Origin of the sequence: Pseudomonas sp. WC2 (genome assembly GCF_050586545.1) — a bacterium.
GTDB lineage: Bacteria > Pseudomonadota > Gammaproteobacteria > Pseudomonadales > Pseudomonadaceae > Aquipseudomonas.
Genome location: NZ_JBOBDR010000021.1, coordinates 1 through 56,563, shown reverse-complemented (window position 1 = coordinate 56,563; position 56,563 = coordinate 1). Strand labels below are relative to the sequence as shown.

Here is a 56,563-nt window from a genome sequence, read left to right as displayed (position 1 = left end):
GTACGGATCGAAAATCTTCAACATCTCGCCGTTGTCACGCAGCCCTTGCAGCAGCTTGCCAAACGCCTCGCCGGTGATCGGTGCAGTCGGGCGCAGGATCGCGTAGTGGTGATAGACCTGATCGACGCGCTGTGACACCAGCAGCTCATCGCGAACCTTCTCGTTGCGCAGCAAGTAATCGCTCAGATACGAGCGGGTGACCAAGGCGATATCGGCGCGGCCGCGCAGCACCATCAGCAGGTTGCTGTCGTGGGAATAGGTCAGCGTGGCATTGAAATTTTGCGCGAGGAACTTGGGGTCGGCGTTGAAGTTGGCGAATTCGTAGTGATACCCGCTGAACAGCGCCAGACGCTTGCCGGTGAGGCTCGCAAAGTAACTTTGCTGACGACCGTCTTCGCGTTGCGCGACGAAAATCTCCGCGTCCTCAAGGCCCATGTCGACATCGCTGTGGGGGATGTCCTTCCAGCCCCACTCCGGGTTCTCGAAGATCGCCATGTCGATCCGGCCCTGTTTGAAATCACCGAAGCGCCGCGGAATCGACGTTGGCACCAGGACGAACTGATAGTCGCTTTGCAAACGGTTCAAGGCCTCGACCAATTGCGGCAGCAGACCGGTGTCGGCGCCGTTTTCCGGGCGAATGGTGTAAGGGGGAAAATGCGCCGCGCCGACCCGAACCAATTGCGCTGCCTGAGCGGGCAAAACCCATAATGCAGCCAGCGCTGCGAGCAAAAGCCCCGCGGCCGTCCGAATTGGCAAAGACTTCAAAACACCCCACTCCCCGAAAAAATACCGATCAATGCATTCAAGCTAGGCGGTTTCGCCCAGTTAGCCAGTTTCCCGGCTGGATAGAAAGCGCCTCAGCGCTCTTCGAGGACCAGAATCAGCGCCTCGTCGGCCAGTTGATCGAGGCTCAAACTGCCGCCGGCACGGAACCAAGTGGTGGTCCAGGACAGTGCGCCAGTCAGGAAACGTCGGGTAATAAATACGTCGCCACGAATAAACCCGGCGTCCTTCGCTTCACCGAGCACTTGCAGCCAGATCTCTTCGTAAACGTCGCGCAGGGCGAGGACCTTGGCCTGGCCCTCCTCGGACAGCGAGCGCCATTCATAGACCAGCACTGCCATGGCTTCGCCGCTGCCGCCCATGATCGACTGCAATTCACAGCGAATCAGCGCCAGCACCCGCTCGCGCACATTGCTGGCATCGGCGAGTGCGGCGCGCATCAACGCGGTGTTGTAGCGGATGGTTTCTTCCATCACCGCACGGAGGATTTCGTCCTTGCTTTTGAAGTGATGAAAAATGCTTCCCGACTGGATGCCGACCGCACCGGCCAGGTCGCGCACCGTGGTGCGTTCGTAGCCTTTGTTACGGAACAGGTGAGCCGCCACTTGCAGCAGTTTGCCGCGAGCGCTGTCGGGATCAGTCAACTGACCTTCGTCGACCAATTCGCGCATGACCCTCAGGGCTTTTTGCTCGTCCACCCGTTCTCTCCTACAGTCGATCAGTCTGTTGCCCCCTGAAACCGCAGGGTTGCGCGCAATTTAAGCCGCCGACGGCAACCAAGCAAGCGCTTGGGCAGAAGATAGTTTCAACTGTTTACAAACCAAGCGCTTGCTTGGTAGCCTCCAGACACTTCTGTCGCAGGTTCCTGAGTCGGAGATAAAAATGCCCACCACCGTTCGCATCGGATGCGCCAGTGCATTCTGGGGAGACACCTCGACCGCCGCCGCGCAGTTAGTGGCAGGCGGCAATCTGGACTATCTGGTCTTCGATTACCTGGCCGAGATCACCATGTCGATCATGGCCGGCGCGCGCATGAAAGACCCGCAGGCCGGGTTCGCTGGCGACTTCGTCGAAGTGCTGACGCCGTTGCTGCCGCAACTGGCCGAGCAGAAGATCCGCGTCATAAGCAACGCGGGCGGGGTCAACCCGCAAGCCTGCGCCGCCGCCCTGCAAGCCGCCTGCGACAAGGCCGGCATCGACCTGAAAATCGCCGTCCTGCTTGGCGATGACCTGCAACCGCACTTCAAGCAACTCAGCGGCGTCACCGAGATGTTCAGCGGCGCCCCGCTGCCGCCGATGTGCGTATCGACCAACGCCTACCTCGGCGCGCCGGGCATCGTCGAAGCCCTGCGTCTGGGCGCCGACATCGTCATCACCGGTCGAGTGGTCGATAGCGCCGTGGTCAGCGCCGCGCTGGTGCACGAGTTCGGCTGGTCTTGGCACGACTACGACAAACTCGCCCAGGCCGCACTGGCCGGGCACATCATCGAATGCGGCGCGCAATGCACCGGCGGCAATTTCACTGATTGGCGCGACGTGCCGGACTACGAACACATCGGCTTTCCCATTGTTGAAGTCAGCGCCGACAGCCAATTCATCGTCAGCAAACCGGAAGGCTCTGGTGGACTGGTTACGCCACTGACTGTCGGCGAGCAAATGCTTTACGAAATCGGCGATCCGCAGGCCTATCTGTTGCCCGACGTGGTCTGCGATTTCACCGAGGTCAAACTTCAGCAGCAAGGCAAAAACGTCGTCCACGTCCATGGCGCCAAAGGCTTGCCGCCGAGTGACAAATACAAGGTCAGCGCCACGTATCCGGATGGCTTCCGCTGCACCGCAAGTTGCCTGATCGCCGGCATCGACGCGGTGGATAAAGCACGCCGCGTCAGTCAGGCGATCCTCGACAAGACGTCGGAAATGTTCAGCCAACGCGGCTGGGCGCCTTACACCGAAACCGATATCGAATTGCTCGGCAGCGAAGCCACCTACGGCCCCCACGGCCAGCGCCAGGACAGCCGCGAAGTGGTGATCAAACTCGCCTTTCGCCATCCGAGCAAACAGGCGCTGGTGCTGTTCTCCGGGGAAATCGCCCAGGCTGCGACCGGCATGGCGCCGGGGCTGACCGGCATCGTCGGAGGACGGCCCACGGTGTATCCGTTGATCCGCCTGTTCTCGTTCCTGATCGATAAAAGCGCCTGCACCTTGCAGATCGATCTGGCCGGTGAGCGCCATCTCTGCACCCTGCCCTCGCTGGATACGCTCGACAGCGACGACTTGCCCATTGCCCAGCAACCGCCCAAACCTCAGGGCCGCGCCGATGCCAGCGTGGCGTTGGTAAAACTCGCGGTGGCACGTTCCGGCGACAAGGGTAATCACAGCAACATCGGCGTGCTGCCGCGCAAAGCCGAATACCTGCCGTGGATCGCCGAAGCATTGACCCCGGCAGTGATCGTCGACTGGATGAGCCACGTGCTCGACCCCATTCATGGCCGGGTCGAACGCTGGTATCTGCCCGGTACGCAGAGTCTCAACTTTCTCTTGGAAAACGCCCTCGGCGGCGGTGGCGTGGCGAGTCTGCGCATCGATCCGCAAGGCAAAGCCTTCGCCCAGCAACTACTGGAAATCCAGATCCCGGTGCCGCAGAGCATCGCCGAACAGCTCGACTAAAGGATGCTTTGCATGGCTTACGCGTCGATTTTCAACGCCGATCTGTTCAGCGGCCAAACCATCATCGTCACTGGCGGCGGCAGCGGCATCGGCCGTTGCACTGCCCACGAACTGGCGGCACTCGGCGCGAATGTGCTGCTGGTCGGGCGCAAGCCGGAAAAACTCGCAGCGGTTGCCGCTGAAATCGCCGAGGACGGTGGCCGTGCGCACTGGAAGGCTTGCGATATCCGTGATGAAGAAGCGGTAAAGCAATTGGTCAAAGAACTGATTGCCGAGCACGGGCCGATCCACGGTCTGGTCAACAATGCCGGCGGCCAATACCCCTCGCCATTGGCCTCGATCAATCAGAAAGGTTTCGAAACCGTGCTGCGCACCAATCTGGTCGGCGGTTTCCTGATGGCGCGGGAAGTTTTCAATCAGTCGATGAGCAAACACGGCGGCAACATCGTCAACATGCTCGCCGACATGTGGGGCGGCATGCCCGGCATGGGCCACTCGGGCGCGGCGCGGTCGGGCATGGACAACTTCACCAAAACCGCCGCGTTCGAATGGGGTTACGCCGGCGTTCGGGTCAACGCGGTAGCGCCGGGCTGGATCGCCTCCAGCGGCATGGACACTTACGAAGGCGCGTTCAAAGCGGTGATTCCAACCCTGCGCGAACATGTGCCGCTCAAGCGCATCGGCACCGAATCGGAAGTCAGCGCGGCGATTGTGTTTCTGCTCAGCCCGGCAGCGGCATTCATCAGTGGCAGCACCTTGAAAATCGACGGCGCGGCGAGTCTGGGCAGCCGTGCCTGGCCGTTGCACAAAGCCACGCACAGTGAGTCGTTCAACGGCTTCCACCGCGCGTACTTACCCGACGTGCTCAAGGACAAGGAGTAAGCCATGCCGCAGATCCAGTCCCAACTCGATCCCCACAGCGAGGCTTTTGCGCGCAACCGTGCGGCCATGTTCACAGCCATCGAGCAAGTCCAGCAACTCGAACAGAACCTGCTGAACAAAGCTGCCGAAGCCAAAGCAAAATTCGACAAGCGCGGACAATTGTTGCCGCGCGAACGCTTGAACCTGCTGCTTGATCCCGGCGCACCGTTTCTCGAACTGGCCAGCCTCGCCGGCTATAAATTGCACGATGACAAGGACGGCAGCTCGGCCGGCGGCGGGTTGATCGCCGGGATTGGTTACGTCTGCGGCATCCGCGCCATGGTCGTGGCCAATAACAGCGCGATCAAGGGCGGCACGATCTCCCCGAGCGGTTTGAAAAAATCCCTGCGCCTGCAGCAGATCGCCCAAGAAAACAAATTGCCGGTGATCACCCTCGCCGAAAGCGGCGGCGCCAACCTCAATTACGCGGCAGATATTTTCGTCGAAGGCGCACGCAGTTTTGCCAACCAGGCGCGGATGTCGGCGATGGGCTTGCCGCAAATCACCGTGGTGCATGGTTCGGCCACAGCGGGCGGCGCTTATCAGCCGGGGCTGTCGGATTACGTGGTGGTAGTGCGCGGCAAGGCCAAGCTGTTTCTCGCCGGCCCACCGTTGCTGAAAGCGGCCACCGGCGAAGTCGCCACCGATGAAGAACTCGGCGGCGCCGAGATGCACGCGCAGGTCGCCGGCACGGCAGAATATCTTGCGGAAAACGATGCCGATGGCGTGCGTCAGGTGCGCGAAATTCTGCGGATGCTGCCATGGAATGAACAGCTGCCATGGCTACCGGAGCCGCAATACAAAGAGCCGCTCTACCCCATCGAAGAGTTGCTCGGGCTGATCCCGGACGATCCGAAAAAACCTTACGACGTGCGCGAAATCATTGCGCGGATTGCCGACGAATCCTGCTTCGTCGAATTCAAAAGCGAGTTCGATCAGCAAACGATTTGCGGGCAATTGAAGATCCAGGGCCGCGCCTGCGGTTTCATCGGCAATAACGGCCCGATCACCCCGAACGGCGCGAGCAAGGCCGCGCAGTTCATTCAACTGTGCGATCAGAGCCAGACGCCGCTGCTGTTTTTCCACAACACCACCGGCTTCATGGTCGGCACCGAATCAGAACAGCAAGGCGTGATCAAACATGGCTCGAAACTGATTCAAGCGGTGGCCAATGCGCGGGTGGCTAAACTGACCATGGTCGTCGGCGGTTCCTACGGTGCGGGCAATTATGCGATGTGCGGGCGCGGTCTCGATCCGCGCTTCATTTTCGCTTGGCCGAACAGCCGAACCGCGGTGATGGGCGGCGCCCAGGCCGGCAAGGTGTTGCGCATCGTCACCGAAGCCAAGCAGCTCAAGGACGGTTTGACGCCAGACCCGAAAATGCTCGACATGCTCGAACAGGTCACCGCGCAGAAACTCGACAGCCAGTCGACCGCACTCTATGGCAGCGCCAACCTGTGGGACGACGGGCTGATCGATCCACGCGACACGCGCACCCTGCTCGGCTATTTGCTCGACATCTGCCACGAGGCCGACATTCGCACGTTGCAACCCAACAGCTTCGGCGTCAGCCGGTTCTGACCGCCACGGATCCTACGGAGAACAATAAAAAATGATCTTCACCCCGGAACACGAAGCCCTGCGCCGTACCGTCCGCCAGTTCGTCGCGCACGAGATCAATCCGCACGTCGAGGAATGGGAAAAGGCCGGACGCTTTCCGATCCATGAGATCTTCCGCAAGGCTGGCGACCTCGGTCTGCTAGGCATCTCCAAACCGGAAAAATTCGGCGGCATGGGCCTTGATTACAGCTACTCGATTGTCGCCGCCGAAGAGTTTGGCACCATTCATTGCGGCGGCATTCCGATGTCGATCGGCGTGCAGACCGACATGTGTACGCCCGCCCTCGCCCGCTTCGGTTCCGATGAATTGCGCGAAGAATTCCTGCGTCCGGCGATCACCGGAGAACAGGTCGGCTGTATTGGCGTCTCCGAAGTGGGCGCCGGTTCCGACGTCGCCGGGCTGAAAACCACTGCGCGCAAGGACGGCGACGACTACGTGATCAACGGCAGCAAGATGTGGATCACCAACTCGCCGAGTGCTGATTTCATCTGTTTGCTGGCGAATACTTCCGACGATAAACCGCACATCAACAAGTCGCTGATCATGGTGCCGATGAACACGCCGGGCATCAGTCTGAGTTCGCACCTCGACAAACTCGGCATGCGCAGCTCGGAAACCGCTCAGGTGTTTTTTGACAACGTGCGCGTGCCGCAGCGCAACCGCGTCGGCCACGAGGGCGCCGGGTTCATGATGCAGATGCTGCAGTTTCAGGAGGAACGCCTGTTCGGTGCGGCCAACATGATCAAGGGCCTGGAATATTGCGTCGACAGCACTATCGAATACTGCAAGGAGCGCAAGACCTTCGGCAATGCGCTGATCGATAACCAGGTGATCCATTTCCGCCTCGCTGAATTGCAGACCGAAATCGAATGCCTGCGCGCGTTGGTTTATCAGGCCACCGAGCAATACATCAAAGGCCAGGATGTAACGCGCCTGGCATCGATGGCCAAACTCAAGGCCGGACGCCTCGGTCGCGAAGTCAGTGACAGTTGCCTGCAATATTGGGGCGGCATGGGCTTCATGTGGGACAACCCGGTGGCCCGCGCCTATCGCGATGTGCGCCTGGTATCGATTGGCGGCGGCGCCGACGAAATCATGCTGGGGATCATCTGCAAACTGATGGGCATCCTGCCGGGGAAAAAGAAATGAGCAACCTGCCGCAATGCCAGACGCTGTTGCTGGAACTGCACGGCGGCGTGCTGCACATCACCCTCAATCGGCCGGACAGCCGTAATGCGATGAGCCTGCAAATGGTCACGGAGTTACGGGCGGTGCTCGCATCTGTACGCGATGACCGCAGCGTTCGCGCTTTGGTACTCAGCGGCACTGGCGGGCATTTCTGTGCCGGCGGCGACATCAAGGACATGGCCGGTGCCCGCGCTCAGGGCAGCGATGCCTACCGCGATTTGAATCGCGCTTTTGGCGCCCTGCTCGAAGAAGCGCAGCACGCGCCACAAGTGCTGATCACCGTGCTGCAAGGCGCGGTGCTTGGCGGCGGGTTTGGTCTGGCCTGTGTCAGCGATATCGCGATTGCCGATCATCAGGCGCAATTCGGTCTGCCGGAAACCAGCCTCGGTTTGCTACCCGCGCAGATCGCGCCGTTTGTGGTGCAGCGCATTGGCTTGACCGAGGCGCGGCGTCTGGCGTTGACCGCTGCACGGTTTGATGGGCATCAGGCTCGGCGTCTGGGGTTGGTGCATTTTGTCGAACAGGACCCGCAGGCGCTGGCCGAACGTCTGGATGAAGTGCTGCAACACGTGCTGTGTTGCGCGCCGCAAGCGAATGCCATGACCAAGCAATTGTTGTTGGCGAGTGCCGGGCAGCTTTCGAGTGAATTGCTCGATGAGGCCGCGCAGATGTTCAGCGAAGCGGTGACGGGCGAAGAAGGGATCGAGGGCACCATGGCTTTTGTGCAGAAACGCAAACCACGGTGGGCCACCTAAAAGCATCGCTAGCAGGGCTAGCTCCCACAGGTTTTTGCGTCTTTCATAAAACCTGTGGGAGCTAGCGCTGCTAGCGATGAGGCCAGCACATCCATCGCCAAAACTTCAGGAAGCCGACCATGCCCGCCCTTCAGAAAATCCTGATCGCCAACCGCGGTGAAATCGCCTGCCGCATCCAGCGTACCGCCCAGGCCCTCGGCTACCGCACCGTCGCCGTCTACAGCGACGCCGATGCCGATGCGCTGCACGTGCAAATCGCCGATCAAGCTGTACACATTGGCCCGTCCCCCGTGCAGCAGTCCTACCTGAACATCCCGGCGATTCTCGACGCCGCCCACCGCAGCGGCGCCGATGCCATTCATCCCGGCTATGGTTTTCTCTCCGAGAACGCCGACTTCGCCCGCGCCTGCGAGCAGGCCGGTCTGACTTTCATCGGCCCCAGCGTCGAAGCCATCGAATTGATGGGCAGCAAACGCCGTTCGAAAATCGCCATGCTCGAAGCCGGCGTTCCGTGCATCGCCGGCTATCAAGGCGCCGAACAGGACGACGCCACCCTGCTGCGCGAAGCCGAGCGCATCGGCTATCCCTTGATGATCAAGGCCAGTGCCGGCGGCGGTGGTCGCGGCATGCGTCTGGTACACGATTCGTCTGATTTACCGGCGCAACTGCGCACCGCGCGTTCCGAAGCCTTGAACGGTTTTGGCAGTGACGAACTGATCCTCGAACAGGCGCTGATCGAGCCGCGCCACGTCGAAGTGCAGCTGTTCGGCGATCAGCACGGAAATCTGATTTACCTTGGCGAACGCGATTGCTCGGTGCAACGGCGCCACCAGAAAGTCATCGAAGAAGCGCCCTGCCCGGTAATGACCGCCGAGTTGCGTCAGGCCATGGGTGAAGCCGCGCTGAAAGCCGGGCGCGCGGTGAATTACGTCGGCGCTGGTACGGTGGAATTTCTCCTCGACGCGCGTGGGGAGTTTTACTTTCTGGAGATGAATACTCGCCTGCAGGTCGAGCATCCGGTGACCGAGCTGATTACTGGGCTGGATCTGGTGGCATGGCAGCTGTTGGTTGCCGAGGGTCAGCCGTTGCCGCTGAGTCAGGATCAAGTCCAGCTCAACGGGCATGCGATGGAAGTACGGCTTTACGCCGAAGATCCGGCGCAGGATTTTCTGCCACAGACCGGTCGCATATTCGCATGGCAACCGGCGCATGGCGTACGCATCGATCATGGCTTGCTTGAAGGGCAATCGGTCAGCCCGTTCTACGATCCGATGCTCGGCAAACTGATCGCCCACGGCGCCACTCGCGAAGAGGCGCGGCGCAAACTTCTGCGTGCAGTGCAGGACACGGTGCTGCTCGGTGTGCAAAGCAATCAGCGCTTGCTGGTCAGTCTGTTGCAGCATCCGCAATTCATCAGCGGCAATTTCAGCACGGCCTTCATCGCCCAGCATTTCAGTGATCACCCCAGCTTGCACAAGTACTCGCCAAGTATTGAAGACCTCGCCATCGCCACGGTGCTGTTCTACCAAGCCAGCGCCCTCACTCATCGCAAGTCGTTAAGCGGATGGCGGAACAACGCCAGCGTACCGCTGCATTATCGCCTCGGCCTCGACGAGCAAAACTGGCGGCTGCAACTGCTCGCTGAATCTCACGGTGGGTTCAAGGTGCAGATCGCCGAGCGCACCCTCGAATTGAAACTCGTCGAGCACGATGCGCAGTCAGTGACGCTTGAAGTCGATGGGCTGCGTCAGCGCCATGCTTACCGTCTCGATGCCGGACAACTCTGGCTGTTCACCCATCCCGGCGCCCTGCATCTGGAGGATCGAACTCACGCGGTGATCGACAGTCAGACCAGCGTCAGCTCCGGCACCTTGAAAGCGCCGATGGACGGTGCCATTGTCGACGTGCTGGTCAGCGAGGGCAGCCCGGTCAGCAAAGGTCAACTGCTGGTGGTGCTGGAGGCAATGAAAATGGAGCATCCGCTCAAGGCCGGCATCGACGGCGTACTCAAGCGGGTGCAGGTCAAGGTCGGCGATCAGGTAAAAAATCGTCAGGTTCTGTTGCAGGTCGAGTAGTCACCCCCACACACGCGCGGGGTTTGACTACGCTCTGAAGAATCAGAACGCGGAAATCAGGAACCCTGCGATGCCCCACTGGCTGGTCATAGATCTGGAAGCCACTACCGACGAGGGTGGCTGGCCAGTCACCGAGATGGAAATTATCGAGATCGGCGCGACGCTGGTCGATCGTGCCGGACGCGAGCAGGATCACTTCCAGCGCTTCGTCAAACCGACACGACGGCCCCTGCTGACGCCGTTTTGCCGCGAACTGACGCACATCACCCAAGCCAATATCGACGCCGCGCAGCCGCTGACCGAAGTCTGGCCGGCGTTCGAGCGCTGGCTCGCGCAACATCAGCCACGCCTTGAAGGCTGGGCCAGTTGGGGCGATTACGACCGCAAACAATTGCTTCAGGAATGGCAGCGGCTGAATATCGACAGCGGCTTGAGTCGCGTGCCGCACATGAACCTCAAGCAACGCTTCGCCAAAGCCCGACGCCTCGAACGTCCGCTGGGCCTCAACGGTGCGCTGCAACTGGCGGGCATGCAGTTCAGCGGTCAACAGCATCGGGCGCTGGAAGATGCGCGCAATACCGCGCGGTTATTGCCACTGGTTCTGCCGCTCTAGGGGCGTGACGGCGCGAAGAGCCTTGTGCATACTGGCCGCCTCCATTTTTCAGCCCTTTTCGAGGAATCGCCCATGTTTAAAGTCAACGAGTACTTCGACGGCACCGTCAAGTCGATCGCCTTTGGCACCGCTGAAGGTCCGGCGACCATCGGCGTCATGGCCCCGGGCGAATACGAATTCGGCACGGCCCAGCGTGAAATCATGCACGTTGTTTCCGGCGCGCTGACCGTCAAACTGCCCGACAGCAGCGACTGGGAAACCTTCGCCGCCGGCAGCCAGTTCAACGTTCCGGCCAACAGCAAGTTCCAGCTGAAAGTCGCCGTCGATACCGCTTACCTGTGCGAATACCGCGGCTAAAACCACGGTTTTGCTGCACAAAAAAAATGCCCGTGTCCAAGGACACGGGCATTTTTCGTTGCAGTGACGGATTATTCGAGGATTTCCACCGGCATCCCGACTTGCAATCGACCGTTGCTGTCGTTCACCAGGTTCTGGCCGAACATCGCACCGTCGGCTTCGGCACGGTATTTCTGCAAGGTCGCCAGCGGCTCACGATCAGCACTGCGCTCACCGGTTTGTGGGTCGATGGTAGTGAGGATGCAGCGTGAACACGGCTTGACCACGCGGAACTCGACGTCGCCAATACGAATGCGTTTCCAGCTGTCCTCGGCATACGCCTCACTGCCTTCGATCACCAGATTCGGCCGAAAGCGCAGCATCTCCAGTGGCCGCCCGACCCTTTGCGAAAGATCCTGCAGCGACGCCTCGCCAATCAACAGCAGCGGAAAGCCGTCGGCGAAGGCAACCTGATCATCATCCTTGCCGATACCTGACTGCGTGGTGCGCGCCCGATCTAGCGGCACTTGCACCAAGCGAGTCGGTTTACCGATGAAATCGGTGACCCAACGGGCCGCTTCATCACCGGCATCCGGCACACGCAACGTGTCACGCCAGATCGTTATGCCACGCAACTCGGCGTCGTGATCCGGCAAAGCAATGTCGATGGATGACTGTTGCGGCGCGCTGAGAGTCAGACCGCCCTGCGCATTCCACAGCGCCGACAACTGACTCATCTTCGCTTCGGCACGCTGGGTCAGGAAGCGGCCGCTGGCTTCGTCCACGAGCATCCAGCGTCGGTCGCCATCGAGGCCCAGCTTGTCGAGGTCGACGCTTTGCAGCACATCGACCTTGCCGGATTTCAACGGGTAACGATAAAGCGCGCTCAGACGCAGCATGGCCAGCTCCCTGGAGGATAAAAACGCCACCCTATACGAGCTTGGTCAGGAATCAAAGAGCAAAAACTGTCCTGCAAAGGGTGCGTGATCAGGCCGGCACTTCGTCGAGCATCAAACGCTGGCGTACCACGTCGACCAGTTTGTCCGGCTGGAATTTGGAGAGGAAGTTGTCGCAACCGACCTTCTTCACCATCGAGTCGTTGAAGCTGCCCGACAGCGAGGTATGCAACACGACATAGAGGCCACGCAAACGCGGGTCGTTGCGGATTTCGGTGGTCAGACGGTAGCCGTCCATTTCCGGCATTTCCGCGTCGGTGAAGATCATCAGCAGTTTGTCGGTCATATTCACGCCAGTGTCAGCCCAGGCCTTGAGCATGTTCAGCGCTTTCAGACCGTCGCTGGCGATGTGCATTTTCACCCCGAGCTGGCCGAGGGTGTCGCGCAATTGCGAGAGCGCCACGTTGGAGTCATCCACCAGCAGCACTTCACGGCCACGGGCGCGTTCGAGCACCGGATCTTCGAGTTTTTCTCGCGAGACTTTGGCGTTGTACGGCACGATCTCGGCGAGGACTTTCTCGACGTCGATGATTTCCACCAACTGATCGTCGACCTTGCTGATCGCCGTCAGATAATGCTGGCGACCGGCGCTGGTCGGCGGCGGCAGAATGGCTTCCCAGTTCATGTTGACGATGCGGTCGACACCACCGACGAGGAACGCCTGCACGGAACGGTTGTATTCGGTGACGATGATGGTGCTGTTCGGTCCCGGCACCAGCGGACGCATGCCGATCGCCTGAGACAGATCGATCACCGGCAGGGTCTGCCCGCGCAGATTGACCACACCGCACACAAACGGGTGACGCTGGGGCATCAGGGTCAGCTTCGGTAGCTGCAGCACTTCCTGAACCTTGAACACGTTGATCGCGAACAATTGGCGCCCGGCCAGGCGAAACATGAGAATTTCCAGGCGATTCTCACCCACCAGTTGTGTGCGTTGGTCTACCGTGTCGAGAATGCCGGCCATCAATGACTCCTGGGCTTGTTCTGATGAATTCACTAAGTGGGTTTATCGGCGGCGTGCAGCGAATCTTGATTGCTGCAAAAAACGTTATCAAAATGCCATAACCGCCCATTGATGTCACATTAACATCATGGTTTACTGGCGCTGTGATTTTCATCTGCTACAGTCTTCTCGGCGCGACCTCAGTTTGCGCCGTAGGTTCCCGCGTCTAAGGGATTCCCCTAGTAACAATCAGGCCCAACCTGATATTCGCAATATCCAATAGCCATTAATGTGACGCCATTCTCATTGCATGAACGGAGTCAGGCTATTGTGTGCGATCGCAGTTCAGTGGAACCCCACCTGGAAAACCTCAGCCTGTGCACTTGCACCGCTGGGCGCGATCTCCCGACGATTCATGATCGTCGCCACACACGGCATTCCCTCATCAGACATGACGTTGTGGAGATAAGCATGCCAATCGACCATAAAGACTGGGCACAACGCTTCCCCGAGTTCGTGGTCGAGGCTGAAACGCTGCTGACCAAGTCCGAAGAATGCCTCAGCCACCTGCAACTGATCAGCAATGACAAGGACGCCATCGACTGCATGCTGAGCACCCTGCTCAAGCTCGCGAGCCGCGCCGAAGCCTTGGCGCTGGAAGCCATTTCCGAATTTTCCCTGCACATCTACAGCTTGCTCAATCTGAGCCAGGATCGCGTTGACCTGCATGAACAGGCACTGGATGCGTTGCGAGACTGCTTCACCCTGATGGCCTGGCAATTGGAACTGGTTGACCAGAAAACCGGGCAACTGAGCCTCGATGAAAGTGAGCAGACGTCGTTGATTGAGGCCTTGGCGTTTCAGGTGGGCCAGAGCCCGTTTCAATCGTCGCCAGCAAGCAAACGTTTGCCCTCGGTGAGCTATTCGGAACGCCAGGCCTGACCTGTGCATCACCGCATGCAACCGCGCAGGACTGCCTTCCAAGTGTCGCTATTGAATAGTTCATACCTCTCAACGACACATCGAATTAAATAATTACGTATGACTGAAACGGATATTTGCCTGCCGGTCTCAGGGTTTACCTGTGTGTAAAGAACTGCATTTCAGGCAACATCGATATGTATCGAAAATAAAACAAACTGACTTTTTTCCATTATGGAACTAACGTCCAACGGCGTAATTTCCTGACCTATTGGACATATATGGCAGCGCGACCAACGGTATCTTAAGTGGTATTATGCCGCCCATTAGTTGGTATCGTATTAATGGCACAGTGATTTCAATGTCCGGCCTGCGCCGAAGTTGACGGTCAAACATCGTTTACTCCACCTCATTGAAATCAATAAGATAATTGACAGCATATTCAGACAGAGACCCGCCAGCCACCGGCCGGTCTGCCCGCAGCGAACATCCATTGGCTCCATCCGCTATGTACGCCAGCCTCAAGTCAATCACCACTTGGCCACCTTCCCGGGAAAACGCACGCCGGTTCACGCTCATCATGAGTGTCGCCGCCGCACTGGGCAGCCTGCTCACCTATGGGTTTTCGGCACCGCTGGGCCTGGGTCTGTTACTGCTCAATATTGCCGCTACGGCATGTGTCTGGGTGCAATACCGACTCTCACGCAAATCGATCAAATTTCAACCGCAAGAACTTGCCGACCGCTTGCTGCAAGTCCAGGAAAACGAGCGCCATCGCCTCAGCCGCGAACTGCACGACGACATCGGTCAATTGCTGACCGCCGCGAAACTGCAAAGCGAGTGGCTGAAACGCCGAATGCCGCAAGACTTGCAGGAACACTGCACCGTACTGAGCGACACCCTCGAAGAAACCCTCAACAAAGTGCGCGACGTCTCGGCCATTCTCAATCCTCGGCAATTGACCAGCCTGGGCCTTGAAGCCAGCCTGCGTGCGCATCTGCTCAAGACACTGACCAACACGAGCGTGCACTGGAGCCTCGATTGCCAGCAGCGCCTCAACGGCATTCCGGAAGAAATGGCCGTCGCGGCTTTTCGCATCACTCAGGAAGCGGTGACCAACATCCTGCGACACGCTCAGGCGACCAATCTTGTGGTTCGCGTGCAACGTCTGCCGCAAGGCCTGACACTGTTGATCAGCGATGACGGCCAGGGCTTCGCGCCGGCCGCCAACCCGGGACGGGAAGGACAACGGGGTATGGCCGGGATGGTCGAGCGGATCGAGCAACTGGGTGGCACGCTGACGGTCACCAGTGAGCCGGGCCAAGGCACTCAAATCGAAGCACTTCTGCCCTGGGCGCCCCGGGCACTCGAACGGGCCAGTACCAATAAGGTTATGCGTTGACTTGTAACTTACTTCTGGTGGATGACCACTCGCTGATCAGGGCCGGCGTGCGCGCTCTGGTGCTGGATATTCCAGGTTACGCCGTGATCGGTGAAGCCAATGACGGTTCACAACTGCTCGAAATGGTCGAGCAACTGTCGCCTGATATCGTCCTGCTGGATATTTCGATGCGCGAAACCGGCGGCCTGGAGGCTTTGCAACGGCTCAAGCGGGTGCGCCCGCAGAGCAAGGTGCTGATCCTCTCGATGCACACCGATCCGGCGCTGATCATGCAAGCGCTGGAGTCAGGCGCCCATGGCTATCTGCTCAAGGACACCACCGCCACTGAGCTTGAGCACGCGCTGGACGCATTGCGTAACAACGAACGTTACCTGAGCCCGGCCATCGCTCACACCGTGATCAATCAGGCCCTGACTCGCAATCAGAAGCAGCAGCCGGAAGTCGCCGATTCACACAACCTGACCGCGCGCCAGCTGGAAATCCTGCGCCTGATCGTGCGCGGCAAATCCACCCGGGAAATCGCCAACGGCCTGGGCCTGAGCATCAAAACCGTCGAAACCCACCGCTCGCAGATCATGAAGCGTCTGCAAATCTACGACGTGGCAGGCCTGGTGCTGTTTGCCGTGCGCGAGCAAATCATCAGCCTTGACGACTGACCGGCGACTGCCCGGACAGCAACGGTGAGTCCTTCGGCAAATGCACCTGCAGCGCCGCAGGACGCGCTTCGAAACGCATGCTCTCGCCTTCCAGCGGCTCACCGTCGAGGTTGATGTAAAGCCCCTCAGCGACTTTGATTTCGACCCATGGCAGGCGGACGCGGACAAACATGTTGTCGATGCCGAAGCCATCGCTCAGCAGGTTTTTCAGGGTGCCGACCAACTCTTGCGGCGCCGGCAGAATGCTGATGTCCAACAAGCCGTCGTCTACTCGCGCATCGGGACACAGCACATGCCCCCCACCCGCCTGCCGGCCATTGCCGATACCCAGGGCGAGCAACTCGCCGCTCCAGTGAAAGTCCGGCCCCTGCAACTCGCCATACGCCGCGTGCAACTCGCTGAAGCGGGACAATCCGGTAAATAGATAGGCGGCCCCACCCAGGACCTTTTTCAAGTCCTCGGACGTGTTGGCGGTGACCTGGCTGCCAAAGCCACCCGTGGCCATGTTGAGGAAAATCTGCCCGCCGACTTCACCCAGATCGATGGCGGTCGGCGCGGTATCGAGCAGTTTCAGTGCATCGGCAGGTTCCAGGGGAATGCCCGCCGCACGAGAGAAATCGTTGGCGGTGCCTAAAGGCAACAGCACCAGGCTGGCCTTTTCAGAATGCGCCGCCAGCGCTTCGGCAATGTCACGCAACGTGCCATCTCCGCCTCCAGCGATGATCTTCGTATAGCCGCTGGCTAAGGCTTCCTCCACCAGACGTTGGGCATCGCCCGCTTCCCAGGTCAGCCGGACCGCCAGGTCCCAGCCTTGCGCGCGCTGGCCTTCGACAGCTTCTCGCACTGACTCGTTGAGTGCCTGCTTGCCATGCAGAATCAATAGCGCCCTGCGTTCACTCATAACGGTTACTCCGCAAATGGATCGTGTGAAACATCTTGACCATTCAAGCCCGGAAAAAAGCCACGCGAGGCACAATTAATTCAAGCGCTGGGATCAAGCGTCCTACAAGGCGGTATTTATTCTTACAAAACATACGGAAACGGCTTAATTGACCTCGACGGTTCAGTCGTTCACCGTGTGCCGGCGGTCATTTTCGATCAACAATACACAAGGACGTGCATGTAATGAGTGGATACACCCTTACGGATCTCATCAGTTTTAATGGTGAGCTTCGCGGCAAATGTGCAATCGAATCGGCAGACGGGTATTCACATGCCAAGTCCTGAAGCCAGAAAACCAGTGGGTCCGGTGGCTCCCATCAGCGAGTGCCGCGGCACGCATAAATCCGATTTCACGGGCAGCGCCAAAAACACTGGAGAACTTGATATGGAACCGCGTTTTGCCGAACTGGAAACCCACCTCAAGTACATCCGTCGCGACATGGACGAAGTCAGGGGTGACGTCAAATCGATCAAGCATCGCCTGGCCTATTCAGCGGGTGCGACGGCAGTGGTACTGGGCCTGTTGGGCTGGGTGGCCAACAGCCGGTTTGATCAACTGGTCAGCCTGATCGGTCACTGATAATCGGTTTGTGCAGGCATCGACGATCATTCGCCGAGCCTGCACTCTCGAAACAGAAGGTCAACCCAGAAGATCACTCAGCGGGATGAACACAACCTCGTCGCCGGCCACCGATGTGCGGCCTTCTAGCACTTCGACCAAGCCATCGGCCCATGCTGCACTGCGCAGGACACCGGAACTTTGATTGCGGTAGATAACGGCTCGCCCCTGTTCCAGCCGCCCACGCAGATACTCACGACGGTTACCAGCCTGCAGCCAGTCAAAACCGGCCGGGACGGCGAATTTCAACGGCTCGACGTCTTTCACACCTTGACGTCGCAGCAAGTAAGGCCGGGCCAGCAAGGCGAAAGTGACCAGCGTCGACGCCGGGTTACCTGGCAACCCCATCACCGGCACCTTGCGAAAGTGGCCCACGGTCAACGGCTTGCCGGGTTTGATGGCCAGTTTCCACAAAGCCAGGTCGCCCTCTTCTCTCAAGGCAATGCCGAGGAAGTCAGCTTCACCCACGGAGACACCGCCCGTGGAGAGAATCAGGTCGACATCCTGCAACTCGCCCAAACGGGCACGGGTGGCGACCAGATCATCGGGCAGAATCCCGGCATCTACCACTTCGCATCCCAAGCGCTGCAGCCAGCTGCACAGAACCACGCGATTGCTGTTGTAGATCTGTCCCGGACCCAATGGTTGGCCAGGCTCTACCAACTCGTCACCGGTGGATATCACGGCAACCCGCACCTTGCGCACAACGTTCAGACCGGCGCAGCCCAAGGAGGCGGACAAGCCTTGCTCGATCGGGCCCAATCGGGTGCCGGCTTGCAGAATCAATTCCCCGACCGTGGTTTCCTGGCCTTGTGGACGAATGTTCTGCCCCACCGTCATGGTCTCGATGAAACGCACGCGACCGTCGGGTTCAACCACGGCGTTCTCCTGCATTTCCACACAGTCAGCCCCCGCCGGCACCGGCGCACCGGTAAAGATTCGAGCGCAGGTGCCGGGCTGCAACGGCTCGGGAGCCTGCCCGGCGAAAATTTTCTGACTGACCGGCAATGCCTCACCCGTCCAGTCCGCCAGATTCAGGGCATAACCGTCCATGGCACTGTTGGGCCATGGCGGCAGATCCAGTGTCGACACCAGATCCTCGGCCAGCACTCGCCCCTCGACCTTCGCCAGCGGCAGATATTCGTGCTCGGTAATCGGCGAGGCTTCCGCCATTTCCAGCAGACGTGCCAATGCAGCCTCGACCGGCATCAGGCTGCCGGTCTTGCCTGGTTTACCCACGGGATTCACAAGGCGCCGCCTGTTTGAGATGGGTGACGAAATTGCACGGACGGTGACGCGCATCCAATTGCTCGCCGAGGATGCCGTCCCATCCGGTACGCACAGCGTTGGTCGAACCTGGCAGGCAGCACACCAGCGTGCCGTTGGCCAGACCGGCCAGCGCGCGGGATTGCACGGTCGAGGTGCCGATATCGGCCACCGAAATTTGCCGGAACAACTCGCCAAAGCCATCCACTTGTTTGTCCAGCAGGCAGGCAACGGCTTCCGGCGTGCTGTCACGCCCGGTAAAACCGGTACCACCGGTGATCAGCACGACTTGCACGACATCGTCAGCAATCCAGTTGGCGACTTGCGCGCGGATTTTGTACAAGTCATCTTTGAGCAACACCCGCTCGGCCAGATTGTGGCCAGCCGCGGTCAAGCGGTCGACGAAGACCTGACCTGAAGTGTCGGTTTCCAGCGTTCGGGTATCACTGACAGTCAGTACCGCAATATTGAGCGGCACGAAAGGTACATCAGCCTTGGCTTTCATAGGCTCGTCCAGTTGTAGGAGAAACAGCCCGGTGTTATATCACAGCGCCCCCCTTTTTCGCCGCCCCCATGGAGAGCTGCCATGTCCCTGAATTCGCAATTGCCGCCCTGCTCCATTCTGCTTCTGGCCGGTGGGCGCGGCCAGCGCATGGGCGGCCAGGATAAGGGTTTGGTGCAATGGCTGGGCGAACCCTTGATCGCGCATTTGCAGCGCAAGGTCCGTCCGCTGACCGACGACCTGATTATTTCCTGCAACCGCAATCGCGAGCGTTATGCACCCCTCGCCGATCAATTGGTGGAGGATGACGAAGGCGATTTTCCGGGGCCACTGGCCGGCATTCGTGCAGGCCTGAAAGCAGCGCGCCATGGGCATTTGCTGGTGTTGCCGTGTGATGTGCCACGCATCGACGATGCATTGCTGCAAAGCATGCGCGAAACCGCCAATCTCAATCCTGAAAAACCTTTAATGTTGCGTCATGACGACCATTGGGAACCGTTGCTCTGCGTGATTCCGGTGGCCCTGTCGGCAGCCTTCGAGGAGGCCTGGAACGCCGGTGAACGCAGCCCCGGCCGGGTCATGCGCGCTCTCGGCGCGACTGCCCTGCAATGCCCGGACAATGACCCGCGACTGGCCAACCTCAACACCCCCGAACTGTTAAATTCGCACAACACTGTGTCAGACTGACAGTACTCAAGGAACTCTCACGCCTTGTATACGTCTCAAGCTCAGTAACCAAAAGAATTCCCATTCGGAGACACACCATGACTCAACGGACCCTCGCCACTTTCATGCTCGCACTGGGCCTGGCTACCCTCGCCGGTTGCTCGTCGCCTACAGTGATCACCTTGAATGACGGTCGCGAAATCCAGGCCGTCGACACCCCGAAATACGATGACGATTCGGGCTTCTACGAGTTCAAACAACTCGACGGCAAAGAAACCCGCATCAACAAGGATCAGGTTCGTACCGTTAAAGAGCTGTAAGCTCCGCGTCGACACCGGATACAAAAAAAGCCCGCATTCAATGCGGGCTTTTTCATGGGCGCTGGAAAGTATTTGGCATCACCACTGCAAGGTGATCTGGCTCTCGAATTCACGTTCCTCACCGCTTACCGGATCAATGAACCGCAAGCCTTGAGCCAGTAGCTTCAGCGGATTGGCGTAGTCGTCTTCAATGTCCTTGAGCACATGCGGATAGAACGGGTCGTTGCAAATGCTCGCGCCCAATGCGGTCATATGGACGCGCAACTGGTGCTTTTTGCCCGTCACCGGAAACAGACCATAGCGCCAGAGATCGCCGTTCTTTTCGCGAACCTCCACCGCCGTTTCGGTATTGCTGACACCCGGACCTTCCTGCATGCGGAAAAACGGCTCGCCATCGACCAACCGGCTCTTGTGTACCAACGGGAAACTTAGCGCTGGCAATGCCGGTGCAATCGCTTCATAGCGTTTGTCGATCTGCCGCGTCGGGAACAACGATTGATAGGCCGAACGGGTTTGCGGATTGGCCGAGAAAATCACCAGCCCCGCTGTGTGCCGGTCGATACGGTGCAGCGGCACCAAATGAGGATTGTCGAGTCGACGGATCAGCCGACGTAGCAAGGTTTGCTCGACGTAGTCTCCGGCCGGTGTTACTGGCAGAAAATGCGGCTTGTCGGCCACGACCAGGTGTTCATCTGCGTACAGAATCGTCTCGACCACCGGAATCGGCTTTTCGTCTGGCACTTCTCGAAAATAGTGAATGCGCAGACCTTCTTTGTAAGCCAAGTCCAATGTAATGGGCTGACCCTGCCCATCCAGCACGCGCCCACGGGCAATCCGGTCCAGCCACTGCTCGCGGCCAATGGCGCTGAAGTGCTCGCACAAACAATCGAGAACAGTCAGCCAGTTCCCCGGTGGTAAATACAGGGTGCTGGCCTGATTCTGTGCAGCAGAAAACGTCGATGTGGACATATGGAAATTCGGACCCTCAAGGCAGGCCGGCATTATCCAACACTTGAGGGAGACGTACCTAGCGCAATCCTCAGGCCGGAATCGACTTGAGCGCTGCCGCTTCGGTGAACTCCTTGAGCCAGCGCAGCACGTCGACTGCCTCCCAGCGACCCGGGTCATACAAGGCGTACAACAGACCCTGATAGCCGACAACGTCGAGTTGTTTGTGATACCCGGCGCGCTGAAACAAGGCTTCAATCTCGGCGAAGCAGGTATTGAAATGCACCTTGTTGAACGGCGTCTTGCCCTCCGTGACCAAGCCGTCCAGGCGCAGTTCGAGAACGGCCTCGCGCACCACGTCAACCGACATCCGGTTCACGCTGTTCTTCAACTGTTCGACATTGACCACGGTTTATCCCTCTGACCCAAATTACTGTACAGACATACAGTAACCGAATCGCTGGGGATGTGCCAAGGAATGGATCAGCGTGACGATGAGCGGAACACTACAGGGCATCGATCAGCGCAGAAACGCCACCACCTGATCGGCGTTGAATGGCCAGTCCAGCTCCGCTCCGGTATCGATACGACGCAAAACCGGAATGCGCAGGCTGTAAGCCTCGAACCAACTCTCGTCGTCAGCAATATCGACCAGCTCAACCAGCAGACCATGCTCGACAAAAGTCATCAGCTCGGCCTCAGCGAGTTCACACAGGTGACACCCCAGGGTGCCGAACAACTGACATTCAGGAGGCATGACGGCTCAACCAAAAATAAGTGGAGCTATTCTAGGCCTGGTCCGAAACCCCGTCGACCCGACCCTGCCCAAAGGTTCCGGCGCATCAGCTACAGGGCCTCATGCAAAACCCTGACGCACATCAGTTCGCACAAATATCGATTACGCGATGCTCCCGCTGTTTTTGCCTCTACGCTTGAGAGGCTGAAACCCTGACATTGGAGTGTCCAGTGTTTGCCAATCTGTTGATCATCCTCGCCTCGTCCCTAGTGGTGATTGCCCTGTTTCGTCGCCTGCGGCTGCCTCCCGTGCTGGGTTACCTGTGCGTGGGCTTGCTGGTCGGGCCGAGTGCTTTCGATTGGGTCAACGAGAGCGAACACCTGCCTGACGTTGCGGAACTGGGCGTGGTGTTCCTGCTGTTTTCCCTCGGCCTGGAGTTTTCCCTGTCGAAGATGATCGCGCTGCGCCAGGTCGTGTTTCGCCTCGGCAGCCAGCAGGTACTGATCAGCACCGCCCTCCTCGGTTCGCTGTTGATGCTGCTCGGCATGCCGATAACGCCGGCGCTGTTGCTCGGCGCGGGACTTTCATTGTCTTCGACGGCGATTGTCACCAAAGAGCTGGGCAGCCTCGGTGAAGTGTTCAGCAGCCATGGTCAGAACGCGGTCGGCGTGTTGTTGTTTCAGGACGTGGTCGCAGTTCTGCTGCTGACTCTGGTGCCGGTGTTCGCCGGGAGCAGCACCCAGGCCTGGTATTGGGCGCTGCCGCTGACACTGGCGAAAACCGTGGTGTTGTTTGTCGGTCTGCTGCTCGCCAGCCGTTGGTTGCTGCCACGACTGTTCCATGAAGTCGCTGCTTCGCGTTCGGCAGAGCTGTTCGTGCTGCTGGCGCTGGTGATTGTGCTACTGACCGCGTGGCTGACGCACTTGCTGGGCCTCTCCCCGGCCCTCGGTGCCTTCCTGGCCGGCATGTTGCTCGGCGAGAGCCACTATCGGCATCAGATTGAGGCGGATATCCGGCCCTTCCGCGACATCCTGCTCGGGGTGTTTTTCGTCAGTATCGGCATGCTGATCGACCTGCAACTGTTCGTCAGTCACAGCCTGTTGATCGTTGCTCTCACCCTCGGTTTGATGGTGATCAAAGGCATCGTCGTGGCCCTGCTGGTGAAGTGGCGCGGCAGTGACAGCGAAACCGCGTGGCGCAGCGGTCTGGCCCTGGCGCAGGGCGGCGAGTTCTGCTTTGCGCTGATGGCGCAGATGCAACAAAACAGCCTGCTGCCGGATCAGTTGGGGCCGCTGTTGCTGGCGGCCACATTCTGCTCGATGTTGCTGACGCCGCTGCTGTTGCGTGCCGCGCCGCGCATCGCTGCGGCGCTGCATCGCAAGCCCAATCAGACTGCGCAGATCGAAGAAATCAGCGCGCTCAATGCCGACCTCGACATGCACGTGGTGATCTGTGGCTTCGGCCGCGTTGGCCAATCCATCGGCCGCTTCATGCGCAACGCCCGCCAACCTTACATTGCGCTGGACAATGACCCGGTACGCGTACAAGAGGCTGCAGCGGGCGAAAGTGACGTGCATTACGGCGACTCATCACGCGGCGACTTGCTAACGGCGGTCGGCTTGCTGCGTGCCAAGTTGGTGGTGATTGCGGTGGATCAAAGTGATGTCGCCCTGCGCATTCTCAAGGAAGCGCGACGACTCAATGCGCATATACCGATTCTGGTGCGCACCCGCGATGACAGCCAGTGGGCCGACCTGAAAGCCGCCGGCGCCACCGAAGTGGTGCCGGAGTTACTGGAATCGAGCCTGATGCTCGCCTCTCACGCGTTGATAATGCTCGGCCTGCCGGCCCATCAAGTGCAGGAACAGGTCGATCAGGTGAGGATCGACCGCTATCGCCTGCTGCACGGTTTTTATCCCGGAGCCAATGATGAGGAGACTTAGTCCTGGCTTACCGCGCCGATCTTGTGCAGCGACAGGTCGGCGCCGTAATACTCCTGTTCCTGACTCAGGCGCAGCCCATGCAGCGCTTTGATCACGCCGTATACGATGAAGCCACCGATCAGCGCCACGGCCACGCCGAGTGCGGTGCCGATCAACTGGCTGATCAGGCTGACGCCGCCGATACCGCCGAGTGCAGTCTGACCAAAGACGCCGCAGGCGATCCCACCCCAAACGCCGCACAAACCGTGCAATGGCCACACCCCGAGCACATCGTCGATGCGCCATTTCACTTGCGCGGCGGTAAAGCACCAGACGAACAGCGCGCCGGCGATCGCGCCGGTCACCAGTGCACCGACCGGATGCATCAGATCGGAACCGGCACAGATCGCCACCAGTCCGGCCAAGGGCCCGTTGTGCAGAAAGCCCGGGTCATTGCGCCCGACGATCAATGCCGCCATGGTGCCGCCGACCATCGCCATCAGCGAGTTGACCGCCACCAGACCACTGACGCCCTGCAGTGTTTGCGCACTCATCACGTTGAAGCCGAACCAGCCGACAATCAGAATCCACGAGCCCAGCGCCAGGAAAGGTATGCTCGACGGCGCGAACGCCACCAGTCGCCCGTCGCGATACCGCCCGTTACGCGGCCCGAGCAACAGCACCGCCGCCAGCGCCAGCCAGCCGCCCATGGCATGCACCACCACAGAGCCGGCGAAATCATGGAACGACGCACCAAACGTCGCCGCCAGCCAGGCTTGCAGGCCATAGTTGCCGTTCCAGATCATCCCCTCGAAAAAGGGATAAATGAACGCCACGATCAACGCCGTTGCGCACAACTGCGGAACGAAACGCGCGCGCTCGGCGATGCCACCGGAAATGATCGCCGGGATCGCGGCAGCGAAGGTCAGCAGAAAGAAGAACTTCACCAGGCCATAGCCGTGATCGGCGTTCAGTTCCGCCGCCGGATGCATGAAGGTCACGCCGTAGGAGATCCAATAGCCTATAAAGAAATAGGCCAAGGTCGAGACGGCGAAATCGCTGAGGATTTTCGACAAGGCGTTGACCTGGTTTTTCTGCCGGACCGTCCCGACTTCCAGAAAGGCGAAACCGGCGTGCATTGCCAGCACCATCACCGCACCGATCAGAATGAACAACGTGTTGGAGCTGTGAACGAACGTATCCACAGCGCTTTGCAGATTTTCCATAAGCAGGCAGACCTAAAGGCGAAAAAGGCACCAAAGCGGTTCGTGCGGGCATCTCATGCACCAAGTTGCGACCGGGCAGTCACCGAATTGAATGTTCTGTGAACTGCTTTGGCGCACGAGGTCGATGTCCTGACACGATCCGTGACTATTTGAGATAAGGTTTCTCAGGCGTACGCCCGGCAACAGCGCACAGCGACTGGACGACGCGCCACGACACAGCAAAAGTTGTACCAGTCATTTGTAATGAACCTTCGCGCAAGGCTCATACTCGAACGCTTCAGACGTCACTTACGGAGATCCACACATGGCCAGCATCAAGGCAAAGACTGCTCAAGAAATCCTGATGAACGACTTCCAGACCCTGGTCGCCGACACCGAACGGTTGCTCGAGCACACCGCCACTCTGGCCGGCGATCAGGCAGATGAATTGCGCGAACAGATTCACGACAGCCTGCTGCGCGCCCGCGAGACTCTGAAACTGACCGAAGACACCCTGCGTGAACGCGGCCAGGCAGCCGTCACCGCAACCGAAGATTATGTGTCGGCTAACCCATGGCAGTCGGTGGGGATCGCTGCCGGTGTCGGCTTTCTGATTGGCCTGTTGGCCACGCGGCGCTGATCATGTCGATCGGTGAATCCGGCCCGACTGCGGGCACCGCCTCTTCCACGCGGCGCTTGGGCGCCGCTGTTCTGGGTCTGCTGCACAGCCATGTCGAGTTGTTTGGCATCGAATTGCAGGAGCAGAAATCACGCACCGTCAGCCTGTTGCTGTTCGCAGGTTTGGCGCTGGTGTTTGCCCTGCTGTTGCTGGTGGGATTATCGACACTGGTCATGATCATTTTCTGGGACACTTATCGTCTGGCGGCGATCATCGGCCTCTGCGTCTTTTATACCTTGGCTTCGATCTTCTGCGGCCTGCGCCTCAAAGCGGCGATTTTCGATGAGTCCTCGCCCTTCCACGGCACGCTCGAAGAGCTGGCCAACGACCGGGAGCGCCTGCTGCCATGAGCCTGCCCCAACTGCCACACAACGGCTCACGCCGGGAAATGCGCAAAGCGTTGATCCGCCTGCGCATGGAAATGCATCGCCAGGAAATCCGCCATGAGACCGGGCAAGTGCTGCAACCCCTGCAGCGCATGCGCGGCATGTCACAGAACCTGCAAGGCGGCTTCGGCATCAAGCACGCGCCGTTATGGGGCGTGGCCGCCGTGACGCTATTGGGCTTTATCACGGGCAAAGGCGCGAAAAGCAGCGGCGGCGGTGGTCTGACTCGACTGGTTCGTCTCGGCACTACCCTCGGGCCGTTGATCAGGCTGGTCATGCAAAGCTCCGGCAAACGCTGATCGGATACATCTGGCTACATTCTTGCAACATCGACGGGATGAACCTCTTATCCGGAGGTTCAGTCCCGTGCGCCTACCCGGTTGGCGGGGTTCACCAGAACAAGAACCACTAAGGAGGCCCCGTGATCGACGGGCAACCGCTCGCCTGCTTTCAACCCTTCATTGATACCGCCACGGGACGTATTGCAGGCGTCGAAGCATTGGGACGTCTACGTCAGGCTGACGGCCAACTGACCTCGGTCGGGCCGTTGTTCGCCGACCCGCGAACACCTGCCATCGCCTTGCGCCGACTTGATCGGCAGATCCGTGATAATGCGCTGAGCCGTCTGCATGAAGCGCCGTCCGAGTGGTTCCTCAGCCTGAATATGTCGCCGCGCTGGATCAGCCGTCTGCGCGCAGACCAAGCCTTGCCGAGCCTCAAGCAATTGGCGCGAAACGACGTGGATCCGCAGCGCATCGTTTTCGAAATCACCGAACTGGGTGGCAATAACCAACGCCTGAGCGAAGTGGTTGCACGCTACCGTGACGCCGGCGCACGAATCGCCATCGACGACTTTGGTGCCGGTTATTCGCAACTCGATCGTGTGCTCGCCCTGCAACCGGACATCCTCAAACTCGACATGCGCCTGTTCCAGGCCGCCGCTTTGGGCGGGCCGAGCAGCGAAGTGGTCAAAGCGCTCGCGCAGATGGCCGAGAAAACCGGCTGCTGGATTATTGCCGAAGGGGTTGAAACCGAAGCACAGCTGAATTTTGCGCTCGAGTGCGGCTCGCGATACGTGCAGGGTTTTCTGTTCGCCCGGGCGCAGGAAGAATTTTTCCCCACCGATGCCTTCGTCCAGCGTTTCGCTGAACTGCGTCAACGCTACGTGCGGCAGAAGCTCGCCGAACGTGGCCGGCTGATGCAGATGCGTCAGCAACTCAGTGAACTGATGACGATCTTGCAAACCTGGGCGCAGGCCCATGCACCACTGAGTGCCTTGCCGCAACTAGAGGCCTTTCCATGGTTGCTGCGGTTTTATCAATGCGACCGTCACGGCACGCAACTGACGCCCAACCTCGAATGGCGGCACAACGGCTGGGTCGCGGACAATCGCTATCTGGGCCATAACTGGTCGTGGCGCCCGTACTTCTATCATTTACTCGCCGAAGGTTGGGAGGAGCGCCGTTTGACACTTTCCAACACTTACCGCGACGCCACCAGCAATCAGTACTGCCTCACCGCCGGGCAGTTTTTCGACAATGGTGAACGGCTGCTGTTGATCGACATTGATGCGGCGGGCCTGTAGTTCCGCTTGCAGGCGCCGGGCTGAACCGGGAAGCTAGGGCGATCAGTCACCAGACGGAGAGAACCAGCCTTGGATTGGCAAACCCTGCTTAATCGCGAACGTCTCGGCAAGCCGCTGCACAGCCCGCAAGAACTTGGCCGCAGCCCTTTTCACAAAGACCATGACCGCATCATTTTCTCCGGTGCCTTCCGCCGCTTGGGTCGCAAGACTCAGGTGCACCCGGTATCGAGCAACGACCATATCCACACCCGCCTGACCCACTCGCTGGAGGTCAGCTGCGTCGGCCGTTCGCTGGGCATGCGCGTCGGTGAAACACTGCGCAGTGCCTTGCCCGACTGGTGCGATCCGGCCGATCTGGGCATGGTCGTGCAATCGGCCTGCCTGGCCCACGACATCGGCAACCCGCCCTTTGGCCATTCCGGTGAAGACGCGATTCGTCACTGGTTTCAACAAGCCGCCGGGCGTGGCTGGCTGGACGGCATGAGCGAAGCGGAGCGCGGTGACTTTCTCAATTTCGAAGGCAATGCCCAAGGTTTCCGCGTACTCACGCAGCTTGAGTATCACCAGTTCGATGGCGGTACACGGCTGACCTACGCCACCCTCGGGACTTATCTGAAATACCCGTGGACGGCGCGCCATGCCGACTCACTCGGTTACAAGAAGCACAAGTTCGGTTGCTACCAGAGTGAACTGCCCTTGCTGGAACAGATCGCCCACAAGTTGGGCCTGCCGCAACTGGAAGAACAGCGCTGGGCACGCCACCCATTGGTGTATCTGATGGAGGCTGCGGACGACATCTGCTACGCGCTGATCGATCTTGAAGACGGTCTCGAGATGGATCTGCTGGAATACGCCGAAGTCGAGTCGCTGCTGCTGGGTCTGGTCGGCGACGATCTGCCGGAAACCTATCGCCAGCTCGGCCCACAGGATTCGCGCCGGCGCAAACTCGCCATTCTGCGCGGCAAAGCCATCGAGCATCTGACCAACGCCGCAGCACGGGCATTTGTCGAGCAACAGGATGCGTTACTCGCCGGCACGCTGCCGGGGGATCTGGTGGAACACATGCACGGTCCAGCGAAACGTTGCGTGTTGAATGCCAAAGACATCGCCCGCAAGAAAATCTTTCAGGATAAACGCAAGACCCTGCACGAAATCGGCGCTTACACCACGCTGGAAATCCTCCTGAATGCCTTCTGCGGTGCTGCACTCGAACAGCACAATGGCCGCACACCGTCCTTCAAGAGTCGCCGGATTCTCGACTTGCTCGGCAACAATGCACCTGACCCGAACGGCCCGCTGCACACGTCGTTCCTGCGCATGATCGACTTCATCGCCGGCATGACCGACAGCTACGCCAGCGATATGGCACTGGAAATGACCGGTCGTTCGCACCTTTAAAACCGCTCGGCTCGACCGGCCCGTGATCGGGTCTGTCGAGCACCGACGGCAAATCGATCTGCACGCTCGCGAACGAATTGAAAGCAAACGCCTAAACAAACATCAACACAACATCCCCAGCGTCTTCTACAAGACAAGTTTCGCAACATTCCCTTGCGAACAGACGCATCCCTACTTACGTACGACCCAGTACAGCGGTAGTCCCAGTCCTTTTTAATTGTAGGACTTTTCCCATATAGCCTCTAAGGCCACCTCGGTCCCTGCGACCACTCATTCAACTGAGCTAAGGTGCGCGCTTTATTCGTGCTTGTATGGGATTTGATTATGAACTCCGTTTTTATCGTCGACGATCACCCGGTCATACGGCTTGCCGTTCGAATGTTGCTGGAGCATGAGGGTTACAAGGTCGTCGGCGAAACCGACAATGGGGTCGATGCCATGCAAATGGTTCGTGAATGCACGCCAGATCTGGTCATTCTCGACATCAGTATTCCCAAGCTCGATGGCCTGGAAGTACTGGCCCGCTTCAATGCCATGGGCTCCCCGCTGAAAATCCTGATCCTGACGGCCCAATGCCCGACCTTGTTCGGCATCCGGTGCATGCAATCGGGCGCATCGGGATACGTGTGCAAGCAGGAAGATTTGAGCGAACTCGTCAGTGCAATCAAGGCGGTACTTTCCGGTTACAACTATTTCCCCAGCCAGGCATTGAATCCGGTTCGCAGCGATGATGTGCGTTATACCGAACTTGAACTGTTCAAGGCCGTCAATGATCGCGAACTGATGGTCCTGCAGTTATTCGCCCAGGGACGAACTAACAAGGAAATCGCCAAAGGCATGTTCCTGAGTAATAAAACAGTCAGCACTTATAAAAAACGTCTGATGCAAAAACTCAAAGCCAAGTCCCTTGTTGAACTTATCGAAATGGCCAAACGAAACGCACTCGTGTGAGAGGCAACATGCCCAGTCGATTGAAGGACTATCTGACTGCATTGAGCACTTTTCTGTGCCTGTGCCTTCCCTTGTACAGCGTGGCCGACACGTCGTCAGACTTTGCCCTGTTGAGTCGTTCGGCGAGCGAATCGGTGCAGGTTCTGTTCGAGGCGTCGCAACGGCAGTGGCTACAGACCCGCCATGAATTGATTCTGGGAACCTCCGCACCTGATTATCCACCCTTCGACATGACAGTCAGCGGCCGTGATTACGAGGGATTGACCGCCGATTACGCCGGACTGCTGAGCCAGGCCACACAGTTACCGATCCGCATCCGCCGCTTCCCCTCTCGGGAAGACGCGATCCAGGCGCTGGAAGACGGGCACATCGACATGCTCGGTACGGCGAACGGTTTCGAAGCCGGCAACGCCAGGCTCGCACTGTCCGAACCCTACGCCATCGACCAGTCCGTCCTGGTGACCCGCGAAAGTGAGACTCGCAGCCTCAGCGAAGGCCTGGCCGGGCTGCGCCTGAGCATGGTCTACCACTATTTGCCACTGGCCGAGGTCAAGGCGCTCTATCCCAAGGCGCTGATTACCTGTTACCCGTCCTACCAGAACGCCATCAACGCTGTGGCCTTCGATCAGGCCGATGTGTTCCTCGGCGATACCCTCTCTACCCATTACATGATCAACAAGGGTTACCTCAACAACGTGCGCATGGCCAATTTCGGCAAGCAGGAAGCCAACGGTTTCAGCTTCGCCGTGCGCCGCGACAACATCTCGCTGCTGGGCATCATCGACAGCGTGATCAAGGCCGTCCCGCGCAGCGAGCGCGACAACATTGCCAAACGCTGGAGTGCCGGCAGCGACCTGCTGCTGACCGATCAGAAATTACAGCTGACCGCTCGCGAGGAGGATTGGCTCAAGCGCCATCCGGTGGTCAACGTGGTGGCGAACGAAGCCTTCGCTCCGCTGACCTTCTTCGACTCCGACGGCAATCTGCGCGGCATCAGTGCGGATCTGCTGGAGTTGATCCGTCTGCGTACCGGGCTGCGTTTTCAGATTCAGCGCAGTCGTAATGACGCCGAGATGATCAGACAGATCGACAACCATCAGGCCGACCTGATCGCGGCGCTGCTGCCGACCACGCAACGGGAAAAAATCCTTAACTTCAGCCGTCCGTACCTGGAAAACTCCTACGTCCTGTTGACCCGCAAGAGTGCCGACAGCCCCTCGCATCTGGGCCAACTCAAAGACAAGCAACTGGCGATCGCGCAGGGTAATCCGATGGTCGAGTATTTGCGCCGCGAGTTTCCGCGCATCCATCTGATCGAGACACCGGACACTTTCAGCGCCGTTTCCATGCTCGCCGATGGTCGCGTCGATGGCGCCGTGAACTCGCTGGTCATTGCCAACTACTTCATCTCCTCGCAGATTTTCGAGCAAGCGTTACAGATCACCACCACCATCGGTACCGGGCAGGCCGCATTCTCACTGGCCACCGCTCGGGATAACCCGGAACTGGCCTCGATCCTCAACAAAGCATTGCTGAGCATTGCGCCTGAAGAGCTCGGCGTGATCAATGGACGCTGGCGGGGTTACTCGGCGGCCTCGCAAAGCGCCTGGCGTAATTACCAGCGATTGTTCTATCAGGTGATGCTCGGGGCCTGTCTGCTGCTCCTGCTGCTGCTCGCCTGGAATGCCTACATGCGACGCCAGATCAACCAACGCAAGGCCGCCGAGCGAGCCCTGGGCGATCAATACGAATTCATGCGCTCACTGGTCAATGGCACACCGCATCCGATCTACGTTCGCGACCGTGCAGGACTTTTGCAGAGTTGTAACGACAGCTATCTGCAAGCGTTCAACGCTCGGCGCGAAGACGTGATCGGCAAAAACGTGATGGAAGGCTCACTGAGCAATGCTTTCGAAGCCCGCGCCTTCCAGGCCGACTATCAGCGGGTGATTAGCGAAGGCCGAGCGCTGGTGCTGGATCGACCGCTGCACATCGGCAACCAGCGCCTGACGATCTATCACTGGATCCTGCCCTACCGCGATTCCAGTGGCGACGTGCAAGGGATTATCGGCGGCTGGATCGATATCAGTGAACGCCGGCAGTTGCTCGATGACCTGCGCGCCGCCAAGGAACAGGCCGACGACGCCAATCGCGCCAAGAGCACCTTCCTCGCGACCATGAGCCACGAAATCCGCACACCCATGAATGCCGTGATCGGCATGCTGGAACTGACCCTCAAACGCATGGCCCGGGAACATCCCGATCGTTCATCGATCGACACCGCCTACCAGTCGGCCAAGGATTTACTCGGATTGATCGGCGACATTCTCGACATCGCCAGAATCGAATCGGGGCGTTTGAGTCTAGTGCCTGAGCGGGTCAATCTCATCGCCACGGTCAACGCCGTGGTGCGTATCTTCGACGGTCTGGCCCGGCAGAAGAACCTGTCACTGCTGCTGACCGTCAATCCACCGGATCTCGCGGTCGATGTGTGCCTTGATCCGCTGCGCTTCAAGCAGGTGTTGTCCAATCTGGTCAGCAACGCCATCAAATTCACCGAGCAGGGTCAGGTCAGGATCACTCTGGACCTGATCGCCGGCGACGATCCTGCGCACGCCCTCATGCAATTGACCGTACAGGACAGCGGCGTCGGCATCAGTGCCGAGGATCAGCAACGCTTGTTCGCGCCCTTTGCCCAAGCCGAAAGTGGCAGTCAGCGCAGCCGTAGCGGCGCGGGCCTGGGTCTGGTCATCAGCCGCAACCTGTGTGAAATGATGGGCGGCCAGTTGCTGTTGAGCAGCCATCCGGGGATCGGCACCCGGGTAATAATGTCTCTGCCGATGGAAACATTTGCCGCCGAAAACGCACCGCAAAAAGCTGAACCCGCCATCCAGACTTCAACCGATCCCTTGAATGTACTGGTGGTTGATGACCATCCGGCCAACCGCTTGCTGATGTGCCAGCAACTGGAGTTTCTCGGTCACCACTTCAGCATCGCCGAAGACGGGCGCAGCGGCTTCGAGCAATGGCAGAAGGGTCAATACGATCTGGTGATCGCGGACTGCAACATGCCGTTGATGAATGGCTACGAATTGACCCGCGCCATCCGCCAGCATGAGCAACAGCACCGGCAACCGGCGTGCATCGTGCTCGGATTCACGGCCAATGCCTTGCCTGAAGAAGTGCAGCGCTGCAAACAGGCGGGAATGGATGATTGCCTGTTCAAGCCCTTGAGCCTGAGCGTACTGAGCGAGTGGGTCGGCGGGGTACAGCCGGCAGCGCGTTGCTCTGCCTTCAACTTTGACGGCTTGAGCTTGCTGACCGGAGGTAATCCGGTCCAGGCGTTGCGCCTGATGACTGAGCTGCTCAACAGCAATCGTGTCGATCGTCAGGAATTGCTGGGGTTGTCCGCAGAAAGCGACCGCGATGCACTGGCGCTCATCGCCCATAAAATCAAGGGCGCCGCGCGCATCGCCCAGGCAAAACAGCTGATCGAGTGTTGCGATGCCCTTGAGCAAGCCTGCGAGCAAGCCATGTCGAGCCATGAGATCAGTCGCCGACGCGAAGCGAGCAGCCTGGCGATGCTCGATCTGGAGCAAGCGCTGCAGCAACAATTGACCCTGACCGGGCAAAGCAGAATGAGCGGGGCTTAACTATGCTTGGGCGCTGAGCAGTGAGTTAAACATCATGGAGAGTCCGAAATGCCCAGCCCACTGCGCCCGGAGCACCGCCGGTTTCCGCTGCACGTGCACATCAGCGTCATGTTCACCTTTCTGTTATTGCTCACCGGCGTGGTGCTGGGCCTGTTCCACTATCGCCAGACCACGCAGATCATTCTCTCGAGCAGTGAAAAACTGTTTGAGCGGATAGAACAGGATGTGCGCCTGGACATGGCGGCCACCTATCAGCCGATCCGGCACTTGCTCAGTCTGCTGGCGGATAACACGGCCAGCCAGGCAACGAATCTCGAACAACGCTTGCCGCTGCTCAAGCCGTTCAGCCAGTCACTCAGGGATAACCCAAACCTCGCCTCGCTCTACCTGGGTTACGCCAATGGCGATTTCTTCATGGTACGGCCGCTGCGAACGGCGGCACTCAAATCCTTGCTCAAGGCACCGGACGGCGCCGCTTATCAAGTCTGGAGTATCGAACACGATGCGCAAGGCAGGTCGTACTCGCAATCGCTGTTCTTCGATCAGGCGCTGAAGTCCATCAGTCATCAGGACAACCCCGATGATGCCTACGATCCACGCAGTCGCGCGTGGTTCCTCGACGCGCGCCGCCAGTCTGAACAGATCACCACCGAACCCTATGTTTTTTTCTCCACGCACAATGTCGGCACCACCCTGGCCCGACGCAGCGGCGATAACGCCGTGATCGGTGCAGATCTGACGCTGGCAACGCTGTCCGCCACGTTGGGCAAGCATGTGGTGACGCCGTCCACGGAAATTGCGCTGTTCGATGCCGACGGCAACGCGGTGGCCTACCCCGACAGCAGCCGTTTGATTGTCGATGACCGCACCGCGCATCTGGCCAAGGTCGCTGACCTGAGTCCGGGCCTGCACGCACTGCTCAACGGTGCCCACAGCGGCAATCGCCTGCAAGCTGACGACCGCCAGTGGATCGTTGCCCGCAGCAGCATTCAGGAAGGCGGGCCGAAAGGCCTGCAACTGGCGTTGCTGGTGCCGGAGGACGAGTTATTGGTCGACGCCTATCGCTTGCGCTGGCAAGGCGCGCTGATCACCCTGACCACTTTGTTGCTGTGTCTGCCGCTGGGCTGGCTGATTTCGCGGATTCTGGTCAAACCCCTGCATGCTCTCGTCAAGGAAGCCGATGCCATCCGCAGCTTCGACTTCAATTTTCCTCTCGCACGGCGCTCGCCCGTGCTTGAAGTCGACCAGTTGAGCCTGTCGATGGCGCGCATGAAGGACACCCTGGCGAGTTTCTTCCGCATCACCAACACCCTTGGCGCCGAAACCCGCTTCGCTCCGCTGCTGCAAAGGGTGTTGTTCGAAACCGTGGAGATCGCTCAGGCTCAAGCGGGATTGATCTACTTGCGCGAAAGCGATGGCAACCGCATGGAGCCTTATGGACTGGTGATCGACGGCGCACCCCAAGCGCTGGAGACCTTCGATATTCAGGGGCGCGATCTGCAGCAGAACAGTGGTCCGTTGTGGTTTCAGCAATTGGTCGGCAACGACAATGTGGTGAGCCACTTTGGATACGACCAGGCCGAGGATCTGCAGAAAGTCCTGCTGGCGATGAACGCGCCCCGCGTCCACTTGATCGGAATTCGTCTGCATAACCGCCACGACGAAACCATCGGTTTACTGATCCTGCTGGTCAATGACAGCGGCGCCGCGGCCGATCTGGAAAAGCTGAAACCTGACCGCATCGCTTTCTTGCAAGCGGTGTCGGGGGCCGCGGCGGTCAGTATCGAAAGCCAGCGCCTGCAAGCCAGACAAAAGCAGTTGCTCGACGCGTTCATTCAGTTGCTCGCCGGCGCCATCGACGCGAAAAGCCCCTACACCGGTGGCCATTGTCAGCGCGTGCCGGAGCTGACACTGATGCTGGCTCAAGCCGCTGCCGCCAGTCAGGCACCGGCCTTCAGCGCCTACCAGCCGACCGAAGACGAGTGGGAAGCCCTGCATATTGCGGCGTGGCTGCACGATTGCGGCAAGGTCACAACGCCCGAGTACGTGGTCGACAAAGCCACCAAGCTGGAAACCATCAACGACCGCATTCACGAAATCCGCACCCGCTTCGAAGTGCTCAAACGCGATGCTTGGATCGATTACTGGCAGGCGCTGGCCAAGGGCGGCGACGAAATCGAACTGAGCCAGGCACGCAACGCCACACTGTCGGCGCTGGACGAAGACTTTGCTTTCGTCGCCCACTGCAATCTGGGCGGTGAAGCCATGGCCGAGGCCGACCTGCAACGCCTCGATGGCGTGGCACAGCGCACCTGGCTGCGCACACTGGACGATCGTCTGGGCGTGTCGTGGGAGGAAAACAAGCGTCAGTCACGCACGCCCGCGCCCACTCTGCCGGTAAGGGAGAACCTGCTGGCGGACAAGCCTGAGCACTTGCTTGAACGCGACAAAAACGAATTGATCCCCGAGGACAATCCGTGGGGCTTCAAACTGGATGTGCCGCGCTACAAATACAATCGCGGCGAGCTGTACAACCTGAGCATTGCCCGCGGCACGCTGACCCGCGAAGAGCGTTACATCATCAATCATCACATGGTGCAGACGATCATGATGCTCAGCCACCTGCCCTTCCCCGGGCATCTCCAAAGCATCGCCGAAATTGCCGGCGGCCATCACGAAAAAATGGACGGCACCGGTTATCCGAAACGCCTGAAGCGCGAAGAAATGAGCCTGCCGGCGCGAATGATGGCGATTGCCGATATTTTTGAAGCGCTGACAGCGGCCGATCGACCGTACAAGAAAGCCAAGTCATTGAGCGAGGCGCTGGGGATCATGGCAACGATGTGCCGCGAGGCGCACATCGATGCGCAATTGTTTGGCCTGTTTATCAGCGAGGGCGTGTACATGCAGTACGCCACCCGCTTTCTTGACCCGCAGCAGATCGATGCCGTGGATCCGGCCAGCCTGCTGCACAGAGCTGGCCTTACCGCGTGATCAGCAGTCAGTCAGACGCAGGAAGATCGCCGCCAGTTGCTCGATACCGGCTTGATCGTCAGCGCCAAAACGCGCCAGTTTCGGGCTGTCGAGATCGAGCACACCGATCAGGCGACCCTCCTTGACCAGCGGCACGACCAGTTCGCTGTTCGACGCGCTGTCGCAAGCGATATGACCGGGAAACGCATGAACGTCTTCAACCCGCTGAGTCTGCAAGGTCGCCGCCGCAGCGCCGCAAACACCGCGACCGAACGGGATGCGTACACAGGCGATCTGCCCCTGAAACGGACCGAGCACCAGCTCCTCGTTGCGATTGAGGTAAAAACCGGCCCAGTTCAGGTCATCGAGCTGGTTGAACAGGAACGCCGAAAACTGTGCGGCATTGGCGATGAAATCGCGCTCGTCCGCCAGCAGCGATTCCAGTTGTGCGGCCAACATGCCATAGCCTTCGAGGCCCTGGCCGCTTTGTTGCAAATCAATCATGCCTTGTGCTCCAACAATTTCAGTCCCACCCAGTAACGGGCGAATTGGTACGCGCAACGTCCGTTGCGGTTGCCGCGGCCGGTAGCCCAACGCACGGCAAGGATGTCCAGTTCTTCGTCACGCTGCCAGCTCAGGCCGGCCTTGGTGGCCAACTGGCCGATCCAGTGTTCGACGACATTCAGGAAATGTTCTTGGGTAAACGGGTAAAACGACAGCCACAGACCGAATCGGTCCGACAGCGCGATCTTGTCTTCCACAGCTTCGCTGGGGTGCAGTTCGCCGTCCACGCGCTTCCAGTTTTCGTTGTCGCTTTCCTTCTCCGGCACCAAATGGCGACGGTTCGACGTGGCGTACAGCAAAACATTGTCCGGGGCCTGCTCGAGCGAGCCGTCGAGCACGCTTTTGAGGACCCGGTAATCGCCTTCGCCAGACTCGAACGACAAGTCATCGCAAAACAGCACGAAACGTTGCGGCAGCTTACCGATCTGCTCGACCACACGCGGCAGGTCAGCCAGATGATCACGCTCGATCTCGATCAGGCGCAGACCCGCCCCGGCGTGTTCGGCCAGCAGCGCCCGTACCAGCGAGGATTTACCGGTACCGCGCGAGCCCCACAGCAAGGCGTGGTTGGCCGGCATACCGTCGAGGAACTGCTGGGTGTTGCGCCCCAGTTGCTCGAGCTGACGGTCGACACCGATCAGGTCGGACAGGCGCATGTCGAGGCTAACCTCCAGCGGCAACAGATAACCGCTGCGCCCGTCACGCTGCCAGCGCGCGGCCAGGCAGGTGCCCCAGTCGATCACCGGACGTGGTGCCGGCAGCAACGGTTCGATCCGCGCCAGAACAGACTCGGCGCGTTCAAGAAAAGCATTCAATCGGGAATCCACGTCTTCTCCTCGGGCACTTTCACAGTGATGATGGCGATCCAGCGACGACCTGCAGATCAAAATCCCCACGCGGCGCCTTGTTACAAGGCGATTCGGGAACCTCGGTATCCATACATGATCGACTATGCTTGAGCAGCGAAGGGAAACGGAAGTGGTTCAACACCCCATGGATATCAAATTCACCCACCGGCTGTCGTACAAGCAAGCCAGGCTTACTGTGCTGGTCGGGTTCATTTTGGGCACGCTGCTCAGCCTGCTGCAAATCGGCATCGATTATGCCAGTGAAGACGCCTCCATCAACCGTGAAATCCTGTCTCTGCTGGAAATCAGCCATAACCCGGCATCACGGATCGCCTACAACATCGACGCCGAACTGGCCCAGGAACTCACGTTGGGCCTGCTGCGCTCGCCGGCAATCATCGGCGCGCGCCTGACCGACAACAACAATACCGTGCTGGCGAGCGTCAAACGCCCGGAACTGCAGAGCGGCTATCGGGTGATCAGCGACTTCCTGTTCGGCGCCAAACGGCAGTTCGAGGATCGCCTGTACCTCGACCATTTACCCAGCGAATCCCTCGGCGTCCTGAGCCTGGAAGTCGACACCTATGCATTCGGCAGCCGCTTTCTGCGCCGGGCCGAGGTGACCTTGCTCAATGGTTTCGCCCGCAGCCTGATCCTCACCGGCCTGCTGCTGGCGCTGTTCTACGTGATGCTGACCAAACCGCTGGTGCGAGTAATCCGTGAGCTCAGCGGGCGCGACCCGCGCAGTGCCGAGCCCACCACTCTGGAATGTCCGGTCGGGCACGGCAACGACGAGATTGGCGTGCTGGTCAAAGTCGCCAATCAGCAGTTCGAAAACATCGCCACCGAAATCCAGCAACGGCGCAATGCGGAAAACCGTTTGACCGACTACCTCGGCCAACTGGAAAACATGGTCTCGGCGCGCACGGCGGAACTCAAAGCGATCAACGCCCGGCTCAGCCAGTCCAATGAGGAACTCGAAGTCGCCCGCAGCACGGCGCTGGAAATGGCCGAAGCACGCTCGGCGTTCCTCGCCAACATGAGCCATGAAATCCGCACGCCGCTCAATGGTCTGTTGGGGATGATCGCGCTGTCTCTGGATGGTCCGTTGAATGCCGAGCAACAGCAGCAGCTGTCGATTGCCCACGACTCCGGCAAGGTGCTGGTCGAATTGCTCAACGATATTCTCGACCTGTCGAAATTCGATGCCGGACAACTGGAGCTTGAGCACATTCCGTTCGACCTGGGCTCATTGATCGAAGACACCGCCAATCTGCTCTCGCAGAATGCCGCGCCAAGCGTCGAGCTGACCTGCCTGATCGATCCACACTTCCCGGCGCTGGTGCTGGGTGACCCGACCCGGGTTCGGCAAATCGTCAGTAACTTGCTATCGAACGCTTTGAAATTCACCCGGTTCGGTCGGGTCGACGTGCGCTTGTCGACGTACAAGGATGGTGTGCGTATCGAAGTCTGCGACACCGGCATCGGCATCGCGCAGGAAGCGCAGGTGAAAATCTTCCAGCCGTTCACCCAGGCGGGGGCCGGAATTACTCGCCAGTACGGGGGCACCGGATTGGGTCTGGCACTGACCTACAACCTCTGCGAAGCGATGCAAGGACGTCTGACCATCAGCTCCGAAAGCGGATTCGGCAGCCAGTTCTGCGCCGAACTGCCGCTGCCCTGTCATACCCGTGCACTCGCGCCGGCACCTCTGAGCGGCAAGGTCCTCGCCATCACTCCGGGCAGCAGCGGACTGGCGGAGCTGTTGCAGAGTCTGCTGCCCGTCTGGGGGCTCGCCTATGACCAACGCACCATTGACGATTCGCTGCTGGGCCTGACGCCAGACGTGGTCATCACCGATTGTCCGGAGTGCTTGTTCGGGCTGCGCCCGACGCTGGTCGCGCCGATCCTGTTGGTGACCGCTTATGGCAGCTTCCTGCCAAGCGAAGAAGCCGCCGCCCTCGCCCCGCTACAGCAACAGGCACGTCCGCTGGCACGTAATGCGTTGTATCAAAATCTGCGGCGCACCCTGCAACCGGACATCGAGAACGTCGATGACGCGCGTCCGCAAGTGTCAGCTTCCGTCCGACGCGGGCGCGTGCTACTGGTCGAGGACAATCCGGTCAATCAACTGGTGGCCAAAGGCATGCTGGGCAAACTCGGTTGCGATGTGGTGGTTGCCGCTCACGGTGCCGAGGCGCTGGATCAACTGGAATATCACGAATTCGATCTGGTGCTGATGGATTGCAATATGCCGGTCATGGACGGCTACGAGGCCAGCCGGCAGATTCGCCAGAGCGGGCGCTGGCCGAACCTGCCCATTGTCGCCCTGACCGCCAACGCCATGTCCGAGGAACGCGAACGTTGCCGCGCAGCGGGCATGAGCGACTACCTGGCCAAGCCGTTCAGGCGTGAAGAACTCGCCGCGCTGCTCGACCAGTGGATCCCGACTAAGACAACGCCTTGATCTGCCCCAACAGGTGATCGAGGCCGTCGCGCAAATCATTGAGTCGATCCAGGTCTACGCCGCTGTCGCAGAGCAACCGGGCCTTCAGTGGACCGACTTGCTCACGCAGCGCCTGTCCTGTTGAAGTGAGGCTCAGATGCACTTCACGTTCATCACGCGCCGAGCGCTGCCGCTGTACCAGTTGCAACTGTTCCAAGCGTTTGAGCAACGGCGTCAAGGTTCCGGAATCGAGCGCCAGCCGTTCACCCAACGCCTTGACCGTCGGCTGCTCCGGCGCAGCATCTTGCCACTCCCACAGCACCAGCATCGCCAGATACTGTGGATAGGTCAGACCGAGCTGGTCGAGCATCGGCTTGTAGGCGCGAATCACCGCCCGGGACGCGGCATACAGCTTGAAGCACAACTGGCTGTCGAGCTTCAGCGAATCAACGGGCAAGCTGTTCATTTGAGCAGGGCTTCGATCTCGCGGCTCAGGTCCTGCGGCTTGGTGGCCGGGGCGAAACGCTTGACCAACTGGCCGTCCTTGCCGATCAGGAACTTGGTGAAGTTCCACTTGATGCCTTGGGAACCGAGGACGCCCGGGGCGCGTTTTTTCAACTGCACGAACAGCGGATGCGCGCCAGCGCCATTGACCTCGATCTTCTTGAACAGCGGGAAGCTGACACCGAAGTTCAGCTCGCAGAATTCGCTGATCGCCCCTTCGTTGCCTGGTTCCTGCTTGCCGAACTGATTGCACGGGAAGCCCAGCACGACCAGGCCTTGATCCTTGTAGGTCTGCCAGAGTTCTTCGAGGCCTTTGTATTGAGGGGTAAAACCGCACTTGCTAGCGGTGTTGACTACCAAAACTGCTTTGCCGGCGAAATCGGCCAAGGTCTTTTGCTCACCTTTGATGGTGGTGCAGGGAATATTCAGCAAGTTGTCGCTCATGGCTTGGAGCTCCGCAGACAGTCGGGAAAGGCCAAACATAGCGAGCAATTAAATCGTGTGCAATTCAATTCTTGAAAAACAAGGCGACCCGAAGGTCGCCTTCATGCGTTTAGTCGCGTGGCTCGAGATTCAGGCACACCGAATTGATGCAATACCGCAGGCCGGTTGGCGGCGGTCCGTCCGGGAACACATGACCCAGATGCGCGTCACAGCGGGCGCACTTCACTTCCGTGCGGATCATGCCATGGGTCGTATCACGGATTTCGGTCATCGCGCTTTCGCCGATCGGCTCATAAAAGCTCGGCCAGCCACAACCGGAGTCGAACTTGGCTTTGGAATCGAAGAGTGCTTCGTCGCAGCAAACGCAGTGATAAACACCGTCGGTTTTGGTCGCATTGTATTTGCCAGAGAACGGTCGTTCGGTCGCACTGAGACGGCAAACGTTGTACTGCTCGGGGTCGAGCATCTCACGCCATTCTTCCAGGGTTTTTTCCAACTTTTCCATCATCACACCTCGGCGGCTGAAAAAGCCCGATCTGTACCTTTTCCACGGATCGGGCGGCACGTATGATTGCGCCTCATTTGATGCCAGTCTGGCAGCCGCGTTACATGCACTCAAACGGATTTTTTGCAGCGTCACGTTCCGGCACCCGGTTGGCATGCAAACGCAGGAATCCCAGTACGGTAGTTCATACAGCGTCTGGATCGTTCATTTTCGGGATCACATCGCCATGCAGTTCAGCAAATCGAACAAGCTCGCCAACGTCTGCTACGACATTCGCGGCCCGGTGCTCAAGCACGCCAAACGACTGGAAGAGGAAGGCCAGCGCATCCTCAAGCTGAACATCGGCAACCCGGCGCCGTTTGGTTTCGAGGCGCCGGAGGAAATTCTTCAGGATGTGATCCGCAACCTGCCGACCGCGCAAGGCTACAGCGACTCCAAGGGCCTGTTCAGCGCACGTAAAGCGGTGATGCAGTACTACCAGCAGAAGCAGGTCGAAGGTGTCGGCATCGAAGACATCTACCTGGGCAACGGCGTGTCCGAGCTCATCGTGATGTCGCTGCAGGCGCTGCTCAACAACGGCGACGAAGTGCTGGTGCCAGCCCCGGATTATCCACTATGGACCGCCGCCGTCAGCCTCGCCGGTGGTAACGCCGTGCACTACCTGTGCGACGAAGGCGCCGACTGGTTCCCGGATCTGGCCGACATCAAGGCCAAGATCACCCCGAACACCAAAGCGATGGTGATCATCAACCCGAATAACCCGACCGGCGCGGTGTATTCCAAGGAAGTGTTGCTCGGCATGCTGGAAATCGCCCGCGCGCACAACCTTGTGGTGTTCTCCGACGAGATCTACGACAAGATTCTGTACGACGATGCCGTGCACATCTGCACGGCATCCTTGGCGCCTGACCTGCTGTGCCTGACCTTCAACGGTCTGTCGAAATCGTACCGTGTGGCCGGTTTCCGTTCCGGCTGGATCGCCATCTCCGGGCCGAAGCACAACGCGCAGAGCTACATCGAAGGCATCGACATGCTGGCCAACATGCGTCTGTGCGCCAACGTGCCGAGCCAGCATGCGATCCAGACCGCACTGGGCGGTTATCAGAGCATCAATGATCTGGTGCTGCCGCAGGGACGTCTGCTTGAACAGCGCAATCGCACCTGGGAGCTGCTCAACGATATTCCGGGCGTGAGCTGCGTCAAGCCGATGGGCGCGCTGTATGCATTCCCGCGGATTGACCCGAAGGTCTGCCCGATCCACAACGACGAGAAATTCGTCCTCGACCTGCTGCTCTCCGAGAAGCTCCTGGTGGTGCAAGGCACAGCGTTCAACTGGCCGTGGCCGGATCACTTCCGCGTCGTCACCCTGCCCCGCGTCGATGATCTGGAAATGGCCATCGGCCGCATCGGCAACTTCCTCAAGTCTTATCGCCAGTAACTGGCCAGCAGTGCGCAACGGCCAATCGTTGCGCACTGTCTGATTCAGCAACACTTCTGCGTTCCGCCTCTGCTCACGCCTTCTACACTTGCGATTCGTACTGCTCACATGCGTCTGACGTAATGAGGACGGGACGCGGTCGGCTGTCGTCCATGTCGCTATCTGCCGTGGGAAACGGACTTCGCACCGAAGAATTCGCTGTAGGACACAGTTTGAAATAGTCACTCAGTTGAATAGCCCGGTGCGGCACCTTATATACCCCGCAGTACGCTACATCTTTAGCTTGAGGAGAGTTCTACAACCATGATGCGCATCCTGCTGTTTTTGGCCACTAACCTGGCGGTCGTGCTGATAGCCAGCATCACCCTGAGCCTGTTCGGCTTCAACGGGTTCATGGCGGCCAACGGGGTTGATCTCGACCTCAGTCAGCTGCTGGTTTTCTGTGCGGTCTTTGGTTTCGCCGGCTCGCTGTTCTCGCTGTTCATCTCCAAGTGGATGGCGAAGATGAGCACCGGTACCCAGATCATCAGCCAGCCACGTACTCGTCATGAGCAATGGCTGCTGCAAACGGTCGAGCAATTGTCCCGCGAAGCCGGGATCAAGATGCCCGAAGTCGGCATTTTTCCGGCCTACGAGGCCAACGCCTTCGCCACTGGCTGGAACAAGAACGACGCGTTGGTCGCGGTCAGCCAAGGCTTGCTGGAGCGTTTTTCGCCCGATGAAGTGAAAGCCGTGCTGGCCCACGAAATCGGTCACGTCGCTAACGGCGACATGGTCACGCTGGCGCTGATCCAGGGCGTGGTGAACACCTTCGTGATGTTCTTTGCGCGGATCATCGGCAACTTCGTCGACAAAGTGATTTTCAAGAACGAAGAAGGCCAAGGCATTGCCTACTACGTGGCGACCATCTTCGCCGAACTGGTACTGGGCATCCTGGCCAGTGCGATCGTCATGTGGTTCTCGCGCAAACGCGAATTCCGCGCCGATGAAGCCGGGGCACGCCTGGCCGGCACCAGCGCGATGATCGGCGCACTGCAGCGCCTGCGCGCCGAACAAGGTTTGCCGGTGCACATGCCGGACACCCTGAACGCCTTTGGCATCAACGGTGGCATCAAACAGGGCTTCGCCCGCATGTTCATGAGCCACCCGCCGCTGGAAGCGCGTATCGACGCATTGCGTCGTCGCGGTTGATCTGACCCGTGACAATGAAAAGGCCCGCAGTGATGCGGGCCTTTTTTATATCTCTGGATGATGCGTCGACTGTGCCGGCCCTTTCGCGAGCAAGCTCGCTCCCACAGGGTTACGCGGTGTTTGTGCGATCTTAGAAACAGCCCAAATCACTGTGGGAGCGAGCTTGCTCGCGAAGAGGCCAGTCAGTGCGACAAAAAGTTATCGGCCAGAAACGCGGTAAACCCGCTCCTCCAGCCGCGTCACGCCCGCCTGCAAGAACCTGCCACTCTCCGCCAACACATCCTGCTCTTCCAGCACCTGAACCTGCCACGCACCACCCAGCAATCGCCGAACCTCTTCATGCCCCACCGCAAACGGTGGCCCGGGCATCTGCGCCTGATCGTAATCCAGCGTAATCAACAACCCTTGCACACCCGGCGCCAGGATCTGTTGAAGATGCGCCGCATAGCGCTCGCGCATCGCCGGCGGCAAGGCAATCAACGCTGCCCGGTCATACAGCGCCGCACAGTCGGCCACGTCGCTCGGGGTCAGCGCGAAGAAGTCTCCGCACCAAAGCTCAATGGCCGCGCTGCGATAGACCTTGAATGCGCCTTTCTCGCTGATCTGAGGCTGAATCTGCTGCTCGCTGAAAAAATCCTCGATGGCCTTTTCCGACAGCTCAATTCCCAATACCTGATGGCCGCGCCCTGCCAGCCACGCCAGATCCAGACTTTTCCCACACAAAGGCACGAGCACTCGCGCCGTTGCCGGTACCGCCCAGTGTCGCTGCAAATAAGGATTGACGTCCGGCAAGTGAAAACCGATCTGCCCGGAATCCCACTTCTTGTACCAAAACTCAGGCTGCATGCCTCACTCCCAAAAAACCGATCAAAAAGCGTTAAAACTTATATTAGATTTCGATCGATGAACTGACCGAAGATGAATCATCTTAACGCTCAGGAACCCATCATGTTTCCCAGCCTGTTTATTTCCCATGGTTCACCCATGCTTGCGCTGGAACCCGGCGCCAGCGGCCCGGCGCTGGCGCGTCTGGCCGCCGAATTGCCGAAACCCAAAGCCATCGTGATCGTCTCCGCCCATTGGGAGAGCCACGAACTGCTGGTCAGCAGCCATGCGCAACCCGAAACCTGGCACGACTTCGGCGGTTTCCCCCGCGCGTTGTTTGAAGTGCAGTACCCGGCGCCGGGCGATCCGCAGCTGGCCTCGGAGGTCGCTGCACTGTTGACCGCGAACAACCTGCCCGCGCGCCTCGACCCGCAACGTCCGTTCGATCACGGCGTCTGGGTGCCGTTGTCGCTGATGTACCCGCATGCGGATATCCCGGTGGTGCAGGTCTCTCTACCGAGCCGTGGCGGCCCGGCGCTGCAAACCCGAGTCGGTCAGGCGCTGCAGGGTTTGCGCGATCAGGGCATTTTGCTGATCGGTTCAGGCAGCATTACCCATAACTTGCGCGAGCTGGACTGGCACGCCGGCCCCGAAAGCGTTGAACCGTGGGCGCGGGATTTCCGGGACTGGGTAATTGAGAAGTTGGCGGCTGACGATGAAGCAGCGCTGCATGATTATCGCCAGCAGGCACCGAATGCGGTGCGCAGCCATCCGAGCGATGAGCATTTGTTGCCGTTGTATTTTGCGCGGGGTGCGGGTGGGGAGTTCAGTGTGGCGCACAAGGGATTCACGATGGGTGCGCTAGGTATGGATATCTATCGTTTCGGCTGACGTCATCGCTGGCAAGCCAGCTCCCACAGGGTTTTGTGTAAGCCCAAACAACAGGCAAAAAAAATCCCCGAACCAGTCGGGGATTTTTTATGTGCGATCAATCAGCCCAGGGGCGGATCAATCTTCGCGATAGCGACGCAGTTTCAGCTGCTTACCGGCAACGCGAGTGTCCTTCAGTTTGGTCAGGAGTTTGTCCAGACCATCTTCCGGCAGCTCGACGAGGCTGAAGCTGTCACGCACCTGGATGCGACCGATCGCTTCACGGGCCAGACCGCCTTCGTTGAGGATGGCGCCCAGCAGGTTTTTCGCGGCGATACCGTCACGCGCACCCAGCGCGGTACGGCAACGAGCACGGCCTTCGCCCAGAGGCATTGGCGCGCGGCGCTCGCGGTCACCACGATCAGGACGATCACCGGTGCGCTCAGGACGGTCGCCACGCGGTGCGTTGTTCGGCACCAGTGGACGTTCCTTCTCGATCGCCGCCAGGTTCAGCGCTTGACCGTTGGTGGCTTTGCGCAGCAGCGCAGCAGCCAGTGCACGCGGAGTGCAGCCGATGTCTGCAGTCAGACGATCAAGCAGCTCACCGTGAGTCGATTCGGCATCAGCGACCAGCGGCGACAGGCTGTTGGTCAGTTTCTTGATGCGCGCATCGAGAACAGCCTGAGCATCCGGCAGGCGGACTTCAGCGACTTTCTGACCGGTTACACGCTCGATCACTTGCAGCATGCGGCGCTCACGTGGAGTCACCAGCAGCAGTGCACGACCTTCGCGACCGGCACGGCCAGTACGGCCGATACGGTGAACGTAGGACTCTGGGTCGTACGGCATGTCAACGTTGAACACGTGAGTGATGCGCGGAACGTCCAGACCACGAGCAGCAACGTCGGTCGCGACAACGATGTCCAGACGGCCATCTTTCAGCGAGTCGATGACGCGCTCACGCTGGTTCTGGGCGATGTCGCCGTTCAACGCTGCGGCTTTGTAGCCTTTGGCGTCGAGGGCGCTGGCCAGATCCAGGGTCGCTTGCTTGGTGCGCACGAACATGATCAGCGCGTCGAAATCTTCCACTTCCAGCAAGCTGAGAACGGCCGAAGTCTTCTGGTCAGCGTGAACCAACAGGTGAGCCTGTTCGATTGCGGTAACGGTCTGGGTCTTGGTCTGGATCTTCACGTGTTGCGGATCGCGCAGGTGGCGTTCGGCAATGGCGCGGATCGACTGCGGCAGGGTAGCCGAGAACAAAACGGTCTGACGAGTCGCTGGCAGAGCCTTGAAGATGACTTCCAGGTCATCCATGAAGCCCAGTTTCAACATTTCGTCAGCTTCGTCGAGAACCAGGTGGTTCACGGTCGACAGGACTTTTTCGTCACGACGCAGGTGGTCGCACAGACGGCCCGGAGTGGCGACAACGATCTGTGCGCCATTACGGATTGCTTTCAGTTGTGGGCCCATCGGCGCGCCGCCGTAAACGGCCACAACGGTAACGCCCGGCATTTGCTTGGCGTAGGTTTCAAAAGCGGTTGCTACTTGCAGCGCCAACTCACGAGTTGGCGCCAGGATCAGGGCTTGCGGTTCGCGCTTGGCAGGATCGATGCGGTGCAGAATAGGCAGTGCGAACGCGGCGGTTTTACCGGTACCGGTTTGCGCCTGACCGATCATGTCCTGGCCGGCCATGATGATCGGGATCGATTGCTGCTGAATCGCCGAAGGCTCTTCGTAGCCAGTCGCTGCGACGGCTGCAAGAATATTCGGATTAAGATTAAAAGCGGCGAATCCGCCGGTTTCCTGGGTCATGGGTCTGCCTCTAAGTGCATCCGCAAAGACCCATGCTCCAAAGCTGCGCATGCCGTGTTGAGACTCAAGAGTCGCCCTGGCAGCTTTGTCGGCGGGGATTTGCGAAAACGAATGAATGGAAAAAAAGAATCGTCCGGGAAGAGCCCGCAATGCGGACGTGCAGCCGAAGCTGACTTCGGGAAATTGCGCTACCTAAACGCGGCCCGGTTAAAGGCCGGCGCGCACTATACCGGATTTTGCCCAAAAAGGGAGCTTTTTTTATCGCCTGAATCCGTGTGTCACCGCCGTGTAACGGGGTTTTGCGGATAATCGCGTCAAGGTCTATTTTTCAAAGGCCCGGCCCTGCGGGCGATGACGCTTAAACGATTCACTGACATGCGGCATACCGTCGCTGCACCCGCCCTTCCCGCCCGAGGATTTAGCCATGAATCAGTCCTGCCCCGGCCGCGTCAGCCGTGAACGCCGTGGTCACGTCCATCTGATAGGCCTGGATCGAGCGGCCAAGCGCAATGCCTTCGACCTCGACCTGTTGAATGACTTGAGCCTGGCCTACGGCGAGTTCGAGGCCGACAGTGAGGCGCGGGTGGCGGTGGTCTTCGGCCATGGCGAGCATTTTACCGCCGGTCTGGATCTGGTGAATGCCAGCGGCGCACTTGCCCAAGGCTGGCAGGTTCCGACCGGTGGTTGCGATCCGTGGGGGGTGTTCGTCGGGCCACGTGTGAGCAAACCGGTGATCGTCGCTGCGCAGGGTTACTGCCTGACCATCGGCATCGAGTTGATGCTGGCCGCTGACATCAACCTGTGCGCGAGCAATACCCGCTTCGCCCAAATGGAAGTGCAGCGTGGGATTTTTCCTTTTGGTGGCGCGACTTTACGTTTTCACCAGATGGCCGGTTGGGGCAATGCCATGCGCTGGTTACTGACTGGCGATGAGTTTGATGCCCACGATGCGTTGCACTTGGGCTTGGTGCAGGAAGTGATGGCCAGTGAGGATCTGTTGCCGCGAGCGATTGCGTTGGCCGAGCGTATTGCCCGGCAAGCGCCGCTGGGGGTGCAAGCGACGTTGATGTCGGCGCGGCAGGCACGCTACGAGGGGGAGACAGCGGCAGCGCAAGGGTTGCCGGCGTTGGTGAAGAAGTTGCTGGCCACTGAAGATGCCAAGGAAGGGGTTCGGTCGCTGGTGGAGCGGCGACCCGGGATCTTCAAAGGGCTTTGAAAGATTCGCTGGCTGTGAGGCCGCTATCGCTAGCAGGGCTAGCTCCCACACTTGATTTGTGTCGTTCACAAAAGTCATGTGGGAGCCAGCCCTGCTGGCGATGGGGCCGGGACAGCTGAAGCGATTACGTCGCCGGACGAATCGCGTTGATCAACGACTGCAACGAATACCCCAATCGTGGCGCCAGTGCTTCGGCCCGGGCGGTCAGCGCCTGCATGTCCAGCGCCTGATCGAGGTCCGCCGGGACAATCAGGATCACATTGCCCTCCTTCACCGGCAGCTCCCAGTAATGCCGGTGATAGAGCCCGCGCAACAACGCCGCACCCAACGGCCTGCCATCGTCAGTGGCCCACTGATTGATCACCAGCCAGCCGCCCGGATTCAGGCGTTTCTGGCAATCACCGAGAAAACTCCAGGCCAGATGCCCGACGCCCGGCCCGACATCGGTGTACAGGTCGACGAAAATAAGATCCGCAGGCTCGGCGGTCGGCAACAACTCCAGCGCATCGCCGACGCGGATATACAACCGTGGATCATCATCCAGCCCGAGATATTCGATGGCCAGACGCGGCACGTCCGGGCGCAGTTCGATGGCTTCGACATCTTCCAGCGGCAGAAACTTGAGGCAGGCTTGCGTCAGCGTCCCAGCGCCGAGCCCCAGAAACAGCGCGCTCTCCGGCTGCTCATGGCACAACGCGCCGATCAGCATCGCGCGGGTGTAGTCGTATTCCAGCCAGCTCGGATCCGCGGTAAACACGCAGCTCTGCTCGATCGCATCGCCGAATTCGAGAAACCGGTAGTCAGCCACTTCCAGCACGCGAATCACGCCGAACTCGTCCTGTACTTCGGCGAGCAGATGCTCGACGCGCTCCTCAGTCATTTCGTCTCCTGATGGTCACCGGGCGCGGTGACGCGATGGCACCGCTGTGGCGCCGTGGCAAAGCGGCGATTGTCGGCGATGGGGCGGGAGCAGGTCACGCACTAATTGCTGCTAACATGGCCTTCCGTGCGTAGAACCTTAGAGACTGTGATGAGCCAACCCTGGAGCCCTGATAGCTGGCGCGCCCTGCCGATCCAGCAACAACCCCACTACCCCGACGCCGCGCACCTGCGCCAGGTCGAGCAAACCCTGGCGAGCTATCCGCCGTTGGTGTTTGCCGGCGAAGCGCGCGAATTGCGTCGACAGTTTGCCGAGGTCACTCAGGGCCGGGCGTTCTTGCTTCAAGGTGGCGATTGCGCGGAAAGCTTCGCTGAGTTCTCCGCTGCGAAGATTCGCGACACCTTCAAAGTGTTGCTGCAAATGGCCATCGTCATGACCTTCGCTGCCGGTTGCCCGGTGGTCAAAGTCGGGCGCATGGCCGGCCAGTTCGCCAAGCCGCGTTCGGCCAATGACGAAACCATCGACGGCGTGACACTGCCGGCTTATCGCGGCGACATCGTCAACGGCATCGGCTTCGACGAGAAGAGCCGCGTGCCGGATCCGGAACGTTTGCTGCAGTCCTATCACCAGTCCACCGCCACCCTGAACCTGTTGCGCGCCTTTGCCCAAGGCGGTTTCGCCGACCTGCACCAAGTGCACAAGTGGAACCTCGACTTCATCGCCAACTCGGCGCTGGCCGAGAAGTACAGCCACTTGGCCGACCGCATCGATGAAACCCTGGCGTTCATGCGCGCCTGCGGCATGGACAGCTCGCCACAACTGCGCGAAACCAGTTTCTTCACCGCCCACGAAGCGCTGCTGTTGAACTACGAAGAAGCCTTCGTGCGCCGCGACAGCCTGACCAACGATTACTACGATTGCTCGGCGCACATGCTGTGGATCGGCGACCGCACCCGTCAGCTCGACGGCGCGCACGTTGAATTCCTGCGCGGCGTGAACAACCCGATCGGCGTGAAAGTCGGCCCGAGCATGAATCCGGACGACCTGATTCGCCTGATCGACGTGCTCAACCCGGACAACGACCCGGGTCGCCTCAACCTGATCGCCCGGATGGGTGCGAACAAGGTCGGCGATCACCTGCCGGCGCTGATCCGCGCGGTGCAGCGTGAAGGCAAGCAAGTGCTGTGGAGTTCCGACCCGATGCACGGCAACACTATCAAAGCGAGCAGCGGCTACAAGACCCGCGACTTCGCGCAGATTCTCGGTGAAGTTAAACAGTTCTTCCAGGTGCATGAGGCGGAAGGGACTTATGCCGGCGGCATTCACATCGAGATGACCGGGCAGAATGTCACCGAATGCATCGGTGGCGCGCGGCCGATTACTGAAGATGGCTTGTCGGATCGCTATCACACGCACTGTGATCCGCGGATGAATGCCGATCAGTCGCTGGAGTTGGCGTTCCTTATCGCTGAGACCCTGAAGCAAGTTCGCCGCTAAGCCGCATCGCTGCCAATCGCTAGCAGGGCTAGCTCCCACAGAGTTTTGTGTAGGACACAGATCCAATGGGGGAGCCAGCCCTGCTGGCGATAGCGTCAGATCAGTCGCTCCCAATCTCTGCCAATGCCACCCGCAACCGCGCCGCACTCTCGCGCTGACAATTGAGCTGCACCCGCGCCAGCCCCAGCCAATCCGCCATCTGCCGCAGATTCAGCGCCAGCGCCAACATCCCTTGGTCATCCAACCCTTTTTCCTCTTCGTGCAGCGCATGCACCGCCAACCGCCCCGACGCCTGCTCGGCACGCAGATCAACTCTCGCGGCAATTCGCTCATTGTGTAAAAACGGCAACACGTAATAGCCGTAAACCCGTTTGTCCTGCGGTGTGTAAATCTCCAGCCGATAGCGGAAATCGAACAAACGCTCGGTCCGGCTGCGTTCCCAGATCAACGAATCGAAGGGCGACAACAACGCACTGGCGACAACCTTGCGCGGGACTTTCGGCTCCGGCAGGCAATAGGCGATCTGCCGCCAACCGGCGACTTCGCACATCTGCAATTGCCCCGCCTCGACCAATTCCGCCAGACGCGGACGCGCATCCGCCGGGTTCAAACGAAAGTAATCGCGCAGATCTTTTTCCGTGCCGACGCCCAACGCCTGTGCCGCATGCAACAGCAATCCACGTTGCGCTTCGGCTTCGTCGGGCATTGCCTGTTGCAGGATCGATGACGGGATCACCCGCTCCGGCAAATCATACAAACGCTCAAAACCGCGACGTCCCGCCACGGTCACTTCACCGGCAGCAAACAACCACTCCAGCGCGTGCTTTTCCGCACTCCAGTCCCACCACGGCCCGGCCTTGTCTTCACGGGTCGACAGACTGCCCGCACCCACGGCGCCCTGTTCTTCAACCGAGTTTAAAACCCGGCGAACAACGTCCTGCTGTTCACGGCCAAACTTGGCGAGTTGTTGATAAATATCTTCGCCGCGTTTAGCCCGCTGCATGCGCCAGGCCATCAGCGGGTACATCGACAGCGGCAACAACGACGCTTCGTGTCCCCAGTATTCAAATAACGTGCGTCGACGCCCCGAACTCCAGGCAGCCTGATCGAGCAAGTCAGAAGAATAGGAACCGAGACGGGAAAACAGCGGCAGGTAGTGCGAGCGCACCACGGCGTTGACGGAGTCGATTTGCAGCAGGCCCAGCCGTTCGATCAGCCGGTTGACGTGTGCAGCCTTGACGGTCGGCGGCTGGCGCCCGTTGAAGCCTTGGGCCGCCAGCGCCAGACGTCGCGCCTGTTTAAGGGAAAAGGATACTGTTGCGGGCATGAGCATCTCCTTGTCTGCTCGCAACCTACCTCACCAGAAGTTGGTTTGTGTAGCGCTCTGCTGATCATTTATGCAGCGGGTCATTTATGCATCGGATCGTCCCAGAACGGGCGCACGGCTTCGTGCTCAACATCGGCACGACTGACCCCGATGTCTTTCAACGCTTCGTCGCTCAGACTGGCCAGCAACTCGCGTTCGCGGTGAAGTTCGTACCAGCGGCTGAACTTGTGCAGCAGATCGGAAACGATATGGCCACTGTATTTTTCTTCGCTTGCATACGCTCTTTGACCTTTCATCGTGTTGCCCTCCATGTGGATGGCTCAAGTCTCGCGCCAGCGCTAAGATCAATCCAACGAATGTTTCTGATGGCATGCATCACGGAGATTCATCAATTGTCCGCCTACCCCAGTATCGATACCGATGTCCTGCGTACCTTCGTGGCGATTGCCGACCAGGGCGGTTTCACCCGCGCCGGCGAAATGGTCAATCGCACGCAATCGGCGGTGAGCATGCAAATGAAGCGGCTCGAAGAGGACGTGTTGCAGCGCCAGTTGTTCGAGCGCGACGGCCGCCAGGTGCGCCTGACCGCCGAGGGTCAGGTGCTGCTCGGTTACGCGCGGCGCATCCTCAAATTACACAGCGAAGTGTTCAACACGTTGCGCGAACCGCACATGGTCGGCACCGTGCGCATCGGCACGCCGGACGATTACGTGATGCGTTTTCTGCCGGGAATACTGTCGCGGTTTGCGCAGTTCTATCCGTTGATCCAGATCGAAGTGCATTGCGAATCGACCAAGCAACTGCTGCAACGCACGGATCTGGACTTGTCGATCGTCACCCGCGAGCCGGGCAACGAGATCGGCCAGTTGCTGCGCAAGGAACGTTTCGTCTGGGCTGAGGCGCAAAACTTCAGCGCCCACGAACAAACGCCGCTGCCGTTGGCAATGTTCAACAGTGACTGCTTCTGTCGTTTATGGGCGTGTAATGCGCTGGATGCGATGGGCCGCGATTACCGCATCGCCTACAACAGCACCAGTTTGTCGGCGCTGATGGCCGTGGTCAGCGCAGGTCTGGCGATCACTGCGCAACTGGAAAGCCTGATCACTCCGGACATGCGCATCCTCGGGGCTGCCGAAGATCTGCCGTTGCTGCCTGAGGCCAGCATCATGCTGATCCGCAACCTGAACCATCCGTCGCCGATCACCGAGTGCCTGGCCGAGCACATCGTCGAAGGTTTTAAACTTTAAACGCCAGCATCACCGCACACAGCACCAGAAAACCGCAGAACAGCCCGCGCAGGAGTTTTTCCGGCATCGCGTGGGCAACTTTCACGCCCCAACTGATACTGGCCAGACCACCGATGGCCAGCGGCAGGCCGATCATCCAGTTCACTTCGTAATGCACCGCATACGTCACCAGCGTCACGCCGGTGCTCGGCAATGCCAGGGCCAGCGACAACCCTTGAGCGACCACTTGGGTGGTGCCGAACAGGCTGGTCAACACGGGCGTTGCCACTACCGCCCCGCCGACACCGAACAGTCCGCCCATGGTCCCGGACGCCGCGCCAAGCACGCCGAGCCAAGGCCACGAGTAACGCATCTCGGACGTCGCGGCAGGCTGGCGACCAAACATCTTCAACAGGTTGTAGACCGACAGCACCACAAGGAAAGCGACGAAGCCGATGCGCATGGTTTGCGCGTCGATGCCGACGGCCCAGATCGAGCCGATCCAGGCAAAGCAGAATCCCATCAGCGCCAGCGGCAGCGCGTGACGCAGTTCGATGCGATTGCGTTGGTGGTAACGCCACAGCGCCAGCATCACGTTCGGCACGACCATGACCAGCGCCGTGCCTTGAGCGATTTGTTGATCCAGCCCGAACCAGACGCCGAGCAGCGGAATGGCAATCAGGCCACCACCGATACCGAAGATGCCGCCGAGTGTGCCAAGGGCAGCGCCGAACACCAGGTACAACAAAAACTCCATCACAGCCGAATTCCTCTCACGTCAGGCGATTCATCCTACGCAGTCGCGGCTGGCGGGGAAACGCATAGCAACGCACAATGGCTGTGCTGATTTCGCATAGGCATTGCGCTGATGAATCCCAATCAACTCACCGAACAACTCGGATTATTTCTCGATGTGTTGGAAAGCGGCAGCTTTTCCGCCGCTTCGCGCCGCCATCCACTGACACCTTCGGCGGTCGCTCGGCGTATCGACAGCCTGGAAAATGCGGTCGGCAGCCAATTGTTTGTCCGCAGTACCCACGCGGTGCGCGCCACGCCCGCCGGTTTGGCCTTTGCGGAGCGCGCACGACGGATCGTTGCCGAGCTGCAACTGGCCCGCGCCGAAGCCGTGTCACTGAGCAGTGCACCCGAAGGCTTGATCCGCATCGACGCGCCAGCGGCGTTCGGGCGACGGCATCTGGCGCCGGTGATTGCCGACTTTCTGGTTCTATATCCGGGGCTCGATGTGCAACTGCACCTGATCGACAGCTTCGTCGATATGGCCGGTTCGAACCTGGGCAAAGTTGATCTGGTGCTGCGGGCCGGGCAAATGGCCGATACCCGATTGGTCGCCACGCCGCTGGCCAGTATGGTCCGGATCGCCTGCGCCAGCCCGGACTACCTGAAGCGGCGTGGCGTCCCGAGTGATCCAGCGCAATTGATTGAGCATGACGGCCTCGACTGGGAAGGCTTGGCCCCGCCCTTCGCCTGGCGATTCGAATTGGACGGGCAACTGCAATTGCACCGGCCGGCGCGAATTCGTCTGAGCGCCAACAATGCCGAGGCGCTGGTCTGCGGTGCGTTGGCCGGGCTGGGAATCGCGCATTTGCCGACCTGGCTGGCGAGCGAATATTTACTACGCGGCGAACTGCTGCCTTTATTTTGCGAAAACGGTCTGCCGAAACCTGAGTCCACCGGCATCTACGCCCTGCGAATGGAACAGCAGACCAACTCACGCAGCCGCCTGTTGCTGGAATATCTCAAGACTCGCTTCAGCCCTGTGCCGCCGTGGGATCTTGCGCTGCAGCGGGATTTGCGGCGCCACTAGCGCTGGAGAATTATCTGGCGCATTAAAGATTCGGGCGCTAGATTCAGGACCATCACCGAACAAGGCTTTGACATGACTTCCGAACGCGACACCTGCGACGACCTTCTCCTGGACAATCAGGCGTGTTTCGCCCTGCATTCCACTTCGCTGCTGATGACCAAGGTCTACAAACCGCTGCTGCAAGCGCTCGGCCTGACCTATCCGCAATACCTGGCGATGATGGTGTTGTGGGAAAAGGACGGTTTGACAGTCGGAGAAATCAGCACTCGGCTACTGACGGACCCGGGCTCGCTGACGCCGCTGCTCAAGCGCCTGGAAGCTGAGGGGTTGCTCAGCCGTACGCGCAGTCGTGAAGATGAGCGGGTGGTGATTGTCGAGCTGACCGAGCAAGGCCGAGCGTTGAAAGAAAAGGCCCAGACGGTTCCGCAGTGCATTCTCGGCGCCAGTGGATTTTCTTTGGAACGTCTGCAAAATTTGCAATCAGAATTGCAGGCACTGCGTAGCCATTTGCAGAACAGCCTGATCTGACCTCTGCACTGTTCCCGGTGGGAGCG

54 protein-coding genes (1 of these 54 cut by a window edge) are annotated in these 56,563 nt (G+C 59.5%); 32 read left to right on the top strand and 22 right to left on the bottom strand.

The features are described 5' to 3' along the window. Together ACQ4OE_RS22695 and ACQ4OE_RS22690 are read right to left on the bottom strand one after the other, a co-directional pair. Nucleotides 1–765, bottom strand: partial view of a substrate-binding periplasmic protein gene (locus ACQ4OE_RS22695; RefSeq protein WP_430947977.1) — the 5' portion only. Its footprint begins 33 nt before the window's first position; the window shows 765 of its 798 coding nt (coding positions 1–765); it begins with the start codon at nucleotides 763–765; its stop codon lies off the left edge, out of view. A gap of 92 nt (nucleotides 766–857) precedes the next feature. Then, the gene (locus ACQ4OE_RS22690; RefSeq protein ID WP_122591898.1) at nucleotides 858–1,481 is read right to left on the bottom strand and encodes a TetR/AcrR family transcriptional regulator; all 624 of its coding nucleotides are present in this window, start codon (nucleotides 1,479–1,481) and stop codon (nucleotides 858–860) included. A gap of 184 nt (nucleotides 1,482–1,665) precedes the next feature. Here ACQ4OE_RS22690 and ACQ4OE_RS22685 point away from each other — a divergent pair, with 184 nt between their 5' ends. The 8 genes from ACQ4OE_RS22685 (at nucleotide 1,666) to ACQ4OE_RS22650 (ending at nucleotide 10,980) form a co-directional block, all read left to right on the top strand. Beyond that, nucleotides 1,666–3,450: an acyclic terpene utilization AtuA family protein gene (locus ACQ4OE_RS22685; protein WP_430947976.1), complete on the top strand. Its 1,785-nt coding sequence runs from the start codon at nucleotides 1,666–1,668 to the stop codon at nucleotides 3,448–3,450. A 12-nt stretch (nucleotides 3,451–3,462) separates the two neighbouring features. Next, complete coding sequence (locus ACQ4OE_RS22680) at nucleotides 3,463–4,332, top strand: SDR family oxidoreductase (protein WP_430947975.1); 870 nt, start codon at nucleotides 3,463–3,465, stop codon at nucleotides 4,330–4,332. A gap of 3 nt (nucleotides 4,333–4,335) precedes the next feature. Beyond that, nucleotides 4,336–5,952 carry a geranyl-CoA carboxylase subunit beta gene (gene atuC / locus ACQ4OE_RS22675; RefSeq protein WP_430947974.1) on the top strand — a complete coding sequence of 539 codons (1,617 nt, stop codon included), beginning with the start codon at nucleotides 4,336–4,338 and terminating at the stop codon, nucleotides 5,950–5,952. A gap of 31 nt (nucleotides 5,953–5,983) precedes the next feature. Then, nucleotides 5,984–7,141, top strand: a complete 1,158-nt coding sequence (gene atuD, locus ACQ4OE_RS22670; RefSeq protein ID WP_430947973.1) for a citronellyl-CoA dehydrogenase — start codon at nucleotides 5,984–5,986, stop codon at nucleotides 7,139–7,141. Then, nucleotides 7,138–7,935, top strand: a complete 798-nt coding sequence (locus ACQ4OE_RS22665) for an enoyl-CoA hydratase/isomerase family protein (protein WP_430947972.1) — start codon at nucleotides 7,138–7,140, stop codon at nucleotides 7,933–7,935. Before atuD ends, ACQ4OE_RS22665 begins: the two co-directional genes overlap by 4 nt. Before the next feature lie 119 nt (nucleotides 7,936–8,054). Then, on the top strand, nucleotides 8,055–10,010 hold the full coding sequence (locus ACQ4OE_RS22660) for an acetyl-CoA carboxylase biotin carboxylase subunit (RefSeq protein ID WP_430947971.1): 1,956 nt from the start codon (nucleotides 8,055–8,057) through the stop codon (nucleotides 10,008–10,010). Nucleotides 10,011–10,080: 70 nt separating this feature from the next. Next, a complete protein-coding gene (locus ACQ4OE_RS22655; protein WP_122591910.1) occupies nucleotides 10,081–10,623 on the top strand; it encodes an exonuclease domain-containing protein in 543 nt (180 codons plus the stop codon). Between the two features lie 72 nt (nucleotides 10,624–10,695). Then, complete coding sequence (locus ACQ4OE_RS22650) at nucleotides 10,696–10,980, top strand: pyrimidine/purine nucleoside phosphorylase (RefSeq protein WP_003226701.1); 285 nt, start codon at nucleotides 10,696–10,698, stop codon at nucleotides 10,978–10,980. Between the two features lie 71 nt (nucleotides 10,981–11,051). Here ACQ4OE_RS22650 and ACQ4OE_RS22645 read toward each other — a convergent pair whose 3' ends face one another. Beyond that, nucleotides 11,052–11,858 (bottom strand): MOSC domain-containing protein, encoded by an 807-nt coding sequence (locus ACQ4OE_RS22645; RefSeq protein WP_430947970.1) that lies wholly within the window; start codon nucleotides 11,856–11,858, stop codon nucleotides 11,052–11,054. An 88-nt stretch (nucleotides 11,859–11,946) separates the two neighbouring features. Then, nucleotides 11,947–12,882 (bottom strand): chemotaxis protein CheV, encoded by a 936-nt coding sequence (locus ACQ4OE_RS22640; RefSeq protein WP_007908676.1) that lies wholly within the window; start codon nucleotides 12,880–12,882, stop codon nucleotides 11,947–11,949. 450 nt (nucleotides 12,883–13,332) lie between these two features. Between ACQ4OE_RS22640 and ACQ4OE_RS22635 the strand changes: the two genes are divergently transcribed. The 3 genes from ACQ4OE_RS22635 (at nucleotide 13,333) to ACQ4OE_RS22625 (ending at nucleotide 15,840) form a co-directional block, all read left to right on the top strand. Continuing rightward, nucleotides 13,333–13,803, top strand: coding sequence for a hypothetical protein (locus ACQ4OE_RS22635; RefSeq protein WP_430947969.1), 471 nt, complete (start codon nucleotides 13,333–13,335; stop codon nucleotides 13,801–13,803). A gap of 487 nt (nucleotides 13,804–14,290) precedes the next feature. Then, on the top strand, nucleotides 14,291–15,184 hold the full coding sequence (locus ACQ4OE_RS22630; RefSeq protein ID WP_430948008.1) for a sensor histidine kinase: 894 nt from the start codon (nucleotides 14,291–14,293) through the stop codon (nucleotides 15,182–15,184). Then, on the top strand, nucleotides 15,181–15,840 hold the full coding sequence (locus ACQ4OE_RS22625; protein ID WP_122591918.1) for a response regulator transcription factor: 660 nt from the start codon (nucleotides 15,181–15,183) through the stop codon (nucleotides 15,838–15,840). The genes ACQ4OE_RS22630 and ACQ4OE_RS22625 overlap by 4 nt, the downstream gene beginning before the upstream one ends. Here ACQ4OE_RS22625 and yegS read toward each other — a convergent pair. Continuing rightward, entirely contained in the window at nucleotides 15,824–16,741 is a 918-nt protein-coding gene (gene yegS, locus ACQ4OE_RS22620; protein ID WP_430947968.1) for a lipid kinase YegS, read from the bottom strand. The two genes, ACQ4OE_RS22625 and yegS, sit on opposite strands and share 17 nt — an antisense overlap. Nucleotides 16,742–17,053: 312 nt before the next feature. On the opposite strand from yegS, the gene ACQ4OE_RS22615 reads away from it, so the two are divergent. Then, on the top strand, nucleotides 17,054–17,362 hold the full coding sequence (locus tag ACQ4OE_RS22615) for a hypothetical protein (RefSeq protein WP_430947967.1): 309 nt from the start codon (nucleotides 17,054–17,056) through the stop codon (nucleotides 17,360–17,362). A gap of 60 nt (nucleotides 17,363–17,422) precedes the next feature. Here the strand turns inward: ACQ4OE_RS22615 and ACQ4OE_RS22610 are convergent, their stop codons facing one another. Next, on the bottom strand, nucleotides 17,423–18,649 hold the full coding sequence (locus ACQ4OE_RS22610) for a molybdopterin molybdotransferase MoeA (protein ID WP_430947966.1): 1,227 nt from the start codon (nucleotides 18,647–18,649) through the stop codon (nucleotides 17,423–17,425). Next, nucleotides 18,633–19,172 (bottom strand): molybdenum cofactor biosynthesis protein B, encoded by a 540-nt coding sequence (moaB, locus tag ACQ4OE_RS22605; protein WP_122591925.1) that lies wholly within the window; start codon nucleotides 19,170–19,172, stop codon nucleotides 18,633–18,635. The genes ACQ4OE_RS22610 and moaB overlap by 17 nt, the downstream gene beginning before the upstream one ends. An 81-nt stretch (nucleotides 19,173–19,253) precedes the next feature. Between moaB and mobA the strand changes: the two genes are divergently transcribed. Both mobA and ACQ4OE_RS22595 read left to right on the top strand, forming a co-directional pair. Beyond that, nucleotides 19,254–19,856, top strand: a complete 603-nt coding sequence (mobA, locus tag ACQ4OE_RS22600; RefSeq protein WP_430947965.1) for a molybdenum cofactor guanylyltransferase MobA — start codon at nucleotides 19,254–19,256, stop codon at nucleotides 19,854–19,856. Between the two features lie 77 nt (nucleotides 19,857–19,933). Further along, nucleotides 19,934–20,155, top strand: coding sequence for a YgdI/YgdR family lipoprotein (locus ACQ4OE_RS22595; RefSeq protein WP_007908660.1), 222 nt, complete (start codon nucleotides 19,934–19,936; stop codon nucleotides 20,153–20,155). 78 nt (nucleotides 20,156–20,233) lie between these two features. Here ACQ4OE_RS22595 and ACQ4OE_RS22590 read toward each other — a convergent pair whose 3' ends face one another. From ACQ4OE_RS22590 to ACQ4OE_RS22580, 3 genes are all read right to left on the bottom strand, one after another. Continuing rightward, the gene (locus tag ACQ4OE_RS22590) at nucleotides 20,234–21,124 is read right to left on the bottom strand and encodes a pseudouridine synthase (RefSeq protein ID WP_430947964.1); all 891 of its coding nucleotides are present in this window, start codon (nucleotides 21,122–21,124) and stop codon (nucleotides 20,234–20,236) included. A gap of 70 nt (nucleotides 21,125–21,194) precedes the next feature. Next, nucleotides 21,195–21,512: a transcriptional regulator gene (locus tag ACQ4OE_RS22585; RefSeq protein WP_122591930.1), complete on the bottom strand. Its 318-nt coding sequence runs from the start codon at nucleotides 21,510–21,512 to the stop codon at nucleotides 21,195–21,197. A 111-nt stretch (nucleotides 21,513–21,623) separates the two neighbouring features. Further along, nucleotides 21,624–21,860, bottom strand: a complete 237-nt coding sequence (locus tag ACQ4OE_RS22580) for a glutaredoxin family protein (protein WP_122591931.1) — start codon at nucleotides 21,858–21,860, stop codon at nucleotides 21,624–21,626. A gap of 209 nt (nucleotides 21,861–22,069) precedes the next feature. Between ACQ4OE_RS22580 and ACQ4OE_RS22575 the strand changes: the two genes are divergently transcribed. Continuing rightward, nucleotides 22,070–23,782 carry a cation:proton antiporter gene (locus ACQ4OE_RS22575; protein ID WP_430947963.1) on the top strand — a complete coding sequence of 571 codons (1,713 nt, stop codon included), beginning with the start codon at nucleotides 22,070–22,072 and terminating at the stop codon, nucleotides 23,780–23,782. Here the strand turns inward: ACQ4OE_RS22575 and ACQ4OE_RS22570 are convergent. Then, nucleotides 23,779–24,987: an ammonium transporter gene (locus ACQ4OE_RS22570; protein ID WP_430947962.1), complete on the bottom strand. Its 1,209-nt coding sequence runs from the start codon at nucleotides 24,985–24,987 to the stop codon at nucleotides 23,779–23,781. The two genes, ACQ4OE_RS22575 and ACQ4OE_RS22570, sit on opposite strands and share 4 nt — an antisense overlap. A gap of 304 nt (nucleotides 24,988–25,291) precedes the next feature. Here ACQ4OE_RS22570 and ACQ4OE_RS22565 point away from each other — a divergent pair, with 304 nt between their 5' ends. The 8 genes from ACQ4OE_RS22565 to ACQ4OE_RS22530 all read left to right on the top strand — a co-directional run bounded on the left by ACQ4OE_RS22565 (nucleotide 25,292) and on the right by ACQ4OE_RS22530 (nucleotide 36,612). Further along, nucleotides 25,292–25,606, top strand: a complete 315-nt coding sequence (locus ACQ4OE_RS22565) for a DUF883 family protein (protein ID WP_122591936.1) — start codon at nucleotides 25,292–25,294, stop codon at nucleotides 25,604–25,606. Between the two features lie 2 nt (nucleotides 25,607–25,608). Next, a complete protein-coding gene (locus ACQ4OE_RS22560; RefSeq protein WP_008079909.1) occupies nucleotides 25,609–25,995 on the top strand; it encodes a phage holin family protein in 387 nt (128 codons plus the stop codon). Further along, on the top strand, nucleotides 25,992–26,330 hold the full coding sequence (locus ACQ4OE_RS22555) for a hypothetical protein (protein ID WP_430947961.1): 339 nt from the start codon (nucleotides 25,992–25,994) through the stop codon (nucleotides 26,328–26,330). The genes ACQ4OE_RS22560 and ACQ4OE_RS22555 overlap by 4 nt, the downstream gene beginning before the upstream one ends. 122 nt (nucleotides 26,331–26,452) lie before the next feature. Beyond that, a complete protein-coding gene (locus tag ACQ4OE_RS22550) occupies nucleotides 26,453–27,616 on the top strand; it encodes an EAL domain-containing protein (RefSeq protein ID WP_430947960.1) in 1,164 nt (387 codons plus the stop codon). Nucleotides 27,617–27,685: 69 nt separating this feature from the next. After that, a complete protein-coding gene (locus ACQ4OE_RS22545; protein WP_122591941.1) occupies nucleotides 27,686–29,014 on the top strand; it encodes a deoxyguanosinetriphosphate triphosphohydrolase in 1,329 nt (442 codons plus the stop codon). Between the two features lie 324 nt (nucleotides 29,015–29,338). Next, nucleotides 29,339–29,965, top strand: coding sequence for a response regulator transcription factor (locus ACQ4OE_RS22540; RefSeq protein WP_122591942.1), 627 nt, complete (start codon nucleotides 29,339–29,341; stop codon nucleotides 29,963–29,965). A gap of 8 nt (nucleotides 29,966–29,973) precedes the next feature. Beyond that, nucleotides 29,974–33,618 carry a transporter substrate-binding domain-containing protein gene (locus tag ACQ4OE_RS22535; RefSeq protein ID WP_430947959.1) on the top strand — a complete coding sequence of 1,215 codons (3,645 nt, stop codon included), beginning with the start codon at nucleotides 29,974–29,976 and terminating at the stop codon, nucleotides 33,616–33,618. Nucleotides 33,619–33,666: 48 nt separating this feature from the next. Beyond that, nucleotides 33,667–36,612: an HD domain-containing phosphohydrolase gene (locus tag ACQ4OE_RS22530; protein ID WP_430947958.1), complete on the top strand. Its 2,946-nt coding sequence runs from the start codon at nucleotides 33,667–33,669 to the stop codon at nucleotides 36,610–36,612. On the opposite strand, the gene ACQ4OE_RS22525 is transcribed toward ACQ4OE_RS22530, so the two are convergent. Together ACQ4OE_RS22525 and ACQ4OE_RS22520 are read right to left on the bottom strand one after the other, a co-directional pair. Further along, nucleotides 36,613–37,095, bottom strand: coding sequence for a GAF domain-containing protein (locus ACQ4OE_RS22525; RefSeq protein ID WP_122591947.1), 483 nt, complete (start codon nucleotides 37,093–37,095; stop codon nucleotides 36,613–36,615). Then, nucleotides 37,092–37,982, bottom strand: coding sequence for an ATP-binding protein (locus ACQ4OE_RS22520; RefSeq protein WP_122591949.1), 891 nt, complete (start codon nucleotides 37,980–37,982; stop codon nucleotides 37,092–37,094). The genes ACQ4OE_RS22525 and ACQ4OE_RS22520 overlap by 4 nt, the downstream gene beginning before the upstream one ends. 166 nt (nucleotides 37,983–38,148) lie before the next feature. Here ACQ4OE_RS22520 and ACQ4OE_RS22515 point away from each other — a divergent pair, with 166 nt between their 5' ends. Beyond that, on the top strand, nucleotides 38,149–40,470 hold the full coding sequence (locus ACQ4OE_RS22515; protein ID WP_430947957.1) for a response regulator: 2,322 nt from the start codon (nucleotides 38,149–38,151) through the stop codon (nucleotides 40,468–40,470). Here the strand turns inward: ACQ4OE_RS22515 and ACQ4OE_RS22510 are convergent. The 3 genes from ACQ4OE_RS22510 to msrB form a co-directional block, all read right to left on the bottom strand. Further along, entirely contained in the window at nucleotides 40,454–40,915 is a 462-nt protein-coding gene (locus ACQ4OE_RS22510) for a MarR family transcriptional regulator (RefSeq protein ID WP_122591952.1), read from the bottom strand. The two genes, ACQ4OE_RS22515 and ACQ4OE_RS22510, sit on opposite strands and share 17 nt — an antisense overlap. Beyond that, complete coding sequence (locus ACQ4OE_RS22505) at nucleotides 40,912–41,397, bottom strand: glutathione peroxidase (RefSeq protein ID WP_034155230.1); 486 nt, start codon at nucleotides 41,395–41,397, stop codon at nucleotides 40,912–40,914. The genes ACQ4OE_RS22510 and ACQ4OE_RS22505 overlap by 4 nt, the downstream gene beginning before the upstream one ends. Nucleotides 41,398–41,506: 109 nt before the next feature. Next, entirely contained in the window at nucleotides 41,507–41,902 is a 396-nt protein-coding gene (gene msrB / locus ACQ4OE_RS22500; RefSeq protein ID WP_122591955.1) for a peptide-methionine (R)-S-oxide reductase MsrB, read from the bottom strand. A 226-nt stretch (nucleotides 41,903–42,128) separates the two neighbouring features. Here msrB and ACQ4OE_RS22495 point away from each other — a divergent pair, with 226 nt between their 5' ends. Both ACQ4OE_RS22495 and htpX read left to right on the top strand, forming a co-directional pair. Next, on the top strand, nucleotides 42,129–43,340 hold the full coding sequence (locus ACQ4OE_RS22495) for a pyridoxal phosphate-dependent aminotransferase (protein WP_122592283.1): 1,212 nt from the start codon (nucleotides 42,129–42,131) through the stop codon (nucleotides 43,338–43,340). 303 nt (nucleotides 43,341–43,643) lie between these two features. Then, on the top strand, nucleotides 43,644–44,531 hold the full coding sequence (gene htpX / locus ACQ4OE_RS22490; RefSeq protein WP_122591957.1) for a protease HtpX: 888 nt from the start codon (nucleotides 43,644–43,646) through the stop codon (nucleotides 44,529–44,531). A gap of 198 nt (nucleotides 44,532–44,729) precedes the next feature. On the opposite strand, the gene ACQ4OE_RS22485 is transcribed toward htpX, so the two are convergent. Continuing rightward, nucleotides 44,730–45,377, bottom strand: coding sequence for a thiopurine S-methyltransferase (locus tag ACQ4OE_RS22485; RefSeq protein WP_430947956.1), 648 nt, complete (start codon nucleotides 45,375–45,377; stop codon nucleotides 44,730–44,732). 102 nt (nucleotides 45,378–45,479) lie between these two features. On the opposite strand from ACQ4OE_RS22485, the gene ACQ4OE_RS22480 reads away from it, so the two are divergent. Then, entirely contained in the window at nucleotides 45,480–46,247 is a 768-nt protein-coding gene (locus ACQ4OE_RS22480; RefSeq protein ID WP_430947955.1) for a DODA-type extradiol aromatic ring-opening family dioxygenase, read from the top strand. Nucleotides 46,248–46,364: 117 nt separating this feature from the next. Here ACQ4OE_RS22480 and ACQ4OE_RS22475 read toward each other — a convergent pair whose 3' ends face one another. Beyond that, complete coding sequence (locus tag ACQ4OE_RS22475; protein ID WP_008088238.1) at nucleotides 46,365–48,038, bottom strand: DEAD/DEAH box helicase; 1,674 nt, start codon at nucleotides 48,036–48,038, stop codon at nucleotides 46,365–46,367. Between the two features lie 424 nt (nucleotides 48,039–48,462). Here ACQ4OE_RS22475 and ACQ4OE_RS22470 point away from each other — a divergent pair, with 424 nt between their 5' ends. Continuing rightward, nucleotides 48,463–49,254 carry a crotonase/enoyl-CoA hydratase family protein gene (locus ACQ4OE_RS22470; protein ID WP_430947954.1) on the top strand — a complete coding sequence of 264 codons (792 nt, stop codon included), beginning with the start codon at nucleotides 48,463–48,465 and terminating at the stop codon, nucleotides 49,252–49,254. Between the two features lie 124 nt (nucleotides 49,255–49,378). On the opposite strand, the gene ACQ4OE_RS22465 is transcribed toward ACQ4OE_RS22470, so the two are convergent. Further along, nucleotides 49,379–50,134, bottom strand: coding sequence for a spermidine synthase (locus ACQ4OE_RS22465; RefSeq protein ID WP_430947953.1), 756 nt, complete (start codon nucleotides 50,132–50,134; stop codon nucleotides 49,379–49,381). Between the two features lie 150 nt (nucleotides 50,135–50,284). On the opposite strand from ACQ4OE_RS22465, the gene ACQ4OE_RS22460 reads away from it, so the two are divergent. Further along, a complete protein-coding gene (locus ACQ4OE_RS22460; protein ID WP_122591965.1) occupies nucleotides 50,285–51,631 on the top strand; it encodes a class II 3-deoxy-7-phosphoheptulonate synthase in 1,347 nt (448 codons plus the stop codon). A 100-nt stretch (nucleotides 51,632–51,731) separates the two neighbouring features. Here the strand turns inward: ACQ4OE_RS22460 and ACQ4OE_RS22455 are convergent, their stop codons facing one another. Beyond that, a complete protein-coding gene (locus ACQ4OE_RS22455) occupies nucleotides 51,732–52,958 on the bottom strand; it encodes a winged helix-turn-helix domain-containing protein (protein WP_430947952.1) in 1,227 nt (408 codons plus the stop codon). An 80-nt stretch (nucleotides 52,959–53,038) separates the two neighbouring features. Next, complete coding sequence (locus ACQ4OE_RS22450) at nucleotides 53,039–53,254, bottom strand: DUF1127 domain-containing protein (RefSeq protein WP_430947951.1); 216 nt, start codon at nucleotides 53,252–53,254, stop codon at nucleotides 53,039–53,041. A 96-nt stretch (nucleotides 53,255–53,350) separates the two neighbouring features. On the opposite strand from ACQ4OE_RS22450, the gene ACQ4OE_RS22445 reads away from it, so the two are divergent. Beyond that, a complete protein-coding gene (locus tag ACQ4OE_RS22445) occupies nucleotides 53,351–54,205 on the top strand; it encodes a LysR substrate-binding domain-containing protein (protein WP_205933026.1) in 855 nt (284 codons plus the stop codon). Here ACQ4OE_RS22445 and ACQ4OE_RS22440 read toward each other — a convergent pair. After that, a complete protein-coding gene (locus tag ACQ4OE_RS22440; protein WP_430947950.1) occupies nucleotides 54,195–54,944 on the bottom strand; it encodes a sulfite exporter TauE/SafE family protein in 750 nt (249 codons plus the stop codon). The two genes, ACQ4OE_RS22445 and ACQ4OE_RS22440, sit on opposite strands and share 11 nt — an antisense overlap. 108 nt (nucleotides 54,945–55,052) lie before the next feature. Here ACQ4OE_RS22440 and ACQ4OE_RS22435 point away from each other — a divergent pair, with 108 nt between their 5' ends. Beyond that, nucleotides 55,053–56,009 (top strand): LysR family transcriptional regulator, encoded by a 957-nt coding sequence (locus tag ACQ4OE_RS22435; RefSeq protein WP_430947949.1) that lies wholly within the window; start codon nucleotides 55,053–55,055, stop codon nucleotides 56,007–56,009. 72 nt (nucleotides 56,010–56,081) lie between these two features. Further along, nucleotides 56,082–56,537: a MarR family winged helix-turn-helix transcriptional regulator gene (locus ACQ4OE_RS22430; RefSeq protein ID WP_430947948.1), complete on the top strand. Its 456-nt coding sequence runs from the start codon at nucleotides 56,082–56,084 to the stop codon at nucleotides 56,535–56,537. Nucleotides 56,538–56,563 lie beyond the last annotated feature (26 nt).

Coding starts and splice junctions, on each gene's coding strand:
- ACQ4OE_RS22685 (WP_430947976.1), top strand. CDS start 1,666: ATGCCCACCACCGTTCGCATCGGATGCGCCAGTGCATTCTGGGGAGAC.
- ACQ4OE_RS22680 (WP_430947975.1), top strand. CDS start 3,463: ATGGCTTACGCGTCGATTTTCAACGCCGATCTGTTCAGCGGCCAAACC.
- atuC (WP_430947974.1), top strand. CDS start 4,336: ATGCCGCAGATCCAGTCCCAACTCGATCCCCACAGCGAGGCTTTTGCG.
- atuD (WP_430947973.1), top strand. CDS start 5,984: ATGATCTTCACCCCGGAACACGAAGCCCTGCGCCGTACCGTCCGCCAG.
- ACQ4OE_RS22665 (WP_430947972.1), top strand. CDS start 7,138: ATGAGCAACCTGCCGCAATGCCAGACGCTGTTGCTGGAACTGCACGGC.
- ACQ4OE_RS22660 (WP_430947971.1), top strand. CDS start 8,055: ATGCCCGCCCTTCAGAAAATCCTGATCGCCAACCGCGGTGAAATCGCC.
- ACQ4OE_RS22655 (WP_122591910.1), top strand. CDS start 10,081: ATGCCCCACTGGCTGGTCATAGATCTGGAAGCCACTACCGACGAGGGT.
- ACQ4OE_RS22650 (WP_003226701.1), top strand. CDS start 10,696: ATGTTTAAAGTCAACGAGTACTTCGACGGCACCGTCAAGTCGATCGCC.
- ACQ4OE_RS22645 (WP_430947970.1), bottom strand. CDS start 11,858: ATGCTGCGTCTGAGCGCGCTTTATCGTTACCCGTTGAAATCCGGCAAG.
- ACQ4OE_RS22640 (WP_007908676.1), bottom strand. CDS start 12,882: ATGGCCGGCATTCTCGACACGGTAGACCAACGCACACAACTGGTGGGT.
- ACQ4OE_RS22635 (WP_430947969.1), top strand. CDS start 13,333: ATGCCAATCGACCATAAAGACTGGGCACAACGCTTCCCCGAGTTCGTG.
- ACQ4OE_RS22630 (WP_430948008.1), top strand. CDS start 14,291: ATGTACGCCAGCCTCAAGTCAATCACCACTTGGCCACCTTCCCGGGAA.
- yegS (WP_430947968.1), bottom strand. CDS start 16,741: ATGAGTGAACGCAGGGCGCTATTGATTCTGCATGGCAAGCAGGCACTC.
- ACQ4OE_RS22615 (WP_430947967.1), top strand. CDS start 17,054: ATGCCAAGTCCTGAAGCCAGAAAACCAGTGGGTCCGGTGGCTCCCATC.
- moaB (WP_122591925.1), bottom strand. CDS start 19,172: ATGAAAGCCAAGGCTGATGTACCTTTCGTGCCGCTCAATATTGCGGTA.
- mobA (WP_430947965.1), top strand. CDS start 19,254: ATGTCCCTGAATTCGCAATTGCCGCCCTGCTCCATTCTGCTTCTGGCC.
- ACQ4OE_RS22595 (WP_007908660.1), top strand. CDS start 19,934: ATGACTCAACGGACCCTCGCCACTTTCATGCTCGCACTGGGCCTGGCT.
- ACQ4OE_RS22590 (WP_430947964.1), bottom strand. CDS start 21,124: ATGTCCACATCGACGTTTTCTGCTGCACAGAATCAGGCCAGCACCCTG.
- ACQ4OE_RS22580 (WP_122591931.1), bottom strand. CDS start 21,860: ATGCCTCCTGAATGTCAGTTGTTCGGCACCCTGGGGTGTCACCTGTGT.
- ACQ4OE_RS22570 (WP_430947962.1), bottom strand. CDS start 24,987: ATGGAAAATCTGCAAAGCGCTGTGGATACGTTCGTTCACAGCTCCAAC.
- ACQ4OE_RS22565 (WP_122591936.1), top strand. CDS start 25,292: ATGGCCAGCATCAAGGCAAAGACTGCTCAAGAAATCCTGATGAACGAC.
- ACQ4OE_RS22560 (WP_008079909.1), top strand. CDS start 25,609: ATGTCGATCGGTGAATCCGGCCCGACTGCGGGCACCGCCTCTTCCACG.
- ACQ4OE_RS22555 (WP_430947961.1), top strand. CDS start 25,992: ATGAGCCTGCCCCAACTGCCACACAACGGCTCACGCCGGGAAATGCGC.
- ACQ4OE_RS22540 (WP_122591942.1), top strand. CDS start 29,339: ATGAACTCCGTTTTTATCGTCGACGATCACCCGGTCATACGGCTTGCC.
- ACQ4OE_RS22535 (WP_430947959.1), top strand. CDS start 29,974: ATGCCCAGTCGATTGAAGGACTATCTGACTGCATTGAGCACTTTTCTG.
- ACQ4OE_RS22530 (WP_430947958.1), top strand. CDS start 33,667: ATGCCCAGCCCACTGCGCCCGGAGCACCGCCGGTTTCCGCTGCACGTG.
- ACQ4OE_RS22525 (WP_122591947.1), bottom strand. CDS start 37,095: ATGATTGATTTGCAACAAAGCGGCCAGGGCCTCGAAGGCTATGGCATG.
- ACQ4OE_RS22515 (WP_430947957.1), top strand. CDS start 38,149: ATGGATATCAAATTCACCCACCGGCTGTCGTACAAGCAAGCCAGGCTT.
- ACQ4OE_RS22510 (WP_122591952.1), bottom strand. CDS start 40,915: ATGAACAGCTTGCCCGTTGATTCGCTGAAGCTCGACAGCCAGTTGTGC.
- ACQ4OE_RS22505 (WP_034155230.1), bottom strand. CDS start 41,397: ATGAGCGACAACTTGCTGAATATTCCCTGCACCACCATCAAAGGTGAG.
- msrB (WP_122591955.1), bottom strand. CDS start 41,902: ATGGAAAAGTTGGAAAAAACCCTGGAAGAATGGCGTGAGATGCTCGAC.
- ACQ4OE_RS22495 (WP_122592283.1), top strand. CDS start 42,129: ATGCAGTTCAGCAAATCGAACAAGCTCGCCAACGTCTGCTACGACATT.
- htpX (WP_122591957.1), top strand. CDS start 43,644: ATGATGCGCATCCTGCTGTTTTTGGCCACTAACCTGGCGGTCGTGCTG.
- ACQ4OE_RS22485 (WP_430947956.1), bottom strand. CDS start 45,377: ATGCAGCCTGAGTTTTGGTACAAGAAGTGGGATTCCGGGCAGATCGGT.
- ACQ4OE_RS22480 (WP_430947955.1), top strand. CDS start 45,480: ATGTTTCCCAGCCTGTTTATTTCCCATGGTTCACCCATGCTTGCGCTG.
- ACQ4OE_RS22475 (WP_008088238.1), bottom strand. CDS start 48,038: ATGACCCAGGAAACCGGCGGATTCGCCGCTTTTAATCTTAATCCGAAT.
- ACQ4OE_RS22470 (WP_430947954.1), top strand. CDS start 48,463: ATGAATCAGTCCTGCCCCGGCCGCGTCAGCCGTGAACGCCGTGGTCAC.
- ACQ4OE_RS22465 (WP_430947953.1), bottom strand. CDS start 50,134: ATGACTGAGGAGCGCGTCGAGCATCTGCTCGCCGAAGTACAGGACGAG.
- ACQ4OE_RS22460 (WP_122591965.1), top strand. CDS start 50,285: ATGAGCCAACCCTGGAGCCCTGATAGCTGGCGCGCCCTGCCGATCCAG.
- ACQ4OE_RS22455 (WP_430947952.1), bottom strand. CDS start 52,958: ATGCCCGCAACAGTATCCTTTTCCCTTAAACAGGCGCGACGTCTGGCG.
- ACQ4OE_RS22450 (WP_430947951.1), bottom strand. CDS start 53,254: ATGAAAGGTCAAAGAGCGTATGCAAGCGAAGAAAAATACAGTGGCCAT.
- ACQ4OE_RS22435 (WP_430947949.1), top strand. CDS start 55,053: ATGAATCCCAATCAACTCACCGAACAACTCGGATTATTTCTCGATGTG.
- ACQ4OE_RS22430 (WP_430947948.1), top strand. CDS start 56,082: ATGACTTCCGAACGCGACACCTGCGACGACCTTCTCCTGGACAATCAG.